Source organism: Paenibacillus sp. Cedars (assembly GCF_003184205.1).
Lineage (GTDB): Bacteria > Bacillota > Bacilli > Paenibacillales > Paenibacillaceae > Paenibacillus_AQ > Paenibacillus_AQ glucanolyticus.
Genome location: NZ_CP020866.1, coordinates 142,501 through 200,171 on the forward strand (window position 1 = coordinate 142,501; position 57,671 = coordinate 200,171).

61 protein-coding genes, 1 tRNA gene, 2 rRNA genes and 1 other annotated feature (2 of these 65 only partly in view) are annotated in these 57,671 nt (G+C 48.5%); of the genes, 61 read left to right on the top strand and 3 right to left on the bottom strand.

Features of this window, described 5'->3' with window-relative positions; genetic code table 11:
* The 3 genes from B9D94_RS02050 to rrf all read left to right on the top strand — a co-directional run.
* Positions 1-44 (top strand) — tRNA-Ala (locus B9D94_RS02050); it begins 32 nt to the left of the window's first position.
* 236 nt (positions 45-280) lie between these two features.
* Positions 281-3,208: ribosomal RNA gene (locus B9D94_RS02055) — 23S ribosomal RNA — on the top strand.
* Positions 3,209-3,274: 66 nt separating this feature from the next.
* Positions 3,275-3,389, top strand: a 5S ribosomal RNA gene (gene rrf / locus B9D94_RS02060).
* A gap of 384 nt (positions 3,390-3,773) precedes the next feature.
* Here rrf and B9D94_RS02065 read toward each other — a convergent pair.
* Both B9D94_RS02065 and B9D94_RS02070 read right to left on the bottom strand, forming a co-directional pair.
* Positions 3,774-4,484 carry an SRPBCC family protein gene (locus tag B9D94_RS02065; protein ID WP_148246391.1) on the bottom strand — a complete coding sequence of 237 codons (711 nt, stop codon included), beginning with the start codon at positions 4,482-4,484 and terminating at the stop codon, positions 3,774-3,776.
* The gene (locus B9D94_RS02070; protein ID WP_148246392.1) at positions 4,485-4,793 is read right to left on the bottom strand and encodes a metalloregulator ArsR/SmtB family transcription factor; all 309 of its coding nucleotides are present in this window, start codon (positions 4,791-4,793) and stop codon (positions 4,485-4,487) included.
* A gap of 183 nt (positions 4,794-4,976) precedes the next feature.
* Between B9D94_RS02070 and B9D94_RS02075 the strand changes: the two genes are divergently transcribed.
* From B9D94_RS02075 to pssA, 18 genes are all read left to right on the top strand, one after another.
* Positions 4,977-6,104, top strand: a complete 1,128-nt coding sequence (locus B9D94_RS02075; protein ID WP_148246393.1) for an ABC transporter ATP-binding protein — start codon at positions 4,977-4,979, stop codon at positions 6,102-6,104.
* The gene (locus B9D94_RS02080; protein WP_148246394.1) at positions 6,097-6,855 is read left to right on the top strand and encodes an ABC transporter permease; all 759 of its coding nucleotides are present in this window, start codon (positions 6,097-6,099) and stop codon (positions 6,853-6,855) included. Before B9D94_RS02075 ends, B9D94_RS02080 begins: the two co-directional genes overlap by 8 nt.
* A gap of 44 nt (positions 6,856-6,899) precedes the next feature.
* Positions 6,900-7,265: a GntR family transcriptional regulator gene (locus B9D94_RS02085; RefSeq protein WP_006212967.1), complete on the top strand. Its 366-nt coding sequence runs from the start codon at positions 6,900-6,902 to the stop codon at positions 7,263-7,265.
* Positions 7,266-7,285: 20 nt separating this feature from the next.
* Positions 7,286-7,990: an ABC transporter ATP-binding protein gene (locus tag B9D94_RS02090; RefSeq protein ID WP_148248713.1), complete on the top strand. Its 705-nt coding sequence runs from the start codon at positions 7,286-7,288 to the stop codon at positions 7,988-7,990.
* Entirely contained in the window at positions 7,987-8,733 is a 747-nt protein-coding gene (locus B9D94_RS02095; protein WP_006212965.1) for a hypothetical protein, read from the top strand. The genes B9D94_RS02090 and B9D94_RS02095 overlap by 4 nt, the downstream gene beginning before the upstream one ends.
* Positions 8,734-9,081: 348 nt before the next feature.
* Positions 9,082-10,185, top strand: a complete 1,104-nt coding sequence (locus B9D94_RS02100; RefSeq protein ID WP_172964026.1) for an amidohydrolase/deacetylase family metallohydrolase — start codon at positions 9,082-9,084, stop codon at positions 10,183-10,185.
* Positions 10,163-11,266 carry a DgaE family pyridoxal phosphate-dependent ammonia lyase gene (locus B9D94_RS02105; RefSeq protein ID WP_148246395.1) on the top strand — a complete coding sequence of 368 codons (1,104 nt, stop codon included), beginning with the start codon at positions 10,163-10,165 and terminating at the stop codon, positions 11,264-11,266. The genes B9D94_RS02100 and B9D94_RS02105 overlap by 23 nt, the downstream gene beginning before the upstream one ends.
* A 1-nt stretch (position 11,267) precedes the next feature.
* Positions 11,268-12,023, top strand: coding sequence for a 2-dehydro-3-deoxy-phosphogluconate aldolase (locus B9D94_RS02110; protein ID WP_148246396.1), 756 nt, complete (start codon positions 11,268-11,270; stop codon positions 12,021-12,023).
* Positions 12,016-13,032, top strand: coding sequence for a sugar kinase (locus tag B9D94_RS02115; RefSeq protein WP_148246397.1), 1,017 nt, complete (start codon positions 12,016-12,018; stop codon positions 13,030-13,032). Before B9D94_RS02110 ends, B9D94_RS02115 begins: the two co-directional genes overlap by 8 nt.
* An 8-nt stretch (positions 13,033-13,040) precedes the next feature.
* Positions 13,041-13,757, top strand: coding sequence for a GntR family transcriptional regulator (locus B9D94_RS02120; protein ID WP_006212960.1), 717 nt, complete (start codon positions 13,041-13,043; stop codon positions 13,755-13,757).
* A gap of 353 nt (positions 13,758-14,110) precedes the next feature.
* The gene (locus B9D94_RS02125; RefSeq protein WP_006212959.1) at positions 14,111-14,572 is read left to right on the top strand and encodes a CtsR family transcriptional regulator; all 462 of its coding nucleotides are present in this window, start codon (positions 14,111-14,113) and stop codon (positions 14,570-14,572) included.
* Between the two features lie 23 nt (positions 14,573-14,595).
* Positions 14,596-15,120, top strand: coding sequence for a protein-arginine kinase activator protein McsA (locus B9D94_RS02130; RefSeq protein ID WP_006212958.1), 525 nt, complete (start codon positions 14,596-14,598; stop codon positions 15,118-15,120).
* A 38-nt stretch (positions 15,121-15,158) separates the two neighbouring features.
* Positions 15,159-16,223, top strand: coding sequence for a protein-arginine kinase McsB (locus tag B9D94_RS02135; RefSeq protein WP_006212957.1), 1,065 nt, complete (start codon positions 15,159-15,161; stop codon positions 16,221-16,223).
* Positions 16,224-16,332: 109 nt separating this feature from the next.
* Complete coding sequence (gene clpC / locus B9D94_RS02140) at positions 16,333-18,789, top strand: ATP-dependent protease ATP-binding subunit ClpC (protein WP_006212956.1); 2,457 nt, start codon at positions 16,333-16,335, stop codon at positions 18,787-18,789.
* Positions 18,790-18,895: 106 nt separating this feature from the next.
* Positions 18,896-19,021, top strand: coding sequence for a hypothetical protein (locus B9D94_RS31725; protein WP_268741817.1), 126 nt, complete (start codon positions 18,896-18,898; stop codon positions 19,019-19,021).
* 265 nt (positions 19,022-19,286) lie between these two features.
* Positions 19,287-20,654: a DNA repair protein RadA gene (gene radA, locus B9D94_RS02145; RefSeq protein ID WP_006212955.1), complete on the top strand. Its 1,368-nt coding sequence runs from the start codon at positions 19,287-19,289 to the stop codon at positions 20,652-20,654.
* Positions 20,655-20,667: 13 nt separating this feature from the next.
* A complete protein-coding gene (disA, locus tag B9D94_RS02150) occupies positions 20,668-21,744 on the top strand; it encodes a DNA integrity scanning diadenylate cyclase DisA (protein WP_006212954.1) in 1,077 nt (358 codons plus the stop codon).
* Between the two features lie 50 nt (positions 21,745-21,794).
* Positions 21,795-22,532 carry a CDP-diacylglycerol--serine O-phosphatidyltransferase gene (gene pssA, locus B9D94_RS02155; protein ID WP_006212953.1) on the top strand — a complete coding sequence of 246 codons (738 nt, stop codon included), beginning with the start codon at positions 21,795-21,797 and terminating at the stop codon, positions 22,530-22,532.
* Positions 22,533-22,664: 132 nt separating this feature from the next.
* Here pssA and B9D94_RS02160 read toward each other — a convergent pair whose 3' ends face one another.
* Positions 22,665-23,060 (bottom strand): nucleoside triphosphate pyrophosphohydrolase family protein, encoded by a 396-nt coding sequence (locus B9D94_RS02160; protein WP_036638413.1) that lies wholly within the window; start codon positions 23,058-23,060, stop codon positions 22,665-22,667.
* Between the two features lie 342 nt (positions 23,061-23,402).
* Here B9D94_RS02160 and B9D94_RS02165 point away from each other — a divergent pair, with 342 nt between their 5' ends.
* The 40 genes from B9D94_RS02165 to rplX all read left to right on the top strand — a co-directional run.
* Positions 23,403-24,491, top strand: coding sequence for a PIN/TRAM domain-containing protein (locus B9D94_RS02165; RefSeq protein WP_006212951.1), 1,089 nt, complete (start codon positions 23,403-23,405; stop codon positions 24,489-24,491).
* Positions 24,492-24,565: 74 nt separating this feature from the next.
* A complete protein-coding gene (gene ispD, locus B9D94_RS02170; RefSeq protein WP_172963895.1) occupies positions 24,566-25,264 on the top strand; it encodes a 2-C-methyl-D-erythritol 4-phosphate cytidylyltransferase in 699 nt (232 codons plus the stop codon).
* Complete coding sequence (gene ispF, locus B9D94_RS02175; protein WP_006212949.1) at positions 25,261-25,749, top strand: 2-C-methyl-D-erythritol 2,4-cyclodiphosphate synthase; 489 nt, start codon at positions 25,261-25,263, stop codon at positions 25,747-25,749. Before ispD ends, ispF begins: the two co-directional genes overlap by 4 nt.
* Positions 25,750-25,830: 81 nt before the next feature.
* Positions 25,831-27,294, top strand: a complete 1,464-nt coding sequence (gene gltX, locus B9D94_RS02180; RefSeq protein ID WP_006212948.1) for a glutamate--tRNA ligase — start codon at positions 25,831-25,833, stop codon at positions 27,292-27,294.
* A 692-nt stretch (positions 27,295-27,986) separates the two neighbouring features.
* On the top strand, positions 27,987-28,676 hold the full coding sequence (cysE, locus tag B9D94_RS02190; protein ID WP_036638418.1) for a serine O-acetyltransferase: 690 nt from the start codon (positions 27,987-27,989) through the stop codon (positions 28,674-28,676).
* Between the two features lie 74 nt (positions 28,677-28,750).
* Positions 28,751-30,157, top strand: coding sequence for a cysteine--tRNA ligase (cysS, locus tag B9D94_RS02195; protein WP_006212946.1), 1,407 nt, complete (start codon positions 28,751-28,753; stop codon positions 30,155-30,157).
* Positions 30,154-30,597, top strand: coding sequence for a Mini-ribonuclease 3 (locus B9D94_RS02200; RefSeq protein WP_006212945.1), 444 nt, complete (start codon positions 30,154-30,156; stop codon positions 30,595-30,597). The genes cysS and B9D94_RS02200 overlap by 4 nt, the downstream gene beginning before the upstream one ends.
* 89 nt (positions 30,598-30,686) lie before the next feature.
* Positions 30,687-31,439, top strand: a complete 753-nt coding sequence (gene rlmB / locus B9D94_RS02205; RefSeq protein WP_006212944.1) for a 23S rRNA (guanosine(2251)-2'-O)-methyltransferase RlmB — start codon at positions 30,687-30,689, stop codon at positions 31,437-31,439.
* Between the two features lie 5 nt (positions 31,440-31,444).
* A complete protein-coding gene (locus B9D94_RS02210; protein ID WP_036638422.1) occupies positions 31,445-31,963 on the top strand; it encodes an NYN domain-containing protein in 519 nt (172 codons plus the stop codon).
* A gap of 205 nt (positions 31,964-32,168) precedes the next feature.
* Entirely contained in the window at positions 32,169-32,813 is a 645-nt protein-coding gene (gene sigH, locus B9D94_RS02215) for an RNA polymerase sporulation sigma factor SigH (protein WP_006212942.1), read from the top strand.
* Positions 32,814-33,373: 560 nt separating this feature from the next.
* Positions 33,374-33,523: a 50S ribosomal protein L33 gene (rpmG, locus tag B9D94_RS02220; RefSeq protein WP_006212941.1), complete on the top strand. Its 150-nt coding sequence runs from the start codon at positions 33,374-33,376 to the stop codon at positions 33,521-33,523.
* A gap of 24 nt (positions 33,524-33,547) precedes the next feature.
* Positions 33,548-33,739 carry a preprotein translocase subunit SecE gene (gene secE / locus B9D94_RS02225; RefSeq protein ID WP_006212940.1) on the top strand — a complete coding sequence of 64 codons (192 nt, stop codon included), beginning with the start codon at positions 33,548-33,550 and terminating at the stop codon, positions 33,737-33,739.
* Positions 33,740-33,760: 21 nt separating this feature from the next.
* A complete protein-coding gene (nusG, locus tag B9D94_RS02230; RefSeq protein ID WP_006212939.1) occupies positions 33,761-34,294 on the top strand; it encodes a transcription termination/antitermination protein NusG in 534 nt (177 codons plus the stop codon).
* Positions 34,295-34,365: 71 nt separating this feature from the next.
* Positions 34,366-34,791 (top strand): 50S ribosomal protein L11, encoded by a 426-nt coding sequence (gene rplK / locus B9D94_RS02235; protein ID WP_006212938.1) that lies wholly within the window; start codon positions 34,366-34,368, stop codon positions 34,789-34,791.
* A gap of 80 nt (positions 34,792-34,871) precedes the next feature.
* Positions 34,872-35,564 carry a 50S ribosomal protein L1 gene (gene rplA, locus B9D94_RS02240; RefSeq protein WP_006212937.1) on the top strand — a complete coding sequence of 231 codons (693 nt, stop codon included), beginning with the start codon at positions 34,872-34,874 and terminating at the stop codon, positions 35,562-35,564.
* 69 nt (positions 35,565-35,633) lie between these two features.
* Positions 35,634-35,791: a sequence feature (ribosomal protein L10 leader region), on the top strand.
* Between the two features lie 58 nt (positions 35,792-35,849).
* Positions 35,850-36,353 (top strand): 50S ribosomal protein L10, encoded by a 504-nt coding sequence (gene rplJ, locus B9D94_RS02245; RefSeq protein WP_006212936.1) that lies wholly within the window; start codon positions 35,850-35,852, stop codon positions 36,351-36,353.
* A gap of 68 nt (positions 36,354-36,421) precedes the next feature.
* Positions 36,422-36,784 carry a 50S ribosomal protein L7/L12 gene (rplL, locus tag B9D94_RS02250; RefSeq protein WP_006212935.1) on the top strand — a complete coding sequence of 121 codons (363 nt, stop codon included), beginning with the start codon at positions 36,422-36,424 and terminating at the stop codon, positions 36,782-36,784.
* A gap of 183 nt (positions 36,785-36,967) precedes the next feature.
* Positions 36,968-37,573 carry a class I SAM-dependent methyltransferase gene (locus B9D94_RS02255; RefSeq protein WP_148248715.1) on the top strand — a complete coding sequence of 202 codons (606 nt, stop codon included), beginning with the start codon at positions 36,968-36,970 and terminating at the stop codon, positions 37,571-37,573.
* Positions 37,574-37,922: 349 nt separating this feature from the next.
* The gene (gene rpoB / locus B9D94_RS02260) at positions 37,923-41,468 is read left to right on the top strand and encodes a DNA-directed RNA polymerase subunit beta (RefSeq protein ID WP_006212933.1); all 3,546 of its coding nucleotides are present in this window, start codon (positions 37,923-37,925) and stop codon (positions 41,466-41,468) included.
* A gap of 94 nt (positions 41,469-41,562) precedes the next feature.
* Positions 41,563-45,177, top strand: a complete 3,615-nt coding sequence (gene rpoC, locus B9D94_RS02265; protein ID WP_006212932.1) for a DNA-directed RNA polymerase subunit beta' — start codon at positions 41,563-41,565, stop codon at positions 45,175-45,177.
* Positions 45,178-45,347: 170 nt separating this feature from the next.
* On the top strand, positions 45,348-45,599 hold the full coding sequence (locus B9D94_RS02270) for a ribosomal L7Ae/L30e/S12e/Gadd45 family protein (protein WP_006212931.1): 252 nt from the start codon (positions 45,348-45,350) through the stop codon (positions 45,597-45,599).
* A gap of 139 nt (positions 45,600-45,738) precedes the next feature.
* Positions 45,739-46,158, top strand: a complete 420-nt coding sequence (gene rpsL, locus B9D94_RS02275) for a 30S ribosomal protein S12 (RefSeq protein ID WP_006212930.1) — start codon at positions 45,739-45,741, stop codon at positions 46,156-46,158.
* Between the two features lie 52 nt (positions 46,159-46,210).
* Positions 46,211-46,681, top strand: a complete 471-nt coding sequence (gene rpsG / locus B9D94_RS02280; RefSeq protein ID WP_006212929.1) for a 30S ribosomal protein S7 — start codon at positions 46,211-46,213, stop codon at positions 46,679-46,681.
* A gap of 48 nt (positions 46,682-46,729) precedes the next feature.
* Positions 46,730-48,811 (top strand): elongation factor G, encoded by a 2,082-nt coding sequence (gene fusA / locus B9D94_RS02285; protein WP_006212928.1) that lies wholly within the window; start codon positions 46,730-46,732, stop codon positions 48,809-48,811.
* Between the two features lie 95 nt (positions 48,812-48,906).
* Complete coding sequence (gene tuf / locus B9D94_RS02290; RefSeq protein ID WP_006212927.1) at positions 48,907-50,097, top strand: elongation factor Tu; 1,191 nt, start codon at positions 48,907-48,909, stop codon at positions 50,095-50,097.
* A gap of 333 nt (positions 50,098-50,430) precedes the next feature.
* Positions 50,431-51,063, top strand: a complete 633-nt coding sequence (locus B9D94_RS02295; RefSeq protein WP_172963897.1) for a protoglobin domain-containing protein — start codon at positions 50,431-50,433, stop codon at positions 51,061-51,063.
* 32 nt (positions 51,064-51,095) lie between these two features.
* On the top strand, positions 51,096-51,602 hold the full coding sequence (locus tag B9D94_RS02300; protein WP_148248716.1) for a methyl-accepting chemotaxis protein: 507 nt from the start codon (positions 51,096-51,098) through the stop codon (positions 51,600-51,602).
* A 309-nt stretch (positions 51,603-51,911) separates the two neighbouring features.
* A complete protein-coding gene (gene rpsJ, locus B9D94_RS02305; protein ID WP_006212922.1) occupies positions 51,912-52,220 on the top strand; it encodes a 30S ribosomal protein S10 in 309 nt (102 codons plus the stop codon).
* Positions 52,221-52,261: 41 nt separating this feature from the next.
* On the top strand, positions 52,262-52,885 hold the full coding sequence (rplC, locus tag B9D94_RS02310; protein ID WP_006212921.1) for a 50S ribosomal protein L3: 624 nt from the start codon (positions 52,262-52,264) through the stop codon (positions 52,883-52,885).
* Positions 52,886-52,911: 26 nt separating this feature from the next.
* A complete protein-coding gene (rplD, locus tag B9D94_RS02315) occupies positions 52,912-53,535 on the top strand; it encodes a 50S ribosomal protein L4 (protein WP_006212920.1) in 624 nt (207 codons plus the stop codon).
* Positions 53,535-53,828, top strand: a complete 294-nt coding sequence (rplW, locus tag B9D94_RS02320; protein ID WP_006212919.1) for a 50S ribosomal protein L23 — start codon at positions 53,535-53,537, stop codon at positions 53,826-53,828. Before rplD ends, rplW begins: the two co-directional genes overlap by 1 nt.
* A gap of 29 nt (positions 53,829-53,857) precedes the next feature.
* On the top strand, positions 53,858-54,688 hold the full coding sequence (rplB, locus tag B9D94_RS02325; protein WP_006212918.1) for a 50S ribosomal protein L2: 831 nt from the start codon (positions 53,858-53,860) through the stop codon (positions 54,686-54,688).
* Between the two features lie 73 nt (positions 54,689-54,761).
* Entirely contained in the window at positions 54,762-55,037 is a 276-nt protein-coding gene (gene rpsS, locus B9D94_RS02330) for a 30S ribosomal protein S19 (RefSeq protein WP_006212917.1), read from the top strand.
* A 37-nt stretch (positions 55,038-55,074) separates the two neighbouring features.
* A complete protein-coding gene (gene rplV / locus B9D94_RS02335; RefSeq protein WP_006212916.1) occupies positions 55,075-55,407 on the top strand; it encodes a 50S ribosomal protein L22 in 333 nt (110 codons plus the stop codon).
* Positions 55,408-55,420: 13 nt separating this feature from the next.
* Entirely contained in the window at positions 55,421-56,086 is a 666-nt protein-coding gene (gene rpsC, locus B9D94_RS02340; RefSeq protein WP_006212915.1) for a 30S ribosomal protein S3, read from the top strand.
* Positions 56,087-56,088: 2 nt separating this feature from the next.
* Positions 56,089-56,523 carry a 50S ribosomal protein L16 gene (gene rplP, locus B9D94_RS02345; protein ID WP_006212914.1) on the top strand — a complete coding sequence of 145 codons (435 nt, stop codon included), beginning with the start codon at positions 56,089-56,091 and terminating at the stop codon, positions 56,521-56,523.
* Positions 56,513-56,710: a 50S ribosomal protein L29 gene (gene rpmC, locus B9D94_RS02350; RefSeq protein WP_006212913.1), complete on the top strand. Its 198-nt coding sequence runs from the start codon at positions 56,513-56,515 to the stop codon at positions 56,708-56,710. The genes rplP and rpmC overlap by 11 nt, the downstream gene beginning before the upstream one ends.
* Positions 56,711-56,754: 44 nt before the next feature.
* The gene (gene rpsQ, locus B9D94_RS02355) at positions 56,755-57,021 is read left to right on the top strand and encodes a 30S ribosomal protein S17 (RefSeq protein ID WP_006212912.1); all 267 of its coding nucleotides are present in this window, start codon (positions 56,755-56,757) and stop codon (positions 57,019-57,021) included.
* A 36-nt stretch (positions 57,022-57,057) separates the two neighbouring features.
* Positions 57,058-57,426 (top strand): 50S ribosomal protein L14, encoded by a 369-nt coding sequence (gene rplN / locus B9D94_RS02360; protein WP_006212911.1) that lies wholly within the window; start codon positions 57,058-57,060, stop codon positions 57,424-57,426.
* Between the two features lie 79 nt (positions 57,427-57,505).
* On the top strand, positions 57,506-57,671 hold the 5' portion of the coding sequence (gene rplX, locus B9D94_RS02365) for a 50S ribosomal protein L24 (protein ID WP_006212910.1). The gene runs 191 nt beyond the window's last position; the window shows 166 of its 357 coding nt (coding positions 1-166); the start codon lies at positions 57,506-57,508; the stop codon falls past the right edge of the window.

Sequence of the window (57,671 nt, forward strand, 5' to 3'; positions counted from 1 at the left end):
TTGCACGCAGGAGGTCAGGGGTTCGATCCCCCTTGGCTCCACCAAATCAATTTCATCTATAGAAATACACTTGATCCTTGAAAACTAGATAACGAAACGAATTTGCGCAATTAGAAATATTCCTTTTAGCTGAACTTGTGTCAAAACAAGTTTTTATAAAAGTAGCAGCGGAAGATTCGTGACAGTCGATCCTTTGGAAGTTTCGTTTCCACCTATTAACTCGTTTAGTAGATCAGGAAACAAACGGACAACAGAGCGAATGGCGCGAAACTGAAGCGTTGGTTAAGCTACTAAGAGCACACGGAGGATGCCTAGGCGCTAGGAGCCGATGAAGGACGTGGCGAACAACGAAACTGCCTCGGGGAGCTGTAAGCAAGCTTTGATCCGGGGGTGTCCGAATGGGGAAACCCGGCTGATGTAATAGTCAGTCACTTCTATCTGAATACATAGGATAGTAAGAGGCATACCAGGGGAACTGAAACATCTAAGTACCCTGAGGAAGAGAAAACAAGAGTGATTCCGTCAGTAGCGGCGAGCGAACGCGGAACAGCCTAAACCAGAGAGCTTGCTCTCTGGGGTTGTGGGACGTCTCACATGGAGTTACAAAGGAACATATTAGACGAAGAGGTCTGGAAAGGCCCGCGATACAAGGTAAAAGCCCTGTAGTCGAAAGTATATTCCCTCCGAGACGGATCCCGAGTAGTGCGGGGCACGTGAAACCCCGTATGAATCCAGCAGGACCATCTGCTAAGGCTAAATACTCCCTAGCGACCGATAGTGAAACAGTACCGTGAGGGAAAGGTGAAAAGCACCCCGGAAGGGGAGTGAAATAGAACCTGAAACCGTGTGCTTACAAGAAGTCAGAGCCCTATTTATGGGTGATGGCGTGCCTTTTGTAGAATGAACCGGCGAGTTACGTTCCCATGCAAGGTTAAGGCGAGAAGCCGTAGCCGCAGCGAAAGCGAGTCTGAATAGGGCGATATAGTATGTGGTCGTAGACCCGAAACCGTGTGATCTACCCCTGTCCAGGGTGAAGGTGCGGTAACACGCACTGGAGGCCCGAACCCACGTATGTTGAAAAATGCGGGGATGAGGTGGGGGTAGCGGAGAAATTCCAATCGAACTCGGAGATAGCTGGTTCTCCCCGAAATAGCTTTAGGGCTAGCCTCGGAATTAAGAGTCGTGGAGGTAGAGCACTGATTGGGTGCGGGGCCCGCAAGGGTTACCAAGCTCAGTCAAACTCCGAATGCCATAGACTTATATCCGGGAGTCAGACAGTGAGTGCTAAGATCCATTGTCAAAAGGGAAACAGCCCAGACCATCAGCTAAGGTCCCCAAGTGTGTGTTAAGTGGGAAAGGATGTGGAGTTGCACAGACAACCAGGATGTTGGCTTAGAAGCAGCCACCATTTAAAGAGTGCGTAATAGCTCACTGGTCGAGTGACTCTGCGCCGAAAATGTAACGGGGCTAAACACACCACCGAAGCTATGGCTTGATACATTTGTATCAGGGGTAGGGGAGCGTTGTATGTAGGTTGAAGGTGTACCGTAAGGAGCGCTGGACAGCATACAAGTGAGAATGCCGGTATGAGTAACGAAAAGATCAGTGAGAATCTGATCCGCCGAAAGCCCAAGGTTTCCTGAGGAAGGCTCGTCCGCTCAGGGTAAGTCGGGACCTAAGGTGAGGCCGAAAGGCGTAATCGAAGGACAACAGGTTGAAATTCCTGTACCACCGTAAACCGTTATGAACGATGGGGTGACGCAGGAGGGTAGTGACGCGGACTGATGGATGTCCGTCCAAGCAGTGAGGCTGATGTGTAGGCAAATCCGCACATCGATAAGGCTGGGCTGTGATGGGGAGTGAAAATTATAGTAGCGAAGGTCATGATCTCACACTGCCAAGAAAAGCCTCTAGTCAGGTGAAGGTGCCCGTACCGCAAACCGACACAGGTAGGCGAGAAGAGAATTCTAAGGCGCGCGGAAGAACTCTCGTTAAGGAACTCGGCAAAATGACCCCGTAACTTCGGGAGAAGGGGTGCCTCGGTAGGGTGAATAGCCCGAGGGGGCCGCAGTGAAAAGGCCCAAGCGACTGTTTAGCAAAAACACAGGTCTGTGCGAAGCCGTAAGGCGAAGTATACGGGCTGACGCCTGCCCGGTGCTGGAAGGTTAAGGGGAGCGGTTAGGAGCAATCCGAAGCTGTGAACCGAAGCCCCAGTAAACGGCGGCCGTAACTATAACGGTCCTAAGGTAGCGAAATTCCTTGTCAGGTAAATTCTGACCCGCACGAATGGCGTAACGACTTGGGCGCTGTCTCAACGAGAGATCCGGTGAAATTTTAATACCTGTGAAGATGCAGGTTACCCGCGACAAGACGGAAAGACCCCATGGAGCTTTACTGCAGCTTGATATTGGATTTGGGTACGATCTGTACAGGATAGGTGGGAGCCTTCGAAGCATGAGCGCCAGCTTGTGTGGAGGCGACGTTGGGATACCACCCTGATCGTATCTAGGTTCTAACTTGGTACCGTGATCCGGTGCGAGGACAGTGTCAGGCGGGCAGTTTGACTGGGGCGGTCGCCTCCTAAAGAGTAACGGAGGCGCCCCAAGGTTCCCTCAGAATGGTTGGAAATCATTCGAAGAGTGCAAAGGCATAAGGGAGCTTGACTGCGAGACCTACAAGTCGAGCAGGGACGAAAGTCGGGCTTAGTGATCCGGTGGTACCGCATGGAAGGGCCATCGCTCAACGGATAAAAGCTACCCTGGGGATAACAGGCTTATCTCCCCCAAGAGTCCACATCGACGGGGAGGTTTGGCACCTCGATGTCGGCTCATCGCATCCTGGGGCTGAAGTAGGTCCCAAGGGTTGGGCTGTTCGCCCATTAAAGCGGTACGCGAGCTGGGTTCAGAACGTCGTGAGACAGTTCGGTCCCTATCTGTCGTGGGCGTAGGAAATTTGAGAGGAGCTGTCCTTAGTACGAGAGGACCGGGATGGACGTACCGCTGGTGCACCAGTTGTTCCGCCAGGAGCATGGCTGGGTAGCTACGTACGGAAGGGATAAGCGCTGAAAGCATCTAAGCGTGAAGCCCCCCTCAAGATGAGATTTCCCAACTAGTAAGACCCCTTGAAGACGACGAGGTAGATAGGTTGGAGGTGGAAGTGCAGCAATGCATGGAGCTGACCAATACTAATCGGTCGAGGGCTTATCCAAACATATTTCAATGTGCTGCATATTCGTTTCGTATCTAGTTTTCAGGTGATTAAGCATCTGAAGCGGTTTGGTGGCGATGGCGGAAGGGTTCCACGCGTACCCATACCGAACACGACCGTTAAGCCTTCCAGCGCCGATGGTACTTGGACCAGGGTCCCGGGAGAGTAGGACGTCGCCAAGCGAACAACCATAAAGACCGTTATCGATAACTCGATAACGGTCTTTTCCTGTTTGTAGATATTCTTTAAAGCTAACCTGTATGCAGTCAAATTGGTAGACATCAGGATCCTTAACTACATGTAGAGTATCCTTAAGCTTCTTTACAAGTAGTCAGAATAATTTTCGTATGTCGTCATTAGGGTTCTATATGTCTAGTCATAAGGTAGGGTAGTCGGAAGCACTGAAACAGCACCAGCACAGGGAACTAATCCGCTCATCCACCAAAGACGCTCCTTCATAATTGAAGACGTCCTAGAAAAGACGCCTTCATTATCACCATTATATCTACGTAATGTCCCATCTCTGATCGTTCCCATCGGGGATCGTGTCTGAGGGATGACTACGTTTATGCTTGGGTAACATTCCTCTGCCCATATGGCAGAACCGTAAGAGTAACACTTAAGGGTTCACCACCTCTAACGAATCCGATCTCAAACTTCTCACCAGGCTCCATGGATGTGACTTTATCCTCCAGCTCATCATAGCTGCGGATGACCTGCCCGTCCGCGCCTGTGATGATATCGCCTGCCTCTAAGCTCCCGTCCGCAGACGTACCGGGTAACACCTCAACGACCTTGACGCCCTCTAAGCTGTCACCGCGGTAAGTATAATGATTCATGCCTATCCAGCTTGACCAGAAGGTGGATCGCATGTCCGCCTCATCTTCCAGGACACTCTTCATATTACGCATAAAACGATATGTACCAAATGCCATGTTATCCATCATCATATACTCTTGCTCATTAGACCATAGCCCAGTGTACTCAATGCCAACCAGTGTCCCATCGAGATGAGGTTCCATTGTCCAAATGGTAAGCTCGTTGTCTTCACCTCTGAGCGTAAGTCTACGGTTAGGGATAAGCTCTTCAATCGTGCCGATATAGGATACGCCCCAGCCGTAATCAAGAGCGACTTGACCGCCGACCTTCAGGTCGATCTCACAATGACGGGTTTCCCAGCGGTTTCGTTCCTGCGGTTCGGTCAATGCCTTCCATGCCCGTTCCAGTGTTGTGCGGATTACAATTTCTCTCTTCACGTTCTTAAAAATAGCTGTCATTCATAAGTCCTCCTCTAGGTATTGTTTGAGCTTAGTCAGTTTGTTCTCCAGAATATGGCCAAGCTCATGCTGAAGCTGCTCATACCCGTTCTGAAAGATTGGGACGTTCAGTAGGTAGAAGCAGTACTTGCCTTCTCTGCGCTCAAGCAGCAGTTCTTCTTCGAGCAAAATCGCCAGATGTTTTTTAATGGCCGGCTGCGAAATATGAAATGCTCTCACGATCTCTAGCTGAGGGAGCTCTTGATGGGCTACCATGTTTAATATTTTCCTTCGGATGGGATCTGAAATCGCACGGTACATATCGCTCATGATTGAAATCCCTCCACACCTCATTCAGATAACCTTTTGGTTATATGTATGCATTCAGTATAGGTTCCCATCAATTGGATGTCAATATAAATGGTTAAATTGAAAATCAGGCTTTACAGAACCAAAACACTAGTGTACTATTTAACTATAACACCAGTACAAAAAAAGGAGTGGAACACATACATGAACGGAAACGGTTCAAAAGAACTCACAGCAGACAACACAGCCATGGGGAGCAGTGCTTCCCAAGCTGTTAACGCTATAAGCAAATCCGGCACAACGAATGCACATACCCATCTCCATTCATCCAATAAATCGAACGCATCAGATGATCTAGGGGATGGAATGCATTCATCAGTGATACCCTCGACAAATGCTCAGAATAGTCCAGTCGTTCTTACAGTCCAGCAGGTCACCAAAACCATTGGAAAGAAGAACATCGTGGACGGACTTTCTTTTGACATTTATCGTGGTGAAATTGTGGGATTGCTTGGACCGAACGGTGCAGGCAAAACGACAACCATCCGCATGATAGTCGGACTGATCGAGATGACTCAAGGGGATGTGCATGTTAAGGGGCACAGCATCAAGAGAGATTTCGTTCAAGCCATCCGCCATATCGGGGGCATTATTGAAAATCCTGAGTTCTACCCTTACATGAGCGGCTATGACAACTTGAGACAATACCAGCGGATGTCCGAGGGCGTGACCATCACCAGAATTATGGAGGTTGTGAAGCTTGTTGGGCTGCAGGATGCCATACACAAGAAGGTTCGTGCTTATTCACTGGGTATGCGCCAACGGTTAGGGATTGCCCAGGCTTTGCTGCATAATCCATCCATCCTCATCCTTGATGAGCCGACGAATGGACTCGATCCAGCCGGTATCCGAGAGATGCGGGACTACTTGAAACAAATCGCCAAGGATGAGGGGATTGCCATACTCGTATCCAGCCACCTGCTGTCGGAGATGGAATTGATGTGCAGCCGTGTGGTTGTTATCCAGGAAGGTAAACTCGTAACCGAGCGTTCTATCGGAGGCCCAGTCGTTGATGAAGAGTTGACCACGGTAACCTTCCGCGTAAACGATGCGGCCATGGCGGAACAGACCATTAGGCATATGAAAGACATCACGCTTCTTGCCACCCAGATCGAGGAGGGCATCGTTACGGTTCAACTGACGGAAGAAGACATACCTGCATTGATCCAGTCGCTGTGCGATGCGCGGGTACGAATCTATCGGGTGGAAGAGATTAAATCTTCACTGGAAGAAGAATTTTTGAAATGGACAGGAGGCAATCGCATTGCATAGCTTTGGAAATCTCGTCTGGAACGAGTGGCTCAAAATGTTTAAAAAACGGAGTTTTTTCCTGCCGTACGTGCTGTTGGCTGGAATGGTGCTATTCATGGCGTTTATGCTCTATAAATTCAGCGGTGGCAGCAGCACTGGTTATGAGTTCGCTCAATTGGCTGTAACCACCAAGGGGATGGGACAAATGCTGACCCTGCTTGCGATCGTAGTTACGGCGGGAGCGGTAGCAAAGGAACACAGTATGGGCACCGTCAAACTGCTGCTTATACGAGCGCAGAGCCGTACCAAGATTTTGGCTTCGAAATATGTTGCCATTCTGATTTACATCCTGACCCTTGTAGCTTTCATGTTTGTTGTCTCCGTGCTGACGGGTCAGATCACGTTCGGCATGGAATCCGGCACGGTTGCAATCGGTGATGTGTTGAGGGAAGCAATCAATAATCTGGTGTATACAATCGTCTATGTAACGTTAACCTTTATGGTAGGCATATTGACGAAATCCACCGGTCCTGCCATCGGCATCGGGATGTTCATGGTTATTATGGAAAGCATGGCTGTACAGCTGCTTGCACGTTATTCCTGGTCCAAATACCTGCTGTTCACGAACGTGGATCTTTCCATGTACAGCGGGGGAGGCAGTTCCCCGATACCGGGAATGAGCCTGACATTTTCAATTATTGTGCTCGCTGTATATCTTCTCTTGTTTCTTACGGCAGGCTTTGTTACGTTTAAAAAACGGGATGTCGCATAAGGAACCTCGAGAGAGGTAGAGCGGCGGAAAGGAGCAACCCGACAGTGAGTATAGAATTCGACAATAATCTGCCGATCTATTTACAGATCATGACGTATTTAAAGAAAGAAATTATAATCGGTAAACTTCAGCCCGGTGATAAAATCCCATCGGTCCGAGAATTAGCAAGTGAGCTTCAAATAAATCCAAACACGGTGCAGCGAACATTTCAAGAATTGGAGCGTGAGGGTATTGTGGAGACACGGCGGGGATTGGGCCGATATGTGACAAGCGAGGAATCGAAGATTATGGCGATAAAAAAAGAAATGGCCGGCGATCTGCTGGAGCGGTTTATTCGCGGAATGCAGGAGCTGGGCTTTAAAGATCAGGATATCATATCGATCGTGGAAGATGCAGTGAAGCAGTCATGATCAATAGCGGAGGTGAAACCATGGTGGAGAACTTGTTGCAGGTCCGCAGCGTAAACAAGACCTACGCCGGCGGCCGGAGAGCATTACATGACATAAACCTGAATATTCATGGTGGAAAAATCATTGGTTTGCTGGGTACCAACGGAAGCGGAAAGAGTACGCTTATGAAGATTGCGGCAGGCTTGATCCAGCCTTCGACCGGCGGTGTTGAAGTGAACGGCAAGCCGGTCGGACTGGAGACCAAAGCTATCGTATCCTTCATGCCCGACCGTCCTGTGACGGAGCCCTGGATGAAGGTATCGGATGCGGTGGCATACTTCAAGGATTTTTATGAGGACTTTAATGTTGAGAAAGCCCACAATATGCTGGAATTCATGAATTTGAAGGCGAATGATCGCATCAGTTCCTTGTCCAAAGGAATGAACGAGCGCCTGCAGTTAACACTGGCTTTGTCCCGTGAAGCCCAGCTGTATATGCTGGATGAACCCATTGGTGGAGTGGATCCGGTAGCAAGGGGCAAGATTTTGGATGCGATTGTTGAATTCTACAACGAGGACAGCAGCATTATCATTTCGACCCATCTGGTCCGGGATATTGAGCGGATATTTGATGAAGTGATTTTTATTCGCAACGGCGAAGTTGTCACGCATGACGAAGTAGAGAACATCCGCCTTAAGCACGGAAAAAGCGTGGATGAGATGTTTAAAGAGGTGTATGCGGAATGATGAAACTGTTGAAATACGACTGGAAGAGAAACTCGACAACGCTGCTTGGCGCATTCGCGATACTTCTGATCGTACAGATTGCGATCACGGTGGCGGGCTCCATCAGAGACTGGGAGCTTGGAATCATGCTTGGGTTAAGCATGCTGGCCTACGGCTCTGTAAGTGTCCTACTGGTGGTTGTCGCTAGCAAGACATTCGACTTTAATATCAAGGCGTACCACCGTCGCCTGCTTCCTGTTCGTTCGGTTTGGAGCGTAGCTTCCTCGCTTATAATGGCATGTGTGAGTCTGCTTGTGCTTGGCATACTGGCGGCTTTGCATATGTGGTATTATTGGAACTCGGCCGGCATACCGCTGCAAGACATCCATTTATCTGAATTTCCCATTACGTATGCAATTGGGCTGGCGCTGATGATGGCTTGGAAGTTGATCTACTTGATGATCACAATATTTTTCTCCATTACGGTTGCCAGAAGCATTACGAAAAAGGGGAGCGTTTGGATCGGCATTCTGGTATTCTTCGCACTGCAAAATATTCTTGGCTGGCTCAGCCATGTAATCTTTGGTGAAAAGGTGGCGTGGGTCGGGCCGATGGCTACCATCTCTTTTGGGAATGAGACAGACTTTGCCGTATCTGCCGGAGAGTATACGCTGGCATGGGGAGCCCTTGCGTTTGAAGTCGTGCTTGCAGCCTTGATCCTATACGCAACGGTCTATCTGATTGATCGGAAAGTGGAAGTTTAGTTTAACCATAGAGATAACACTGTCATGGAGATGAAGAAGGCAAGAATATATAGTAAGAGACGAAGAAGCTGCCCGGAACAGGGCAGTTTCTTTTTGGTATGGAAGGAGATTACCCTTGCCAAGCCGAACCTATCAGTATACTTCATGATCGAAATAACTCATCATATGAAGTTATAGCAAGGAGATAATATGTAGGAATATGCTAAACATTATAACGTTATATTCACGTATCGATTGTTCTATGCTATGCTATAAGCACGATACACAGATTACACACCATATAAATCGGCGAAATAACGAGGATAACGGCTGGATCGGCAAGGCTAAAGGGGTGGGATTATGAAGATTTTGGAACAGCGCTTTGTGTTGCGCAATGTACAGACGGTGTTTGATGATCAACCTTTTGACATGGTTATGGAGAACGGATTTATTACCGAAATAACGGCTGCGAATACGGCCACCGGTGCTGATCAGTTTGATTGCACGGGCCTCTATGTCTCCAGCGGCTGGATTGATATGCATGTCCATGCGGTTGCCAAGCTTGAGCCCTACGGGGATGTCATTGATGAGATTGGCGTTAAGCAAGGGGTTGCCACTATTATCGACGCAGGCAGCTGCGGTGCGGACGGGATTGGGGAGCTGGCAGACGAGGTAGCCCGGTCCAAGACCAATGTGTTTGCTTTTTTGAATATATCCCATATTGGTCTGCAACGAATCGATGAGCTTTCCAGTCTGGATTGGGTTGACGCCGACAAGGCAATAAAAGCGATACGCACCTATCCGGATCTGATCATTGGACTTAAGGCAAGAATCAGCAAAAGCGTCGTGAAGGATAATGGGGTAGAGCCGCTTCGTCTCGCAAGGAAACTGTCCGAGAAAACATCGCTTCCGCTGATGGTACATATCGGATCGGGACCCCCGCCTATTGAAGAGGTATTGGAGCTGCTTTCGAAGGACGACATTATTACCCATTATTTAAACGGAAAAGCCAACAATTTATTTGATTCGGACGGTAAGCCGATCCCGGCACTGGTAGAGGCGATAGCCCGCGGCGTCCATCTGGATGTGGGTCATGGAACAGCAAGCTTTTCGTTCCTGGTAGCGGAATATGCAAAGAACCAGGGGATTAAGCCCAATACAATCAGCACGGATATTTATCGCGGTAATCGTATGAACGGTCCGGTGTACAGTCTGGCCAGCGTGATGACCAAGTTCCTTTATTTGGGCTACAGCTTGCAGGAGGTGGTCTCAGCCGTAACGGACCATGCTGCTGCTTGGCTGCGACGGCCGGAGCTGGGGAGAATCCAAGTGGGTGATGCAGCACACCTGACGCTGTTTACGGTGCAGCAGGGGCCGCTGAGTTTAACGGATTCCGAAGGGGAGACAAGAATCGCCGACCGATATATCGAAGCCAAGGGAGTGGTAGTCAATGGATCATTCATTACATGCTAAGTATGGATTGAAACGAGTGGTTAATGCCAGTGGCCGCATGAGCATTCTCGGAGTATCTGCACCAACGGATACCGTGATGGAAGCGATGCGGATCGGTGGTCAGAGTTACGTGGAGATCGCAGATCTGGTAGACAAAGCCGGCGATTACATGGCGCGCATACTCGGTTCGGAGGCAGCGGTTGTTGTCAATTCCGCTTCCAGCGGTATCGCATTATCCGTAGCAGCCATTGTAACCGAGGGCAATCGCAGACGAAGTGATCGGCTGCATCAGGAGCCGATTGCCAAGAACGAAATCATCATGTTCAAGGGACACAATGTGCAGTATGGAGCTCCCGTTGAAACGATGGTTTACCTCGGAGGAGGTAAGGTTGTTGAGGTGGGCTATGCCAACGAAGGGCGCAAGGAACATATCGCCGAAGCGATTCATGAGCGCACCGCTGCTATTTTGTATGTGAAATCACATCACTGCGTGCAGAAAAATATGATCTCGGTGGAAGAGGCAGCTGAAGTGGCCAAGGCACACGGCCTTCCGCTGATCGTGGATGCGGCGGCTGAAGAGGATATCCAGAAGTATGTGAAATACGGTGATCTGGCTATATACAGCGGCTCCAAAGCCATTGAGGGTCCAACCTCCGGCATCGTAGGCGGCAAGCGGCAATACGTGGAGTGGGTGAAGGCGCAGCTGCACGGCATTGGGCGAAGCATGAAGGTAGGCAAGGAAACCACGTTTGGATTGCTCCAGGCGCTGGATGAGTACATGGTGAAGGAAGACAAGAGTGAACAGGAGAAGGCTGCACTCGAGGAAATGAAGTCCTTATCGGATTTGCCGGGCATTGAGGTTACCATCGTGCAGGATGAGGCAGGCCGCTCCATCTTCCGGGGACGTGTGAAAGTAGGCGAAGAAGCTGCGGGAGTCAGCGCCAAATCGATGAACGATCAGCTTCGCGAGGGCGATATCGCCATATACACAAGGGATTACGGTGTGCGGCAGGGGTATTTTGACATCGATCCACGCTCGCTTTCCGGCGATGATTTGCAAGTCATTATAACAAGAATACAGCAGATTGCAGGGGGAAACTAAAATGGCCAATATGGAGAAACGTCTTTACAGAAACCGCGCAGCACTGAATGTGCTTGCAGGCAGCATCCAGAATGCAAAGGAAATATTCGAAGCAGCGGAAGGACATGTGGTGGTCGGTGTGTTGTCGAAGAACTATCCGAACGTGCAAGAAGCCATTATCGCGATGAAGGAGTACGGTGCTGTTATTGAAGATGCCGTGTCCATCGGACTTGGAGCAGGGGATAACCGGCAAGCGGCAGTCGTAGCAGAGATCGTGAAGGGCTATCCAGGCACGCATATCAATCAGGTATTCCCTGCCGTTGGCGCTACCCGTGCTAACTTGGGGGGAGAGGAAAGCTGGATAAACAGCCTTGTGTCCCCTTCGGGTCAGGTGGGCTACGTGAACATATCTACCGGCCCGGTGAGCGCTGCCGGAACGGATGCGGCCATCATTCCTATTAAAGCCGCTATTGCGCTTGTGCGCGATATGGGAGGCAATGCACTGAAATATTTCCCGATGCAGGGGCTGAAGCTAGAGGATGAATACCGCGCGGTAGCGAAGGCATGTGCAGAGGAAGGTTTTGCGCTCGAGCCGACTGGCGGCATCGATAAAGAGAATTTTGAAGCGATTGTACGTATTGCTTTGGAAGCGGGAGTACAGCAGGTTATTCCTCACGTATATTCCTCCATCATCGATTCAACCAGCGGCGATACCATCATCAGTGATGTTCGGGAACTGCATCAAAAGTTAATAGCGCTGGTTGACCAATATGCCTAAGAGAATCGCTGCCTATGGCGAAGTGATGATGCGGCTGCAAGTACCAGGGTATGCATCTTTGGCTCAGGAGAGCCATTTGAATTACTCCTTCTCGGGCACCGGTGTCAATATCGCATCGGCCATCGCCAGATTCGGTCATACCGGATATCTGGTCAGCACGCTGCCGGATAACCCGCTTGGTGAAGCGGCGATCTCATACCTACGCAAGCTTGGTATTGGCACATCGCTGATTAGCCGGGGAGGCAAATACGTGGGCATGTATTTCCTGGAGAACGGCTTCGGTGTGCGGCCCGGACGTGTCACGTACACGGATCGGCTGGGCAGCAGTTTTAATACGGCAGCGGATGAGATGTACGATTTCGGGGCGATTGCCGAAAGCGTGGATATGATACACTTTTGCGGCATTACCCTCTCGATGAACGACACGGTGCGGGGGCAGATGAAGACGTTGGCCAAGGAAGTTAAGGCAAGAGGCGGTACGGTTGTGTTCGATTGCAACTATCGTCCCTCTTTATGGGGTGCGGACCGCTACGACTTTGCCAAGCCGCATTATGAGGAAATGCTGTCATTGGCGGACATTGTTTTTATGAACGAGAAAGACGCTCTCTATATTCTCGGCATGGAGACGACGCGTGAAGACCGGAACGAGCAGCTGCAGGAGTTGATTCCGCAGGTAGCCGCGAAGTATAATATTACGGTTGCGTCGGGGACCCACCGCAAGATCAACGGGGATAATACCCATTCCCTGCAAGGATATCTATACACGGACGGAGTCTTTAATTTTTCCCAAACATTGACGTTCTCCGTTCATGACCGTATCGGAGCAGGCGACGCCTATGCCAGTGGTGTGCTTCACGGAATTTCAGAGGGATATGAACCGGGACGGACGGTTGATTTTGCCGCCGCTGCCGCGATGCTTGCCCATACCGTAACGGGAGATACGCCGACGGCGAATGAACGCGAAGTCCTTCAGGCGATGAGTCAGCATATGTCTGATGTGGAAAGGTAGGAGGAAGTATGTCGATCACGCGGAAGAACGGTCCATTATATCTGCAAATCAAGAAGATCATTAAAGATCGGATTCTGCATGGGGTTTACCCACTTGGTGCCCATATTCCTTCCGAGCCGCAGCTGGAGCAGGAATTCAATGTCAGCAAAATGACAGTTCGTAATGCCATCCAGGAGCTGTATCAGGAGGGATATGTAGAGAAACGGAGCGGAGTGGGAACGATTGTGACCCGGAACACCTCCTTTTCCAAACTTTCCAAGGGCAAGCTGTTTACGGAGATTTTGGTTGAAGAAGGACACCAGATTCGGAAGCGCCACCTGAAGACGGAATGGGTGCATAACGAGCCGGATAGTGAATTATACTTGAAATTCGGCGAACGGTGCCTGCTTATTGAACGGTTGTATTTGCTCGACGGGAACCCTTATATTTACTATACACATTATGTGTCAGCTCAAGTGGATATGGGGGAGGAGTTCGATTCCAACGAACTGCTATCCCTGTATGACCGTATCGAGGAGAGTCAAATTACGTTGGAGAATTTCCGGGATCGCTTTCTGGCGACCGTAGCCGATGATGAGATTGCACCACTGCTTGAAGTAAGTGCAGGCGCACCGCTGCTCAAGCGGTTGAGATCCTCGTACGACGGAGCGGGCAGCATGATTGAATACAGTATCGGTTATTATAATACGGAATTACAGCATTATTTGATTAGTTATGATGTTTGATGGCGTGAATTTATAGATGGTGATGAAGAAGTGGCCCTTAAACCGGTGTTTATCGGAAATGGAGGCTGCTTCTTTTTTTTGCCGCCATATTGAATGGATCTTCAGAAAAAGGCTATAAGGGTTCGAATTAGTGGGTACAATAAGAATAAATGGACTGCAGGATGAATTCGCTAAGACCCTCTTGGCAAAATGAAAAAATGTGCTATAATGAGATTAAAGTCAAAGAAAGTCAAAGTCAACGAGAGGGTTCGCTGATTTTGATTATGGTTAAACCAAGTATAAGCAAGGCTCTGTGCGGACGTGTAAGATCACTATCCGTCTTAACGTTTCAAACAGTGGAGGGTGAACAGACCATGCGTAATATCTCTGATATTATCGAACAATACCTGAAGAGCATACTGCAGGAAAGTCCGGAAGGCACCGTTGAAATTCAGCGTAACGATCTGGCAGAGCAATTTTCTTGCGTTCCTTCCCAGATTAATTACGTCATCAGTACACGGTTTACCTTGGAGAAGGGCTTTCTCGTGGAAAGCAAGCGCGGCGGAGGCGGTTACATACGCATCCAGCGTATTGAGCTTCCTCAGCATACTGCACTCCAGCAGCATCTTCATCATACAATCGGCAGCATGATTGATCAGACGGTAGCGGAAGGGCTGATCTATCAGCTGGAGGAATCCCGGTTTTTGACGAGGCGGGAGGCCAGTCTGATGCGGGCCGCCATTTCAAGGGAATGCCTGAATGTGAAGCTTCCTTATCGGGATGAGCTGCGTGCAAGGATTATGAAGGCGATGCTTATTTCTTTATTAGGTAAGTGAGTCTGTGTAAGGAGGCATTGGATATGGTATGCCAAGAATGCGGTAAACGGCCAGCGACACTTCATTTCACCAAAATTGTGAACGGGGAAAAAACAGAGTTTCATTTTTGCGAAACTTGTGCCCGCGAAAAAGGGGAATTGATCCCCGGTACGTCGAATGGTTTTTCTATACACAGTTTGCTGTCGGGTCTCCTGGATCTGGATCCTTCAGGCAAGGGCCAGACTCCCGGTGCCAAAATGGCTCAGACGCTGCAATGTGAAGAATGCGGTATGACGTATTCGCAGTTCAGCAAGCTTGGCCGATTCGGCTGCAGCTCGTGTTATAAATATTTCTCGGATCGATTGGATCCGTTGTTCAAGCGAGTCCATGGCGGTACATCCCATGTTGGCAAGGTGCCGAAGCGCACAGGGGGGCGTATTCAGATCAAACGCCAAATCGACGAGCTTAAGAAAGAGCTTCAATTCCGGATTGTGCAGGAGGAGTTCGAAACCGCCGCCGAGATCCGGGACCAGATCCGTGAGCTGGAGAAGAATATCGCTCAGGGATAAGATCTAATGAGTATGCACTTTAGTAGGAGGAATGCGTGATGTCTAATCTCCGGTTTACCGATACGGCGCTCAGCGAGTGGATGCGCGGAACCGGTCAGGATTCCGACATTGTCATCAGCACCCGTGTCAGGGTGGCGCGCAATCTGCAGCATCTTCCTTTCCCGCTGCTGGCAACGGATCAGCAGTCAGGAGAAGTGCTAGAGCGCCTGACCCGTGTGTTAAATGATAAGGAAGATTTGCAGGATTTTGGGGATTTGCATGTAATTAAATTAAGTGAGATTGATGAGCTGGATAAGAAGGTTCTCGTTGAGAAGCATCTGATCAGTCCCAATCTGGCGAACGAATCCCGGAATGGTGCAGTCATCCTTACCGAAGATGAGTCCGTCAGCATTATGATCAATGAAGAGGATCATCTACGCATACAGTGCTTATATCCCGGATTTCAGGTTCGGGAGGCATGGGAACGTGCCACTGCGCTGGATGATGTTTTTGAATCCGAAATCGATTATGCGTTTGATGACAAACGGGGGTATCTCACAAGCTGTCCGACGAATGTCGGTACCGGTCTCCGGGCCTCTGTCATGATGCATCTGCCGGCTCTCGTTATGACGCAGCAGATCAATCGAATTCTTTCGGCTGTATCGCAGGTGGGTCTGACCGTAAGAGGAATTTATGGTGAAGGCAGCGAAGCATTAGGCAACCTGTTTCAAATCTCGAATCAGATAACGCTCGGTCAAACCGAGGCGGAGATCATCGAGAATCTTCACAGCGTCGCCTTGCAGATCATCGAGCATGAGAAGAATGCCAGAGCACGGCTCTTGGGTGACTCCAAGCTCCGTATTACGGACCGGGTGATGCGTTCTTACGGCATACTGTCCTACGCGGCAGTAATGGATTCCAAGGAAGCAGCCCAACGCTTGTCCGACGTTCGACTTGGGGTGGATCTCGGCCTCCTGGAAGGTCCGGAAATTCCGGTAATGAATGAGCTGAATGTGAAGACACAGCCGGGTTTTCTGCAAAAAACCTTTGGAGAGGGCATGCATCCTTCCGAACGAGATATGTACAGGGCTAAACTCATCAGAGAAACATTAGGTAACCATTAAGGATTGATTCTCGTTTTACTAATGGATGAACGGAAACGTCACAATAACTGGCGATACACCGAAATCCGCGAGGTTAAATATATTAATTGAAACGTGGAGGTGCAATACTATGATGTTTGGCAGATTTACGGAACGTGCACAAAAGGTGCTTGCATTGGCTCAGGAAGAAGCGGTACGTTTGGGTCACAACAATATCGGCACAGAACATATCCTGCTTGGACTTATTCGTGAAGGAGACGGCATTGCAGCCAAAGCGCTGATCGGACTTGGACTGGGTCTGGAGAAAATCCAGGACGAAGTGGAGACTTTAATCGGACGCGGACAGGAGCAGCCAACTAACATTGCTTATACGCCTAGAGCGAAAAAAGTAATTGAGCTCTCCATGGACGAAGCCCGAAAGCTGGGTCACACGTATGTGGGTACGGAGCACATTTTACTGGGACTGATTCGTGAGGGTGAAGGGGTTGCAGCACGCGTGCTGAACAACCTGGGCATCAGCCTGAACAAAGCCCGTCAGCAGGTTCTGCAGCTTCTTGGCAGCAGCGAGGCGGTATCCAGCCATCACGGTACGCCGCAGAACGTGAGCACACCTACGCTGGACAGTCTTGCTCGTGACCTGACCGCCATTGCCAAAGAAGGCAACCTCGATCCGGTCATTGGCCGCAGCAAGGAAATTGAGCGCGTCATCCAGGTGCTGAGCCGTCGTACGAAGAACAACCCCGTATTGATTGGTGAGCCTGGAGTAGGTAAAACCGCCATTGCCGAAGGTTTAGCACAGCGCATCATTAACAATGAGATTCCGGAGACGCTGCGCGATAAGCGCGTTATGACGCTCGATATGGGTTCTGTTGTAGCGGGTACGAAATACCGCGGCGAGTTTGAGGATCGTCTGAAGAAAATCATGGATGAGATTCGCCAAGCCGGCAACATCGTTCTGTTCATTGATGAGCTGCATACCCTGATTGGTGCGGGCGGAGCAGAAGGAGCGATTGACGCTTCCAACATCCTTAAGCCTTCATTGGCACGCGGTGAGCTTCAGTGCATCGGGGCAACCACGCTGGACGAATACCGTAAATACATTGAAAAAGATGCTGCCCTTGAGCGCCGGTTCCAGCCGATTACGGTTGATCAACCATCGCCTGAGGAAGCCATTCAGATTCTGTATGGACTGCGTGACCGTTACGAAGCGCATCACCGTGTGAAGATTACGGATGAAGCGATAGAGCAGGCAGTGAAATTGTCCGACCGCTATATCACCGACCGTTTCCTGCCGGATAAAGCAATTGATCTGATCGATGAGGCCGGTTCGAAAGTTCGCCTTCATACGTATACTATACCGCCAAATCTGAAGGATCAGGAAGCACATCTGGAGGATATCCGCAAAGAGAAGGACGCAGCGGTCCAAAGCCAGGAATTCGAGAAAGCAGCCGCGCTGCGCGATACGGAGCAAAAGCTGCGTGAAGAACTCGAAATCACGAAGAACCAATGGAAAGAGAAGCAAGGCCGTACCGATTCCGAAGTGACTCCAGAGGATATCGCCGATGTGGTGGCCAACTGGACCGGTATTCCTGTGAATAAACTGAAGGAAGAAGAGACCGAGCGTCTTCTGAATCTGGAAGAAATCCTGCACAGCCGTGTCATCGGCCAAGAGGAAGCTGTAAAAGCAGTCAGCCGTGCGGTTCGCCGGGCACGTGCAGGACTGAAAGATCCGAAGCGCCCAATGGGCTCCTTCATCTTCCTCGGTCCTACCGGGGTAGGTAAAACCGAGCTGGCACGCGCGCTTGCAGAAGCGATGTTCGGTGATGAGAATGCGGTCGTGCGGATCGATATGTCCGAGTATATGGAGAAACACTCCACGTCACGTCTCGTCGGGGCGCCTCCGGGATATGTCGGATATGAAGAGGGCGGCCAGTTGACCGAGAAGGTTCGCCGCAAGCCGTATTCCGTTGTTCTTCTCGACGAAATTGAGAAGGCGCATCCTGAGGTATTTAACATTCTGCTTCAGGTACTGGAAGATGGTCGTCTGACTGATTCGAAAGGCCGTGTGGTGGACTTCCGGAACACGCTGATCATCCTGACGTCCAACGTGGGTGCAGAAGCGATTAAGAAGAACTCGACGCTGGGCTTTACCGCTGTGAGTGATTCAGGCCGCGATTATAACAACATGAAGGGCAAAGTGATGGATGAGCTCAAGAAGAGCTTCCGTCCAGAATTCCTGAACCGGATCGATGAGATCATTGTGTTCCACTCTCTGGAAGAGAAACACATTGCCGAAATCGTGACACTGATGTCCGATGAGCTGCGCAAGCGTCTGCTTGAGTTCGAGGTTCAATTCGAGCTTACAGACAAAGCGAAGACCTTCATTGCGAAGGAAGGCTACGATCCTGCCTTCGGTGCCCGTCCATTACGCCGGGCTATCCAGAAGCACATCGAGGATCGTCTCTCCGAAGAGCTGCTGAGAGGCAACATTACCAAAGGTGATTCGCTCATCATTGATGAGGCGAACGGCGAACTGGTTGTGAACAAGAACGAGAGCGTTACGGCCGCATCAGCCGAAACCGAATAAGTGTTAACTTCAACCCCCGTTGGATTAAATCCAGCGGGGATTTTGTTTTTAATGTTAATGGAAGATGAGAGAATTATAAGCGAGAGGTTTATACAGGGGAAGATACATGAATGCCTGGAAGTCATCGAATGCAATGGACTGGGGTTGTTTTATATCGGCGGCAATAAGACATATCGCGAAGGAAGCTGGCCTCGTGTATCAACCCAGCGTAGAGAACGGAATCGTTCTGTAGAAGCGACAGCGATCGTAAGAACGATCCGGCAGCGAAGAGGACATGTATGGTTTACATGTACTTATGTTTGTTATTAAATTGCAGCAAAAAATAACGCTGATTTTCCTTCAACCCTTCAAATTTGAAACAAATCCATCTCAAGCCGCGTAAAGTTTCTGATTAGCCTTTACGTTGAATTATAAGAAATGGTAAACTTTGAGTAATGCCTGATTTTGCAGGGTTTTACGGAATCCGACAAAAGATGTGCGACATAAAGGAGACTCACATGGCAAAAACTAAGACGAAATTTTTCTGTACCGAATGCGGCTATGAAGCGCCCAAATGGTTCGGAAAATGTCCGGGCTGCCAATCATGGAATTCCATGGTAGAAGAGACCGAGACGGTAATCAAGACGCAGGGGATGAATTCCCCTCTTTTTCATAGTAAAGAAAAACCCCTTTCGATCATAAATATAGAAAGCGGCAAAGAACCCAGAATCCAGACGGGCATTGCGGAATTGAACCGTGTGCTGGGCGGCGGGCTTGTCCCGGGCTCGCTCGTGTTGGTTGGCGGCGATCCCGGCATCGGCAAATCCACGCTGCTTCTGCAAGCCTCCAACCGATTGGCTCAGAACGGCGTCCGCGTTCTGTATATTTCCGGTGAAGAATCGGTACGTCAGACGAAGCTTCGCGCTGACCGGCTCGGCGCATTGTCTCCAGAGCTGTTTGTCCTCTGCGAAACCAATCTGGAATCGATTGAGGAGGCCATTGAGAGCGTACAGCCCGGTTTTGTTGTCATCGATTCCATTCAAACCGTGTATTTGCCGGAGGTAACAAGCGCGCCGGGCAGCGTCTCCCAAGTTCGGGAGTGCACCGCCCGCTTTATGCGGCTGGCTAAGGTGAAGGGCATCGCTACGGTTCTTGTTGGTCATGTGACCAAGGAAGGCGCCATTGCAGGTCCTAGGATGCTGGAGCACATGGTGGACTGTGTGCTTTATTTTGAAGGAGAGCGTCACCATACTTACCGTTTGCTTCGTGCGGTGAAGAATCGTTTCGGTTCGACGAATGAAATTGGCATATTTGAGATGGGTGAGGATGGGCTGCGCGAAGTCGGCAATCCATCGGAACTATTTTTATCTGAACGACCATTAGGCGTAGCCGGTTCGACAGTTGTTGCAAGCATGGAGGGAACCCGGCCGGTTCTTGTCGAACTGCAGGCACTCATTTCTACGACCCATTTTCCATCACCACGTCGAATGGGCACCGGTGTGGATCATCACCGAATGAATTTAATCATTGCTGTGCTTGAAAAAAGGATGGGCATGTTCCTGCAAACACAGGATGCCTACCTGAATGTCGCCGGTGGCGTTAAGCTCGATGAACCTGCGGTGGACTTGGCAATAGCGGTCAGCATTGCATCCAGCTTCCGTGATATTCCGACCAAGCCGTATGATGTCATTTTTGGCGAGGTTGGCCTGACCGGCGAAGTTCGTGCCGTTTCAAGAGCAGAACAAAGGGTAAGAGAAGCGGAGAAGCTGGGTTTCAAGCGCGTACTCATGCCTGAGAAAAGTTTGAAGGGATGGAAGCATCCCAAAGGAATACAAATCATAGGAGTAAACACTGTTGCAGATGCATTAGCGGTTGCGTTAGATTAGGGGGCATACGAAGGTGAAAGAAACGAGCCAACTGGACAAAATGAATGATTTGCTGAAGCTGGTAGCACCGGGAACGCCGTTTCGCGACGGGCTGGAGAACGTGCTTCGGGCAAAGACGGGCGCCCTGATCGTTGTGGGTTACAGCCCGGAAGTAATGGAAGTTGTCGACGGCGGCTTCTCCATAAACTGCGATTTTTCGCCAAACTATTTATACGAGCTGGCCAAGATGGATGGCGCCATCATCTTAAGCGAAGACCTGAAACGGATTTTGTATGCCAATACCCAGCTGATCCCTGATTCCTCGATCTCTTCCATCGAGACAGGGATACGGCACAGAACGGCAGAGCGGGTAGCGAAACAGACGGGTAAGCTGGTGGTGTCCATTTCCCAGCGCCGTAACATTATTACGCTGTACCAAGGATCTTTGAGGTATGCGCTGAAGGAAATCGGCGTAATATTAACCAAAGCCAATCAAGCGATACAGACATTGGAGCGATACAGAGTGGTGCTTAATCAATCGCTCACGAACCTCTCTGCCTCCGAATTTGAAGAGCTGGTGACCATTCCGGAAGTTGTTAATGTCATCCAGCGCGTGGAGATGGTGCTTCGCATCAAGAAGGAAATCAAGCGTTATATTAACGAGCTCGGCAACGAAGGGCGTTTGATTAGCATGCAGATGGATGAGCTTGTGAGCAATATGGAGGAAGAGGCTTGGCTGCTATATGCAGACTACGCCCGGGAGTACAGCGAGGAGAAAATCCGCGAGATCATACTGGCGCTCAAGCGTTCGACGGATGAGGAGCTGCTGGACATTCACCATATTGTGAGGCTTCTGGGATACCCGGCTTCTGCCGCTGCTTCCGAAGAAGAGATCCTGCCGCGCGGTTACCGCATTCTGAACAAAATCCCACGCCTTCCGAACGTGATCATTCGCAATTTGGTGGATCAGTTCCATGACTTATCCAGCATTATGTCGGCATCGATTCACGAGCTTGATGAAGTGGACGGGATTGGTGAAGTACGTGCACGCACCATAAAAGAGGGCTTGAAAAGATTGCAGGAACAAGTATTCATTGACAGACAAATCTAAAAGCCCTACAATCGATGTTCGAACGTACAATTAACGAGGTGAATATAAAAATGACGAAATCAATTCCGAACATGTTTACTTTAGGTAATCTGTTTCTCGGAATGATTGGTATCATCTTGGCGACAGAAGGTCGAACGAGTATGGCCGCCATTATGATTATCATTGCCATGCTCCTTGACGGACTGGACGGTCGGGTAGCTCGAGCATTGAATGCCCAGAGTGAATTCGGTAAAGAACTTGACTCATTATCAGATGTAATTTCCTTTGGCGTAGCTCCAGCACTTATCATGTATACCGTAGCGTTTACGGATATCAATACAGCTCTGGCTTGGACAGTAACCGCGATATTTCCGATGTGCGGCGCATTACGGCTTGCACGGTTCAACGTTCGTCCAGGAATACCGGGATATTTTATCGGCCTGCCAATCCCCGCAGCGGGAGGCGTGCTTGCAACACTGGCTTTATTCCATGAAGAGATTACAGCTCCTTATATGATATTTGCCATTTTACTTCTTTCCTATCTCATGGTTAGCGCAGTCAAGTACCCGAACTTCAAGAAGATTGGCATTCCGAAAACAGCAATTAAATTTACACCCTTTGTTATCGTAGGTGCAGTCATGGTTGCCGTGTTCTTTCCGGAACAAACCTCCATGCTCATATTCGTACCCTTGGTACTATATGCAGGGTATGGTTTGCAGCAGAATTTCCGCAGATTGACTCGCAAAAACCGACGACGCAAGAAGGATGACCACAAATCGGATGAGGCTTATCAGTCCTCTGACCGATAAGCAGCATAACTCACGGGCTGACATAAACCCAAAATAAAAAGCATTTATTTCCCTGCTTAGGCAGCGAGATAAATGCTTTTTTTGTATCCATGTATGACCTTGCCGCCATAACCGTTTGGAATGCCAACGGCTTTACGACAGGTTAAACAGACCCAATGTGGAACATTTCTGAGACTCCTTAACAACAACCTCATCCAGCTGGATGTCCAGAAGATTCGCAAGGGCAGACATATAAAATATGTTGCGGCCAAGCTCGGAGCTCACCGCTTCACGGCAGTTCTCGCACAGATGACCTTCGACGTGGGTGCCTGCCAATTCCCGGGCCGATTCGAGATCAGAGCCGATATCGAAGCTTTGCTTCGTGGCATGAAGCTCGATGCATCCGCACTCTGTGATGGCTTTGGTGACGGCACGGTTGACAGAAGCATTGCTTTGACCATTTTTAGACAGAACATCCAAGAGACTGCGGTGACGGAGCAACAATTCGGAAACTTGATCCTGAAAAGCCTGTAGACTGGGAGCACTCATTTATACATCCACCTCGATATTATGAATTGAGTTCATTATATTCCACTACTTCAGCCGATTTCAACCAATTTCAGGTGCCCGAAGGCAGTCAATTCCAATTGTGAGGTTGGTGTTAGCATACATCAAAGCCTGACGGGGGTAGGCTGGACCGTACAACAGGTGAGGTGAAAACTCCATCAATAAAAATATTAAACGAGGCACTTTCAGGGAAGTTAGATCGCATACAGCGGAAGTTTTTCTTAAAAAAAGATGACCTGGCACGATTACGACTTTATAAATTGGACCATACTGGAAAATAGAAGCAACGATATTCAGGTATAAAAAGGAGGTGTGCGGAAGCTCATGTTAAAAAAAGCTATTTTAGCATTTACGGTATTATGCGGTGCGTGGGGCGGGTATACGTTATATCATACAATGGAACGGTCTTTTCCAGGGCTCTCGCCTATTTTTGGACAAGGAATACTGGCAGCGGGAAGCGGAGCCTTCGCGGTGCTTGGTGGATTATTGTTTGGCATGATCGGTGTTCTTTCGGCTGATCGGGTATCGAGATGGCTGCACAGCTTGATCTCCTCGTTCTCCCGGATTCCGATGAATGAACTGGCCGCTGGAACGGCTGGATTGCTGGGCGGCTTACTGTTGTCCCTATTGCTCTCACCCGGGTTGTCCCTGCTAGGAGAAGCTGGGCAGCTGCTGCAGGTCGGGATTACACTGCTCGGCGGGTACATCGGACTGCGGATTGGACTGGAGAAGAAGGATGAACTGGCTTCCTTATGGATGTCGGGCAAGTGGAGCCAAGCCCCTGAGCCGGAAGGAAGACGCGTTGAGGAGCACAAGATATTGGATACAAGTGTCATCATCGACGGGAGAATCGCAGATATATGCAAAACCGGATTTATCGAAGGGACCATTGTGATTCCTGAGTTTGTTCTGGAGGAGCTTCAGCATATTGCGGATTCCTCGGACCTTCTTAAACGCAACCGCGGCCGGCGTGGACTTGATATTTTGAACAAAATCCAGAAAGAGCTGGATGTAAAGGTGCTCATTTATGAAGGCGACTTTGAGGAGATATCCGAAGTCGACAGCAAGCTGGTTAAGCTCGCCAAGGTGCTTCAGGGCAAAGTAGTCACGAATGATTTCAACTTGAATAAGGTTTGTGAGCTGCAGGGCGTGTCGGTGCTGAACATAAATGATTTGGCCAATGCAGTCAAGCCGGTGGTTCTGCCCGGGGAGGAAATTCTGGTCCAGATTATCAAGGACGGCAAGGAGCATGGTCAAGGCGTTGCTTATTTGGATGATGGCACGATGATCGTTGTGGAAGGCGGACGTGAGTATATCGGCACAATGATGGAAGTGCTTGTCACCAGTGTACTGCAAACCTCAGCGGGCCGGATGATCTTCGCTAAACCGAAACTGTTGGAAAAAGCCCAGTAAACGGGGTATGATGGGGATATACATATCCGTTCTCCGTCAGTCTGACGTGAAGGGTGAAGACAGGAGTTTTGTGCATGTTGAACGACTTCGGCGCCGTTATTGTGGCGGCGGGTAAGGGAACGAGAATGGGAACCCGGGAGAGCAAGCAATACCTGGCACTGGGTGGAAAGCCCATCATCGTTCATACACTGGAAGTATTCAGCCGGATACCCTGGCTGCAGGAGATCGTGCTTGTTACGGGACCGGAGGATGTTTCGCGCTGCCAATCCTGGGTTCATGAGTACGGACTGGACAAGGTGTCCGCTGTAATTCCTGGCGGTAGCGAGAGGCAGCAATCGGTATACCAAGGTATCAAGCAAATCTCGTCAGAGTGGGTAATGATACATGACGGCGTCAGGCCGTTTGTAACACTAGAGGAAATTGAATCCTGCCGCGATGCGGCAATCCGTGAAGGCGCCTCGGTACTTGGGGTGCCTGTGAAGGATACGATTAAGCAGGTGAACGGTCAGGGGCTGATAACAGGTACCCCGGACCGTCAAAGTCTGTGGGCCGTCCAGACCCCACAGGCTTTTCGTCTTTCCGACCTGCTGTCAGCCCATGAGGCTGCAGCCAAGGAAGGGTTTACAGGGACCGACGACGCCATGCTGATGGAGCGTGCAGGACATTCGGTCATCGTGGTAGAGGGGAAATACAGCAATATCAAGATCACCACACCGGAGGATCTGGAGTATGCGGCTTTTTTACAGAAACGCAAGGGAGAGGACAAGGAATGATTCGAGTAGGACAGGGGTTTGACGTGCATCAACTGGTGGAAGGAAGACCGTGTATTATCGGGGGGGTCACCATTCCTTATGAGAAAGGGCTGCTGGGACACTCCGACGCAGACGTACTGCTGCATGCGGTGACGGACGCGATTTTGGGAGCGCTTGGGCTTGGCGACATTGGGCGCCATTTTCCCGATAATGATCCGGCTTTTAAAGACGCGGACAGCCTGAAGCTTTTGGAGCAGGTATGGGCCATGGCCAAAGAGCGCGGTTATACGCTGGGAAATATCGATTCCACGATTATTGCCCAGAAGCCGAAGATGGCACCTTACATCCCACAAATGGCGGAAGTGATCGCCAAAGCGCTGGATGCTGAGGTGGATCAGGTAAATGTGAAGGCCACCACAACCGAGCAGCTCGGGTTTACCGGCAGGGGTGAGGGAATCGCGGCACAATCGGTTGTCTGCCTTGTGAAAGGTATGCTATCCTCTTAAAGGACGCGTTCAAATCAGAGCAGATATGGAACGAATGCCTGAAGGAAATCTTTGAAGAAATAGGGAAGCGGAGGGGTTACAATGACCGGAGAAGTCCGCGTGCGTTATGCACCGAGTCCAACGGGACATTTACATATCGGCAATGCCAGAACGGCATTATTCAATTATTTATTCGCCCGCAAGAATAATGGGAAATTTATTATTCGCATCGAGGATACAGACGTAAAGCGCAACGTAGAAGGCGGAGAGCAAAGTCAGTTGAAATATTTGAAGTGGCTGGGCATGGATTGGGATGAAAGCGTGGATGTCGGAGGCGAGTACGGACCGTATCGCCAAACCGAACGTCTTGATATTTATAAGGAATATTGGCAGGACCTTTTGGATCGTGGGCTAGCTTACCGCTGCTACTGCACAGAGGAAGAACTTGAGCAGGAGCGGGAAGAGCAGATGGCTCGTGGGGAGACGCCTCGTTACTCTGGGAAACACCGGGATTTGACGGAAGAGCAGCGTCAGGCGCTTGAGGCTGAAGGGCGTGTAGCAAGCATTCGTTTTCGCGTTCCAGAGGAACGTATCTACACCTTCGATGATATGGTGAAGGGTACGATTTCTTTTAACAGCAAAGAGACGGGCGACTTCGTCATTGTCAAAAAGGATGGTATTCCTACCTACAATTTCGCGGTAGCACTCGACGATCACCTGATGAAGATCAGTCACGTGCTTCGCGGAGAGGATCATATCTCCAACACGCCGCGTCAGTTGATGATCTATGAAGCCTTCGGCTGGGAGCCGCCGCAATTCGGGCATATGACCCTGATTGTGGGCGACGATCACAAGAAGCTGAGCAAGCGTAACGAATCGATCATTCAATTCATTGAGCAGTATGATCAGCTCGGTTATTTACCTGAAGCACTGTTTAATTTCATCTCGCTGCTCGGCTGGTCTCCAGAAGGGGAAGAGGAAGTATACTCGCAAGAGCAGTTGATCTCGATCTTTGATGAGCATCGGTTGTCCAAGAGCCCTGCGGTATTCGACACCAACAAGCTGGCTCATATGAACAACACCTACATCAAGAATGCGGATCCTGATCGGATTGCTGATTTGGCCATTCCGCATCTGCAGAAAGCGAGCCGCTTGCCGTTCGAGCTTAACTCCGAGCAGGAGGAATGGGCACGCGCGCTCGTGGCGCTGTATCAGGAGCAGATGAACGCGGCCTCAGACATCGTGGATCTGTCGGAAGTGTTCTTCCGGACGCATCTGGAGCTCGATGCAGAGGGCATCGAAGTGATGGGCGGCGAGCAGGTGCCTGCCGTATTGTCCGCATTCCTTGCGAAGATCGAGCAATCCGATGAGTTTAACGCTGCGAAGATTGCTGCTCTGATTAAGGAAGTACAGAAGGAGACGGGATTTAAGGGCAAGCAGCTCTTCATGCCGATCCGCGTTGCTCTGACTGGACAAACCCATGGCCGCGATCTGAACCAGACGATCTGGCTTCTTGGCAAGGATCGTGTGCTTGACCGGCTGCGCTCCCAAATCAAGGGCGCATAACCCAGGGTACGGCATTCTTGATAAACGTTCCTTGTCAGCCTGTATCTCATCAGTTATAATTACACCAAACTATAAGTGAAATATTCTTTGATCTAGGGTTTTATTAAATGGGGCATTTACTCATACAGGGAAGTAGCGGAGAGGACGGAATCGTGTTGTAGAAGCGAAGCGTTCGCCTTTGTTTTCGGATTTCAACTATGTAGATTTACGTTCAGGAAATCTGAAAACAGCAGCGATCGGAAGCACGATCCGTCAGCGCAGCGTCACTAGTGAGCAGCGCGGTCATTTATGAAGCATTGATCAACAAAGATAAACGTATAAAAGCTACGATCAGGAGAAGTACGCGTAAAACAGGCACGTTCCAGAGAGGACAATCGGCAGAAGACAAGGACCACTTGAATCTGCCGGCTGAGAGTTGTCCCGTTGCCTGAAGCGGAAATGCACCTGTGAGCTGCATGGTTGAAGCGAACACAATCGTTAGATCATGCCGGTCGTCTGCCGTTAATGACATGAAGTGAATCGGTAGAATCCGTCCCGGACCAAGGGAGGATGCTTGTGCCGGTTCTAAGCAGAGTGGAACCGCGGTCTAGCGCCTCTGCAGCGATAAGCTGCAGGGGTGTTTTTTATTTTCAGGAATAACGATGGAGAGCAAGTTGCATGCGCGATTGGAAGAGGGGAAAGAGGGAGCGTTCATGTTTAAACAGATGAAATCGGATATTCGGACAGTGTTCGAGAATGACCCGGCTGCCCGGGGACTTTTTGAAGTGGTATTCACCTACTCGGGACTTCACGCCTTGTGGTCTCATCGGGTAGCTCATGCATTATTCAAGCGGCGATGGTATACGCTGGCCCGGATCATATCTCAGATCAGCCGGTTCATGACAGGGATCGAGATTCACCCGGGAGCCCGCATCGGGAATAGACTGTTTATAGACCATGGCATGGGGGTTGTCATTGGAGAGACCTGCGAGATCGGGGATGACGTGGTGATCTATCAAGGGGTTACCCTTGGCGGCACCGGGAAGGAAAAGGGCAAGCGTCATCCGACCATCGGCAACAATGTGGTCATCGGATCAGGAGCGAAAGTGCTAGGTTCCTTTACGATTGGAGATAACTGTAATATTGGTTCCAATGCAGTCGTATTACGACCGGTTCCGCCGAACAGCACCGTTGTGGGCAATCCGGGTAAAGTCGTGAAGCAGAATGGTGAGCGTGTGCGTGACCGGCTCGATCACACCAATCTTCCGGATCCGATTGTGGATACACTGCGTTCGATGCAGATGGAGATCGATCAGCTTCGGGCGGAATTGAATGAGGGCAAACAGAATAACAACAAAACCAGGGTCTCCGAGGCCGTAATCTCGTCGGTCAAAGAGGAATGAGTTTTTTTGGAATAAGCAGCAATGTACGTGAAGGAACAATAAGTGATGGAATGAAAGGACTGGGATGATACAATATGGCACTGCAAATCTATAACACGCTAACCCGTATGAAAGAAACGTTTGTCGCTCAGGAATCTGGGAAGGTCAAGATCTATGTGTGTGGTCCTACCGTGTACGATTATATCCATATTGGGAATGCGCGCCCGATGATTTTTTTCGACGTGGTTCGCGCTTACTTCGAGAATCAGGGCAATGACGTGAGTTATGTGGTGAACTTTACGGACGTAGATGACAAAATGATCCGCAAAGCCGAACAGACCGGCACCACCGTTCCGGAGGTAGCGGATAAGTTTATCCAGGCGTATTACGAGGATTTGGACGGTCTTGGCATACCGAGAGCCACGTTAAATCCGCGGGTAACGGACAATATGGAGAATATAATCGAATTTATCCAGGAGCTTGTGGATCGCGATTTTGCGTATGAGAACGGGGGAGACGTATTCTATCGCACTCGCAAGTTTGATGATTACGGCAAGTTGTCCCAGCAAAATCTGGATGAGCTGCAGTTCGGTATTCGGATTGAGGTCGATAAGCGGAAAGAAAACCCCGAGGATTTTGTTCTATGGAAAGCAGCCAAGCCGGGAGAAATCTACTGGAGCAGCCCATGGGGAGACGGTCGTCCAGGCTGGCATATTGAGTGCTCGGCGATGGCACGCCGTTATCTTGGGGATACGCTGGATATTCATGGCGGTGGGCAGGATTTGCAGTTCCCGCATCATGAATGCGAAGTTGCGCAGTCCGAGGCATTGACGGGTAAACCGCTCGCGAACTATTGGATGCATAATGGATATATCCGTATCAATAACGAAAAAATGTCGAAGTCGCTGGGTAATGGCGTATTGGTTAAGGAGCTTCGCGAACAATATACGAAGGAAGCTGTGCGTTATTTCATGCTGTCTACCCATTACCGAAACCCGCTGAATTATAGCGATGAAGTGATGGACCAGGCACAGAACAGCGTAGAGCGTCTGGCTAATGCGGCAGCTAATATTGAACATCGCTTGAGCACGGCCATCGGTTCCAAAGACGACGAAGTGAGCCAGGAGGTTGCGGGTAAAATATCTGCGGTTCTTGGCGAATTTCATCAAAAAATGCAAGATGATTTCAATACGCCGGATGCAATCACAGCGATGTTCCAGTGGGCTAGCGAGGCGAATCAGCTGCTGAAGGAAGCTTCGATTCCTGCAGCCGACCTACATGAAGTGCTGCGTGCTTTCAACGAAATGAACGGCGTTCTTCGCATTGTCAATACCGGTACGGGCGATTTGCTGGACGAGGAGATTGAAGCCTTGATTGCTGAACGTATTGAAGCCCGGAAGAATAAAAACTGGGCGAGAGCCGATGAAATTCGCGACAAGCTGGCGGACGAAGGCATCGTGCTAGAAGATACGGCGCAAGGCATGCGCTGGCGGCGTAAATGAGCGGGGCCGAGTTTCATGACCCCGCAGCCGGTTGGTTTGACTTTCCGCCGTCGAAGCCGGCACGTCTGATTCCGCCGATCGTGCTTGCCTACATCGGAGATGCCATTTACGAGGTGGCTGTCCGGCAGTTCTTGATATCGAAGGCGAATCTTCGGCCTCATCACCTGCACCGCACAGCGACAGGATTCGTGTCGGCGAAAGCTCAGAGCCGGATATTGGCATTTCTTGATCCGGAGCTGACGGAGGAGGAGCGCGATGTGGTCCGGCAGGGACGCAATGCCAAATCAGGCAGCATACCGAAAAATGCCGATGTGCTGGAATATCGGCATGCAACGGCATTTGAGACGCTTGTTGGGTATTTATATTATACGGGAGAGCAAGACCGTCTGCGTGAGCTCATTGGAAAGAGCATAGAGTTTATCGAGGGGTCTGCTAAATAGATCGAAAGACATCAAATACCAGCAATGAAACGATACAGCCGGTATTTCCCGAAATTGGGCAGCTGGCTGATATGCAGGAGGAGACATATATGTTGCAAGAAGAGGAAGTAGTGGCTGGTAAGCATTCCGTAACGGAAGCGCTCAAATCAGGACGTACGATCAATAAAATATGGATTGCCGAGAATGCGCAGAAGCATTTGACGCTGCCCATTATTGCGGAAGCCAAAAAACTGGGCATTGTCATTCAGCACGTAGACAAGCGCAAGCTGGATCAGATGGTTCCGGGGGTTCAGCATCAGGGCGTGGTTGCCCAAGCGGCCCCTTATGCTTATGTGGAAGTGGAGGATCTGCTCAAGGTTGCGGAGGAAAAAGGGGAACCGCCTTTCCTGCTGCTTCTCGATGAAATCGAGGATCCTCATAACCTGGGCTCGATTTTGAGAACGGCCGACTGCACGGGGGCTCACGGTGTTGTACTGCCTAAGCGCCGATCCGCTCAGGTGACGGCCACCGTATCCAAAACATCGGCTGGTGCGGTAGAATACGTACCTGTAGCCAGGGTGACCAATCTGGGTCAGACGATTGACCAGCTGAAAGAAATGGGTGTCTGGGTGGTTGGCACCGTGGTTGATGCTGTTCAGGAATTGTACGATACTGAAGTATTTGACGGACCGGTCGCAATCGTAATCGGGAATGAAAGTAAAGGAATGGGGCGTCTGATCCGCGAAAAATGCGATGTGCTTGTGAAGCTGCCGATGGCTGGAAAGATCAATTCGCTTAACGCTTCGGTTGCCGCAGGTGTCGTTATGTACGAAGTTCTTCGCCGTCGCCGCCTTCAGGGTTAGCAATGATGGCCGATTGGCGGGATGTGCTGCTGGTCGATGGCTACAACATGATCGGCGGCTGGCCTTTTCTTGCGAAACTCGCCAATAGCAGCATGCAGGAAGCCCGGGATGTGCTGCTTGAGAAATTAGCGGAATATCAAGCGTATTCAGGCCTCAGAATCGTGGCGATTTTTGATGCTTACCGGGTTCCGGGCCTTGGGAAATCATACATCCAGGGTAAGGTACAGGTGTTTTTTACGAAAGAGAAGGAAACGGCCGATGAGTGCATTGAACGGCTTGTTGGAGAGTTTAGCCACCGTCGGCGTAAAATTTATGTGGCGACCAGTGATCTGATTGAACAGCATGTCATTTTTGCCCGGGGAGCGCTTCGGTTATCTGCCCGTGAGCTGCTGAATGAAGTGGAGCAGAGTGAGCGCGAAGTGAAGCAGAAAATTACGAAGGAGCAGACCAAGAGCAGGAATACACTTGACGGGAAGCTGCCGCCGGATGTGAGACAGATGTTTGAGCGCTGGCGAAGGGAATAGGACTGTTTTACACAATGGGGACGAAAATGCAGGCTCGTCTGAAGAATGGAAGAGTATATGAATCTACGAAATAGTTTACATTAAATGTTATTATCGGCCTATATTGGCTAGAACGTGGTTGACGGTCTAGTAGACATCATATATACTTGTCATATATTTCAAGCGAGTGACGGGCTACCGTGCGTTCCGGGCCGGAGGGATTCTATTGAGTGTGGACCTCAAGGAAGTCATGTTGTCAGGGTATGATGTGATAAGCGATGAAGACATTGTCGAGGCGGTCCGTGAGGGTGACAGCGGGGCGCTGGAGTATTTGATCAATAAATACCGGAATTTTGTACGTGCTAAAGCCCGTTCTTATTTTCTGATTGGTGCTGACCGGGAAGATATTGTCCAGGAAGGCATGATCGGGCTGTACAAGGCAATTCGTGATTTTAAAGGGGATAAGCTGTCCTCGTTCAAGGCCTTTGCCGAGCTCTGCATTACCAGACAGATTATTACGGCTATTAAGACCGCTACGAGACAGAAGCATATTCCGCTCAATTCGTATGTCTCATTGGACAAGCCTATTTACGATGAGGACTCCGACCGTACGCTGCTGGATGTCATTTGCGGCACAGCGGTAAGCGATCCGGAGGAACTAATCATCAATCAAGAGGAGTTTGTCGGCCTGGAAGACAAGATGTCAGAGATCTTAAGCGATCTGGAACGGAAAGTCCTGATGCTTTATCTGGACGGTCGATCCTATCAAGAGATTGCGGTGGATTTAAGGCGTCATGTGAAATCGATTGACAATGCCCTCCAGCGGGTAAAGCGAAAGCTTGAACGCTATTTGGAGGTCAGGGATAACTGAAACAACGTCGGATAAGAAGCAGAAGGCTCAAGTAGAGCCTTTTTTTAATTGTATTACAGTATTCATGATGGCCAGCTGGGAATCTCCGTATACTCTGCAGCCATTAGTCTTTTGACGGGTGATATCATGTTATGATAATGTCAAAGATCTTCATTCTGCAAAATGTGTAATATTTGGTGTTTCATCTGTTAGAAGATTGAACATACTGGATATAGAATAAATGCTGTGCAGAATGGACAAAGACTGTGAAACGCCACAGTTTTTTACAGTGAGATGTTTACAATAAACCGGGGACCTATTCCCTGGCTTAGCTGGCAATGGCATTAATTGCAGCCCGCAATCAGAGAGAAAAAGGCTTGAAATGGCGCTACCCTTGTGATAAAGTGTTTTAGGTAGGCCTAAATTCGCGTGTTTTATGAATGGATCGTTGTTACAGTTTTTGGAACAACGGTTTTATTCATCTCGCAGAAATAACCGAGTTTCGATGAGAACAAGGTTGTTTCTACTAGGATCAATATCGATTCTTCTGAAAAGAAGGACGTCTTCGGGAGGTGCACATCATGCGGGTAATTATCACTTTGGCTTGTACAAGCTGCAAACAAAGAAACTACACAACCACCAAAAACAAGCGAAATCACCCCGACCGCATGGAGATGAAGAAATTTTGCAAGTTCTGTAACGAGCAAACTCCTCATCGCGAAACCAGATAGTTTTCTTTTGGAGGTGTAGTCGGCGTGAAACGTGGTTTCAAGTCTCTGTTTTCCTTTTTCTCTGAAAGCTGGGCGGAACTTAAAAAAGTTCGCTGGCCCAATCGTAAAGAACTGACGAACTATACTTTAATTGTTCTCGGCACCATTGTGTTTGTCACGATTTATTTTTGGGTTGTAGACATCGGTATTTCCGCTGTGATCGAAGCGATAATTTAGAAGGGTCCCAGGTGGCTTGATATGGAAAAAAGATGGTACGTAGTTCATACCTATTCTGGGTATGAGAATAAAGTCAAAGCCAATTTGGAAAAACGTGTCGAGTCTATGGGCATGGAGGACAAAATATTCCGCGTTCTTGTTCCGATGGAAGAAGAAATTGTAAACAAAGACGGCAAGAAAAAAACCGTCATGCGTAAAGTTTACCCGGGATATGTCTTGGTCGAAATGATTCAGACCGATGATTCTTGGTATGTTGTCCGCAATACACCAGGAGTGACCGGTTTTGTTGGTTCGACAGGGTCCGGTTCTAAACCGACGCCTTTGCTTCCAGAAGAAGTTGAACAGATTCTGAAGCATATGGGCATGGAAGAGCCGAAACCGAAGATCGAATTCGACATCAAGGAATCCGTTCGTATCAAGGTTGGTCCTTTTGCGAATTTCGTGGGCTCCGTGGAAGAGATTTTGGCTGAAAAGAGCAAGTTGAAAGTTCACGTCAACATGTTTGGACGGGAAACCCCGCTGGAGTTGGATTATACTCAAGTGGAGAAGATTTAATTCTTCAGGTTTCTTGTGGGAGGGCGTATTATGGCGTCCGCTACCACTATTGATGCAAGGAGGTGTCAACCATGGCTAAGAAAGTTATCAAGATTGTGAAACTGCAAATTCCTGCAGGTAAAGCGAATCCGGCTCCTCCAGTAGGTCCAGCATTGGGTCAAGCGGGTGTCAACATCATGGCATTCTGTAAAGAATTCAACGCTCGTACTGCTGATCAAGCTGGTCTGATCATTCCGGTTGAAATTTCGGTGTTTGAGGATCGTTCCTTTACGTTCATCACGAAAACTCCACCGGCTGCTGTACTGCTTCGCGTAGCTGCTAAGATCGAAAAAGGATCTGGCGAGCCTAACAAGAAGAAAGTTGCAACGGTTAAGCGTGACGCTGTGCGTCAAATCGCTGAGCAAAAAATGCCTGACCTGAACGCTGCATCTGTTGAAGCTGCAATGAAGATGGTGGAAGGTACTGCCCGTAGTATGGGTATCACAATCGAAGACTAATGGTCTCTCGATTGAAACCGGACTAGGTTCGGATTATGTGGGAGGAATTTCCGCTAACACCACAAAGGAGGAAAACAAACATGGCTAAACACGGTAAGAAATACGTTGAAGCTGCGAAGCTGATTGACAGCGAAGCAACTTACGAGCCTTTGGAAGCTGTAGAGCTTGTGAAGAAGGCTGCAACTGCCAAATTCGACGAAACTGTTGAAGCGGCTGTACGTTTGGGTGTAGACCCACGTAAACAAGACCAGGCTGTTCGTGGTGTTGTTGTCTTGCCTCACGGCACAGGTAAAACACAACGCGTTCTGGTATTTGCGAAAGGTGACAAAGCGAAAGAAGCGGAAGCGGCTGGCGCTGATTTTGTTGGCGATCAAGACATGATCAACAAAATTCAACAAGGCTGGTTCGAGTTCGATGTCTGCGTAGCGACACCTGATATGATGAGTGAAGTCGGTAAACTTGGCCGTCTGCTCGGTGGTAAAGGCCTGATGCCTAACCCTAAAGCTGGTACGGTTACGTTCGATGTTGCTAAGGCTGTTCAAGAAATCAAAGCCGGTAAAATCGAGTACCGTCTGGACAAAGCAGGTCAAATCCACGCTCCAATTGGCAAAGTGTCTTTCGATGCAGCTCAATTGAATGAGAACCTCAAAGCTCTCATCGATGCATTGAATCGTGCGAAACCAGCTGCTGCTAAAGGTGTATACCTGAAAGGTATTGCTGTTTCCTCGACTATGGGACCTAGCGCTCGCGTGAACACAACGACTTACAAATAATATTACCATTGACTTCGGTTAGTGATATTTGATATTATGTAACAGTTGTGAGTCTTCGAGACTGACCTTTAAAGTTGAATATGCTTACCGTAGACAGTAGGTGCCCTAAGCAGGCTTAATTTCCTACCGAGGTGTTATGATAGAACGTCAACAATTTGTCCGGTTATCCGGCCAAATGATGATTCATCAGGCCTTCGTAATTCTACGGAGGCTTTTTTAGTGCCCGTAGGAAGAGCGGAGAGCCTGGTGCTCTTACGCTACTAATACAACCAGGAGGTGTAATCATTGGCAAACGCAAAAGTGATTCAAGCGAAACAAGAAGCGGTTGATGTAGTTGCTGCTAAGCTGCGCGAAAGCGTATCGACAGTAGTTGCTGACTATCGTGGATTGAACGTTGCACAAGTAACTGAACTTCGTAAACAGCTTCGTGAAGCTGGCGTCGAGTTCCAAGTACTGAAAAACACGCTGCTTCGCCGTGCGACTGCAGCTGCAGATTTGACTGAGCTGGACGAAGTCCTGACTGGTCCTACAGCTGTTGCATTTGGCACCAATGACGCTGTCGCTCCAGCAAAAGTTCTTAACGATTTTGCTAAGAAAAACGACGCGTTGAAATTGAAAGGCGCAGTAGTAGAAGGTCGTGTAATCGGAGAAAGCGAAATCAAAGCTCTGGCAGAACTTCCGTCCCGCGAAGGTCTCCTCTCCATGCTCCTCAGCGTGCTTCAAGCTCCAGTGCGCAACTTCGCGCTTGCAGTTAAAGCAGTTGCAGAGAAGGAAGAACAAGGCGCATAAGTTTTGTTTTTTCCGAGCTGTGTAACAACAACTATAAAATCTTAATAATAAATGGAGGTTCAACTTAAATGAGCAAAGAGCAAATCTTGGAAGCAATCAAAGGCATGTCCGTTCTGGAACTGAACGATCTTGTAAAAGCAATCGAAGAAGAATTTGGTGTAACTGCTGCAGCTCCAGTAGCTGTTGTTGGTGGCGCTGGTGCAGCTGAAGCTGCTGAGCAATCCGAATTTGACGTAATCCTGACTAGCGCAGGCGCGTCCAAAATCAACGTAATCAAAGTGGTTCGTGAAATCACAGGTCTTGGCTTGAAAGAAGCAAAAGAACTGGTTGACAACGCACCAAAAGCTTTGAAAGAAAAAGTAGCTAAAGAAGAAGCTGAAGCTGTTAAAGCTAAATTGGAAGAAGCAGGCGCATCCGTAGAAGTTAAGTAATAACTTCTCCAGATTATCGTCAGCAAGAAACAAACCCCTTGAATATTTGTTCAAGGGGTTTGTTATTGTGGCGGAGAATTCTTGCGCGTACTGATTTCAGTGAGAACGGTTATACTGGGATAATGGAGCCCCTATGGACCATAAGTCCAGGCGGGTAAACTTTGGTTCAATACGGAGGAAATGATGCCGAATCAACATTATTACTCGAATCAGCCAGACATTGCTCATGACCGCAAAGAGTTAAAGACAGAGCTGAGAGGACAGACGTTCAATTTCATTAGTGATGCGGGTGTATTCTCAAAGAGCGGCGTGGATTTTGGCAGCAAAGTTTTGATAGATGCAATGGAATTTCAACAGAATGCCTCCGTTCTGGATGTGGGTTGCGGTTATGGTCCGATCGGTCTAACGGCGGCAAAGATGGTCGTGGATGGTCATGTGACAATGATTGACATTAATAGCCGAGCTGTCGAATTGGCTAAAGAGAACGCGAAGCGTAACGGAATCTCGAATGTAACGATCCTGGAGAGCGACTTATTTGCCGTGGTTAAGGATCAGCAGTTCGATGTGATTCTGACCAATCCGCCTATACGTGCCGGGAAAGAAACAGTGCATGCTATATTTGAAGAGTCGTTGAGTCATTTGCGTGAGGGTGGGCAGCTGTGGGTTGTAATTCAGAAGAAGCAAGGTGCACCTTCGGCAAAAGCTAAACTGGAGAGTTTGTTTCACCAGGTAGAAGAAGTAACGAAGGATAAAGGGTACCGGATATTTAAAGCGACCAAATCTTCTTGAAATAGTTTAACTAGGCTGTTGACTTGGGTATGCTGGTATGGTATTATTATAAAATGTCAGTATTAGGATGGTCTCTTTGTCTTTAGTTTGCTGAAATGTCAAGACTTAATGTGTGGAAAGATGCATAAAGTCCGTCATATTGACGTATAATATGTACGTTTTGGGCAAATCTACAGGATATGAGATGATTATCATAACCATGGATAAGCTGCTCTTTTTTCGAAAAGGTATTCGATAAGGGCTTTTCTCTATTTATGGAGTGTCCTCTGTATGTACCATTATAGTGTTACAAACAGAGGTTCGCAATGAAATATTTTTAAAGTGAGTAGACATGAGGGGTGAGTTTAAGTTGGCAGGACATCTTGTTCAATATGGTCGACGCACTCGGCGAAGTTATGCTCGTATTAACGAGGTACTCGAAGTTCCGAACCTGATTGAAATCCAACAAAAATCTTATGAATGGTTTTTGGAGGAAGGACTCCGCGAAATGTTCCAGGACATCTCGCCGATTCAGGATTTCACAGGTAATTTGGTACTAGAGTTCATTGACTACAGCCTTGGAGAACCGAAATACACCGTCGATGACGCGAAAGAACGCGACGTTACTTATGCGGCGCCGCTCCGCGTGAAAGTCCGGCTCATTAACAAGGAGACCGGAGAGGTCAAGGAGCAGGAAGTGTTCATGGGAGACTTCCCGTTAATGACGGAAACCGGAACATTCATTATCAATGGTGCCGAACGGGTTATTGTCAGCCAGTTGGTTCGCTCTCCCAGCGTCTATTTCAGCACAAAAGTGGATAAAAACGGTAAGACGACGTACACTGCAACAGTTATCCCTAACCGCGGCGCTTGGCTGGAACTGGAGATGGACGCGAAGGACATTATTTATGTCCGGATCGACCGCACCCGTAAAATCCCTGTAACGGTGCTTTTACGTGCACTTGGTTTTGGTACAGATGCCGAGATTCTGGATCTTCTGGGCAATGATGAATATATTCAAAACACGCTGGATAAAGACAACACGGACTCTACGGAAAAAGCGCTCATCGAAATTTATGAACGCCTTCGTCCGGGCGAGCCGCCAACACTGGAGAACGCGAAGAGCCTTCTCGTTGCTCGTTTCTTTGATCCAAAGCGTTATGATCTGGCTAACGTTGGCCGCTACAAGATCAACAAGAAACTTCATATTAAGAACCGTCTCTTTAATCAACGTTTGGCAGAGAGTTTGATAGACACGGATACAGGTGAGATCGTTGCTGAAGCTGGTCAAACCGTAGACCGTCGTCTTTTGGACGAGATTATGCCTTACTTGGAGAAGAGTGTTGGCTTTAAGAATTATCATGTTGCTGGCGGTGTGATGGACAGCGAGGATATCCCGCTGCAAACAATTGATGTGTTCTCTCCTACTGAGGATGCAAAAGTTGTGAAAGTCATTGCGAACGCAAACATTGATAAATCCGTGAAGCATATTACTCAGGCTGATATCATTTCTTCCATCAGTTATTTCATCAACTTGCTGCATGGAATCGGTAATACAGATGATATTGACCACCTGGGTAACCGTCGTCTGCGTTCCGTAGGCGAATTGCTTCAGAACCAGTTCCGTATCGGTTTGTCCCGGATGGAACGTGTTGTTCGTGAGAGAATGTCGATTCAGGACGCAAATGTCATTACGCCACAAGCGTTAATCAACATTCGTCCAGTTATCGCATCAATTAAAGAGTTCTTTGGTAGCTCCCAGCTGTCCCAGTTCATGGATCAGACAAACCCGCTTGCGGAATTGACGCATAAACGTCGTTTGTCTGCACTCGGACCAGGCGGTCTGACGCGTGAGCGCGCAGGCTTTGAAGTACGGGACGTTCACCACAGTCACTATGGCCGTATGTGTCCGATTGAGACACCGGAGGGACCAAACATCGGTTTGATCAACTCCTTGTCCACATTCGCACGCATCAACGAATATGGCTTCATTGAAGCCCCGTATCGTTGGGTTGATCCGAAGACCGGCAAAGTAACGGAACAAATCGATTATCTGACTGCAGACGAAGAGGATAACTACATCGTTGCCCAGGCGAATGCCGAGCTTAACGAAGATGGTACCTTTACTGATGAAATGGTAATCGTTCGTTATAACAAGCAATCCGATAATATCCTTCCTATGCCAAGCGATCGTGTAGACTACATGGACGTTTCGCCTAAGCAGGTTGTATCGGTAGCAACGGCGCTCATTCCGTTCCTTGAGAACGATGACTCCAACCGCGCGCTGATGGGATCCAACATGCAGCGGCAGGCTGTACCACTCCTTATTCCGAAGGCGCCGCTTGTCGGAACTGGAATGGAGCACAAGTCTGCTAAAGACTCCGGTGTATGTATTGTATCCAAATATGACGGGATTATTGAACGTTCATCTGCTAATGAGATCTGGCTCCGCCGCGTAGAGAATGTGGACGGACAAGAAGTCAAAGGCGATATCGTTAAACATAAATTACACAAATTTATGCGTTCGAACCAAGGAACATGCATCAACCAGCGTCCAATCGTGAAACGTGGGGAAGTTATCAAAAAAGGTGACATCCTCGCAGACGGTCCATCCACGGAGATGGGTGAATTGGCACTGGGCCGCAACGTGGTCGTTGCGTTCATGACTTGGGAAGGTTACAACTACGAGGATGCGATTCTTCTCTCCGAGAAGCTTGTCAAAGAGGACGTGTACACTTCGATCCATATCGAGGAGTATGAATCCGAAGCTCGTGATACGAAGCTTGGACCAGAGGAAATTACACGTGATATTCCGAACGTTGGGGAAGAAGCACTGAAGAACCTCGATGAGCGCGGTATCATCCGCATCGGTGCCGAAATCAGCGCCGGAGACATTCTCGTTGGTAAAGTAACGCCTAAGGGCGTAACTGAACTGACGGCAGAAGAGCGTCTCCTGCATGCGATCTTCGGCGAGAAGGCTCGCGAAGTGCGTGATACCTCGCTGCGTGTTCCTCACGGTAGTGACGGTATCATCGTAGATGTGAAGGTATTTACACGTGAGAACGGCGACGAATTGCCGCCGGGCGTGAACCAATTGGTTCGTGTCTACATCGCGCAGAAGCGTAAAATCTCGGAAGGTGACAAAATGGCCGGACGTCACGGTAACAAAGGTGTCGTTGCCCGTATTTTGCCTGAGGAAGATATGCCGTTCCTGCCGGATGGCACGCCGGTTCAAGTCGTACTGAACCCACTGGGGGTACCATCACGGATGAATATCGGTCAGGTGCTCGAGGTTCACTTGGGTATGGCTGCACTCCAGCTCGGCATTCACGTGGCTTCACCGGTATTTGACGGTGCAAGCGAGTACGACGTGTTTGATACGATGGAAGAAGCAGGCATGCAGCGTAACGGTAAGACCGTATTGTACGATGGACGGACGGGTGAGCGTTTTGAACGTGAAGTTACCGTCGGCGTCATGCATATGATCAAACTTGCGCACATGGTTGACGATAAAATTCACGCCCGTTCTACGGGACCATACTCACTCGTTACGCAGCAGCCGCTGGGTGGTAAAGCTCAGTTTGGTGGACAGCGCTTTGGTGAGATGGAAGTGTGGGCACTTGAAGCTTACGGTGCCGCTTATACACTGCAAGAAATTCTTACCGTTAAGTCCGATGACGTGGTTGGCCGGGTGAAAACCTACGAATCCATCGTCAAGGGCGAGAACGTTCCGGAGCCGGGTGTTCCTGAGTCGTTCAAGGTATTAATAAAAGAGCTTCAGTCTCTCGGTATGGATGTCAAAATCCTGAGCGAGAATGAAGAGGAAATCGAGATGAAAGAACTCGATGACGAAGACGATGCTCAAGGTGATAAACTGAGCCTTAACTTGGAAGGCACTGAAGTCGGAGTGGAATAACGGTCAATCATTCACCCCCGTCGGCTTTATAAGTCGGCGGTGGTGTTATGGTCGTATAGCACATAAATAGGACTAGGTTGAGGAGGGTTGCTCCTTGTTGGACGTTAACAATTTTGAGTACATGAAAATCGGTCTTGCTTCACCGGAAAAAATTCGCTCTTGGTCTCGCGGAGAGGTGAAGAAGCCGGAAACGATTAACTACCGTACATTGAAGCCGGAGAAAGAAGGCCTGTTCTGTGAGCGGATTTTCGGCCCGCAGAAGGACTGGGAATGTCATTGCGGTAAGTATAAGCGTGTCCGTTATAAAGGAGTAGTCTGCGATCGCTGTGGCGTTGAAGTTACGCGCGCCAAAGTCCGTCGTGAACGGATGGGCCATATCGAGCTTGCGGCTCCTGTATCGCACATTTGGTATTTCAAAGGGATTCCTAGCCGCATGGGTCTGGCTTTGGATATGTCCCCAAGATCTCTTGAGGAGATCATTTATTTCGCATCTTATGTTGTAACAGATCCAGGAGATACGCCTCTGGAGAAGAAACAACTGCTGTCCGAGAAGGAATATCGCAGCTATCGTGAGAAGTATGGCTACGGGTTCCAGGCAGGCATGGGTGCGGAAGCTGTCAAGAAGCTTCTTCAAGACATCGACGTTGATAAAGAGTTGGAGTTCCTGAAGGAAGAATTGCGTACAGCACAAGGTCAGCGCCGCAACCGGGCGATCAAACGCCTGGAAGTTATTGAGGCGTTCCGTAACTCCGGCAACAATCCGGAGTGGATGATCATGGATGTGCTGCCGGTCATTCCACCGGAGCTTCGTCCGATGGTTCAACTGGATGGTGGACGCTTTGCGACCTCCGACTTGAACGATCTGTACCGTCGCGTTATTAACCGGAACAACCGTCTGAAAAGACTGCTGGATCTCGGTGCGCCGGATATTATCGTACAGAACGAGAAACGCATGCTGCAGGAAGCTGTCGATGCACTGATCGATAACGGCCGTCGCGGTCGTCCAGTAACAGGTCCTGGTAACCGTCCGCTTAAATCTCTCAGCCACATGCTGAAAGGTAAGCAAGGACGTTTCCGTCAGAACTTGCTCGGTAAACGGGTTGACTACTCTGGTCGTTCTGTTATCGTTGTAGGTCCTTACCTGAAAATGTACCAGTGCGGTCTGCCTAAGAAAATGGCACTTGAGCTCTTCAAGCCGTTCGTTATGAAGGAATTGGTCAACAAAGGCCTTGCACATAATATCAAGAGCGCTAAACGCAAAGTAGAACGCGTAAGTCCAGAAGTATGGGATGTGCTCGAAGAAGTCATTAAAGAGCATCCGGTTCTTCTGAACCGTGCACCGACGCTTCACAGACTCGGTATTCAAGCATTTGAACCGATCCTCGTTGAAGGTCATGCCATCCGTCTTCACCCACTCGTATGTACAGCTTATAACGCTGACTTTGACGGTGACCAAATGGCGGTTCACGTTCCTTTGTCTGCTGAAGCTCAAGCTGAAGCACGTCTCTTGATGCTGGCATCGGGTAACATTCTGAACCCGAAAGACGGCAAACCGGTTGTTACGCCATCTCAGGATATGGTACTCGGTTCCTTCTATCTCACGATGGATAACAAGGAAGAGAAAGGTACCGGTATGATTCTGGGCAGCGTGAACGAAGCGGTATCCGCATATCAGCGTGAAGCAGCAGGACTGCATGCACGCGTAGCGATTCCGGTTAAAGCGCTTGGCAAAACCAACTTTACCGAAGAACAGCAGAATGCTATTTTGGTTACGACGATTGGCCGGATTATCTTTAACGAGATTTTCCCTGCCAGCTTCCCATACATTAATGAAGCGACTCGTACGAACCTGCTGCATGGTACGCCTGAGAAGTATTTCGTATACGAGAAGGGTGCAGATATTCAAAAAGTAATTCAGGAATTGCCGATCAGCGGAGCTGTAGGCAAGGAATATCTGGGTTCCATCATTGCACGCTGTTTCGAAACGTACCATACAACCGAAACCTCTGTGATTTTGGATAAAATCAAGCAGATCGGTTTCACCTACTCTACTCGTGCAGGCGTTACCGTTGCGGTTTCTGACGTTATTGTACCTGACGAGAAGAATGAAATTCTGAAAGAGTCCGATGAGAAGGTTAAAGTAGTAACAAACCAATATCGTCGCGGCTTGATTACGAATGAAGAACGTTATGACCGTGTTATCGACATCTGGTCCAAGACCAAGGATGACATTACGGAAGTACTCATGAAATCAATGGATCGCTTTAACTCCATTATGCTCATGGTGGACTCCAAGGCACGGGGTAACAAATCGCAGATCACCCAGCTTGGTGGTATGCGGGGTCTGATGGCGAACCCGTCCGGTCGTATCATCGAACTCCCGATCAAATCGAACTTCCGTGAAGGTCTGACGGTACTCGAGTACTTCCTGTCCACTCACGGTGCACGTAAAGGTCTTGCCGATACAGCGCTCCGTACCGCTGACTCCGGTTACTTGACTCGTCGACTTGTTGACGTGGCCCAGGATGTTATCGTTCGCGAAGATGAGTGCAGCACGGACAAAGGTTTCACCGTTAGCCGTATCCAGGACGGCAAGGAAGTTATTGAGGATCTCTATGACCGTATTGAAGGACGTTACGCATTTGAAACCGTTCGTCATCCGGAAACCAAAGAGATTATCGTAAATCGCAACGAATTGATTGATTCCGACAAAGCTGAAGAGATCGTGGCAGCTGGTGTTGAAAAACTTCAAATTCGTTCCATCTTGAGCTGCCGTGCACGTTATGGCGTCTGCAAAAAATGTTATGGTCGTAACCTTGCTACTGGTAAACATGTTGAGATTGGTGAAGCGGTTGGTATCATCGCAGCTCAATCCATCGGTGAGCCGGGAACACAGCTTACGATGCGTACATTCCACACAGGCGGTGTTGCCGGAGACGATATCACGCAAGGTCTTCCGCGTATCCAAGAGCTCTTTGAAGCCCGTAATCCTAAAGGTCAAGCGACCATTAGTGAGATCGACGGTGTGGTTAAAGAGATCCGCGAAACGAAAGACCGTCGTGAAATTGAAATTCAAGGTGAAGCCGAAACGAAAGTTTACGCGGTTACCTATGGCTCCCGTCTGCGCGTAAGCGAAGGCAAGCACATCGAAGCCGGGGATGAACTGACGGATGGTTCCATTGATCCGAAGGAAATGCTTCGCATCAAAGGTATCCGTGGTGTGCAGAACTACATCCTTCAGGAAGTACAACGCGTATACCGTAACCAAGGTGTAGAAATTAACGATAAACACGTTGAAGTAATGATCAGACAGATGCTGCGTAAATTCCGTATCGTTGATGCGGGCGATACCAATCTGCTGCCAGGCTCCTTCGTGGATATGCATGAATACGAGACAGCCAATAAAGACGCTATTCTGTCTGGAAAAGAACCAGCAGTTGCTAAACCGGTTCTTCTCGGGATTACGAAAGCTTCCCTTGAAACAGATTCGTTCTTGTCAGCGGCCTCCTTCCAGGAGACGACTCGCGTGTTGACTGATGCTGCCATTAAAGGTAAAGTCGATCAACTTCTTGGCCTGAAAGAGAATGTTATCATTGGTAAGCTGATCCCTGCGGGAACGGGCATGAACCGTTATCGCAGTGTGAAATTTGCGGGACAGAACGACGTGAATGACGAAAGTCAGGAGCTCGAAACGGCTTCTATAGATTAAGAAGAAAGTCGGGTGACGGGAGGAAACGGCATGTTGAATGCTGAACTCTCTCCCGTCCCTAAGTTTCTTTTTTTTCTGATTTAATAGCTTGACATCGCTTAGGGCAGATGCTAATATAGCAAAGGTGCGTGAATAGTTTCTTTGTTCCCTGTTCTTTTGGAGGAATGACTGTGTCTAATGATAAAGGATTACAGGATGCACACATCAAGATTGGCACCAAACAAACGATGAAGGCCGTTGAATCCGGTCTGGCTGCAGAGGTTTATGTAGCTGAAGATTGCGACCAGCGTTTGATTTCAAAAGTCGTATCCGAGTGTGATAAGAATGGAGTACATATAAATTATGTGCCCACGATGATAGAGCTTGGAGAAGCATGCGGTATTGAAGTCGGTGCAGCTATGGTAGCTGTCTTGAAATCATGATTTGAGAAATCGTTTTTGTTGGAGAAGGCGTTACTTCTCTCGGCAAAAACTTTTCATTTGTTCTTTTATGAACCGCCTGGGTCTGTGGACTTAAACGGGTTTGTAATAGGATGATAAATACGGGAAGGGGGTGGCTAGCATGCCAACAATTAACCAACTGGTTCGCAAGGGCCGTCAAGCCAAAGTTTACAAATCGAAATCTCCAGCTCTTCAAAAAGGTTTTAACGCTTTGAAACGTGAGGAGACCGACTTGAGCGCTCCGCAAAAACGCGGTGTATGCACTCGTGTAGGCACAATGACGCCGAAAAAACCGAACTCCGCACTTCGTAAATATGCTCGTGTTCGCTTGACGAACCGCATTGAGGTGACAGCTTACATTCCGGGTATCGGACACAACTTGCAAGAGCACAGTGTTGTATTGGTTCGCGGTGGACGGGTAAAAGACCTTCCGGGTGTACGTTACCATATCGTTCGCGGCGCACTTGATACCGCTGGTGTAAACAACCGGATGCAAGCTCGTTCCAAATACGGCACGAAGCGTCCTAAAGCAAAAAGCTAATTGATGTTCATGTTTTCTAACATGACTCACGACTGAAGAAAGGGGGATATCCATGCCACGCAAAGGTCCAGTAACCAAAAGAGACGTGCTTCCAGATCCAGTGTACAACAGCAAGCTGGTAACTCGTCTGATCAACCGCATCATGTTGGATGGTAAAAGAGGTGTTGCTCAAAGCATCCTTTACAATTCATTCAACATCATCAAGGAACGTACTGGTAATGATCCGATGGAAGTGTTTGAAGCAGCTATCAAAAATATCATGCCAGTATTGGAAGTTAAAGCTCGTCGTGTCGGCGGTGCTAACTACCAGGTTCCTATCGAAGTTAAACCAGAGAGACGTACATCCCTTGGATTACGTTGGCTCGTAAACTACTCCCGCAACCGCGGTGAGAAAACAATGGAAGAGCGTTTGGCGGCAGAGATCATCGATGCTTCCAACAACACAGGTGCTTCTGTTAAGAAACGCGAAGATACACACAAAATGGCTGAAGCGAACAAAGCGTTTGCTCACTACCGCTGGTAGGATTCGGCAACTATTTTATACTTCAAATTTTGAAGGGAGACTATTCGCATGGCGACAAGAGAGTTCTCCTTGAAAAATACACGTAATATCGGGATCATGGCGCATATTGACGCTGGTAAAACGACCACTACAGAGCGGATTTTGTTCTATACAGGCCGTACGCACAAAATCGGGGAAGTTCACGAAGGTGCTGCTACAATGGACTGGATGGAGCAGGAACAGGAGCGCGGGATCACGATTACATCCGCTGCGACTACCGCTTCTTGGAAGGGTCATCGCGTTAATATTATCGACACCCCGGGGCACGTTGACTTCACAGTAGAAGTTGAACGTTCCCTTCGTGTATTGGATGGGGCAGTAGGTGTATTCAGTGCGAAAGAGGGCGTTGAACCTCAGTCGGAGACTGTTTGGAGACAAGCAGACCGTTACGGAGTTCCGCGGATCGCATACGTAAACAAAATGGATATTATCGGTGCCGACTACTTGAACGTAGTTAAAGACATGAGAGAGCGTCTGCAAGCGAACGCGGTAGCGATTCAGCTTCCGATCGGTGCAGAGAACGATTTCATTGGCATCATCGATATTGTCGAGGAAAAAGCTTTCATGTATAAAGATGACCTTGGTCAAAATATCGAAGAAACCGAAATTCCAGCAGAGTTCAAGGATCAAGTGGAAGAGCTTCGCAACGAGTTAGTTGAGAAGGTAGCAGAACTTGACGAAGACTTGACAATGAAATACCTTGAAGGTGAAGAAATCACCATTGCTGAGTTGAAAGCCGCTCTGCGTAAAGGTGTTGTCGAAGTTAAGATCTTCCCTGTTATCTGTGGATCTTCTTACCGTAACAAAGGCGTTCAGTTGATGCTTGATGCCGTAATCGATTATTTGCCGGCTCCAACTGACGTTCCAGATATCAAGGGTTCCCTTGAAGACGGAACTGAAGCAATTCGGCATTCTTCTGATGAAGAGCCGTTCTCGGCTTTGGCATTCAAAATCGCTACGGACCCTTATGTTGGTAAGCTGACATTCTTCCGCGTATATTCCGGTGTTCTGCAATCCGGCTCTTACGTACTGAATGCAACTAAAGGCAAGCGTGAGCGCATTGGTCGTATCCTTCAAATGCATGCGAACAGCCGCCAAGAAATTTCCGAAGTATTTGCCGGAGATATCGCAGCTGCTGTAGGTTTGAAAGATACGGGCACAGGTGATACACTATGTGATGAGAAAAACCCGGTTATCCTGGAGTCCATGAACTTCCCTGATCCGGTTATCGAAATCGCAGTTGAGCCTAAAACAAAAGCTGACCAAGATAAAATGGGTGTTGCTCTCGGTAAGTTGACTGAAGAGGATCCAACTCTTCGTGCGCATACTGATGAAGAAACAGGCCAAACGATCTTGGCTGGTATGGGTGAGCTTCATTTGGACATCATCATCGACCGTATGCGTCGTGAGTTCAAAGTAGAAACCAATGTGGGTAAACCACAGGTAGCTTACCGTGAAACCTTCCGTGCACCTGCACGTGTTGAAGGTAAATTCGTTCGTCAGTCCGGTGGTCGTGGTCAATACGGTCACGTTTGGGTTGAGTTCGAACCATTGGAAGCAGGTAGCGGTAACCAGTTCGAGAGCAAGGTTGTCGGTGGTTCCGTACCAAGAGAATATATTGGTCCTGCACAACAAGGTATTGAAGAGCAAATGAAGAACGGTGTACTTGCCGGCTTCCCGCTTGTTGACGTTAAAGCAACCATCGTTGACGGTTCATACCATGATGTTGACTCCAATGAAATGGCGTTTAAAATCGCCGGCTCCATGGCTCTGAAAGCAGCAAAAGAAAAGTGTAAGCCTGTCCTGCTTGAGCCAATCATGAAAGTAGAAGTTACCGTGCCTGAGGAATACATGGGCGACGTAATGGGTATGCTGAACTCCCGCCGTGGACGTATCGAAGGTATGGACTCCCGTGGTGGTACTCAAATTATCCGTGCGAAAGTACCTCTTTCCGAAATGTTCGGTTACTCCACTACCCTTCGCTCCGGTACACAAGGACGCGGTGTGTTCTCCATGGAACTCTCCCATTATGAAGAAGTTCCTAAGAGTATCTCCGATGAAATTGTGTCCAAGATCAAAGGCGGAGAGTAATAACGTTTTACCTGCTGGATAGGAGGCGGGACGTATATCCCGTTAACTCCGCTTCCGGCCCAACATATATATCCCCTTAAGGAGGAATTGTTCAAATGGCAAAGGCTAAATACGAACGTACGAAACCCCATGTTAACATCGGTACTATCGGTCACGTTGACCATGGTAAAACTACTCTGACTGCTGCAATCACAAGTGTATTGTCCAAAACTTATGGTGGCGCAGCAATGTCTTTCGATCAAATCGACAAAGCTCCAGAAGAGCGCGAACGCGGTATCACAATCTCTACTTCCCACGTAGAGTACGAAACTGACGCTCGTCACTATGCACACGTTGACTGCCCAGGTCACGCTGACTATGTTAAAAACATGATCACTGGCGCAGCTCAAATGGACGGAGCGATCCTGGTTGTATCCGCAGCTGACGGCCCAATGCCGCAAACTCGCGAGCACATCCTGTTGTCCCGCCAAGTAGGCGTACCTTACATCGTTGTATTCTTGAACAAATGCGACATGGTTGATGACGAAGAGCTCTTGGAATTGGTTGAAATGGAAGTTCGCGACCTTCTGAGCGAGTATGACTTCCCAGGCGACGACACTCCGATTACTCGTGGTTCCGCTCGTGAAGCTCTGCAAAACCCAGATGGCGAATGGGCACAAAAAATCGTTGAAATGTTCAAAACAATCGACGAGTACATCCCATTGCCAGAGCGCGACACTGACAAGCCTTTCTTGATGCCTGTCGAGGACGTATTCTCCATCACTGGTCGTGGTACCGTTGCTACAGGTCGTGTAGAGCGTGGTACGATCAAAGTTGGTGAAGAAATCGAAATCGTTGGTATCGCTGAAGAAACTAAGAAATCCGTTGTTACGGGCGTTGAAATGTTCCGTAAATTGCTGGATTCCGCTCAAGCTGGTGACAACATCGGCGCATTGCTTCGTGGTGTAGACCGTACTCAAATCGAGCGTGGTCAAGTACTTGCTAAGCCTGCTTCCGTTAAACCACACACAGAGTTCACTGCTCAAGTATACGTACTGAGCAAAGAAGAAGGCGGACGTCATAAGCCTTTCTTCACTGGCTACCGTCCACAGTTCTACTTCCGTACTACGGATGTAACTGGTGTGATCAACCTGCCAGAAGGTTCTGAAATGGTTATGCCTGGTGATAACATCACCGTTACGGTAAACCTGATCAACCCAATCGCGATTGAAGAAGGAACTAAGTTCTCCATTCGTGAAGGCGGCCGTACCGTAGGTGCTGGTTCCGTTGCTACCATCATTAAATAATTAAGGCCTACTAACAGCCTTGCATATAGCAACAGTGTATTGTAACAAGCAACAATGTGATGTCCTTATAAAAGAGTCCGATCCCTTGGGATTGGGCTCTTTTTCTGTTGTACAAAAGCTTGAGCAGCGTAAAACAAGGGAACTGCATTATTTCGAATATTTGTAGAAAAAAAGTCAAGCTCACTACACAGAATATGCCATATATTAAAGGATTCATTCTAAATTTGCGCCTAACATGATTACAATCTCTGTTTGAAGTCTGCTTCACAGATAAGAAACTACCTAATATATAGAATGGAGAGCACAGCTCATTATGAAATGCCCTTTGCTTTTATGAAGAAGAATATGGCCCATGTCGTTTCGTCTGCAGAAGTACAGCGTGATCCCCTCGAAGAGAGTTACATATACCAGGAGAAGTTGGGTGAACTGAATGAACAGATGAGAATGATCGGTCTGACAGTGGGAGATTTGCAACTGCTAAAGCAGTTACGCCCGCAGATGGAGCAGAAGTTGGAAGCGATCACCGATGCTTTTTACCAATCCGTTGTGGATGTGGATAAGTTGAGGGATATCATTGTGCAGCATAGTACAATTGAAAGGTTGAAACAGACCTTAAGGGATCATCTTCTTGAAATATTAAACGACGAGATCAATGAAGCCTACGTGGGGAAAAGATTCCGTATTGCCGAAGTCCACAAACGGGTAGGACTGGAGCCTAAATGGTACTTATCGGCTTTTCATAATCTGCAGAATGAATTCTTCAAGATTATATATAAAGAAGTGAAAGAAGAGGAACAGCATATTCGGATCGTGTCGACGATCACCAAGCTGCTCAGCTTGGAGCAACTGCTTGTACTGGAAGCTTGCGAGAAGGAGAACATGAATGAGAAGCAGCAGCAATATGAATGGGTACGCAAAGAACTAAAGCAGAGCATTGCTGCTTTTGTCGGTGAATTACCGATCTGACACTGGACATTAATGAAGCTGTAGAACGCTTGATGTCAAGCAGCGGCGAGGTGACTACTGCGTTTCAGACGACTTCGGCCACTACCCAAGGATCTATTTCTTATGCTCTGGCTGGAGAGGCTAGGATAGCGGATTTGGCAGTACAGATGAATGCAATAGATGAGAGCACCTCGGATATGCAGAATGCTGTACAAGAACTTCATGATTCCTCCAGACAGATTGCCCTGATAGCGGTAAGCGTTCATGAAATAGCGGCACAGATCAAACTGCTCTTTACTATAGAAGCGGCGCGTGCTGGGGAACACGGAAAAGGTTTTGCAGTTGTGGCTCAGGAGGTCAGTCGTCTCTCCGAGGATACACGAACGACAGTGAGCCGTATAACTGATATCGTAACGAAATCCAGATCCATCACATCCGAAGTGGTAGAATCTATTAACCATGTACAGCTGCTTGCGGGGAAAGGGAAGAACCAATCAGAGGAGACAAGCCAATTGTTCACCGATATTCTTACATCTGTACAATCCAGTGTGATCAGATGATCACAGCAGAAAAGCAAATGAAATTGCTGTCCATGACAATTGGCAGCATACGGGGAAGCTACATCAGAAGCAGCGATTTTAGCTGAAAATTTCAAGAAAAGCACGGTGCAAATATAAACTGACATGAATTATGAATTAGTGCTTGCAATGCGCCTATCTTTTATATATAATAGTGAATGTTGTTCTGCGACGTTGCGATGATGTGAGAGGTTACCGACACACCCGGCCCCTTTGCCATGAGGCAGGTGGTTGGAAAATTTTCACGGAGTATGTCCGATACCAAATTGGGCGATAGAAGGAGGGAATAAAATGGCAAAGCAAAAAATTCGTATTCGCTTGAAAGCATACGACCACAGAGTTCTTGATCAATCCGCTGAGAAAATTGTTGAGACAGCAAAACGTTCGGGTGCTGGTGTATCCGGTCCGATTCCGCTTCCAACTGAGAAACAAATAATTACCATTCTCCGTGCGGTGCACAAGTATAAGGATTCTCGGGAACAGTTCGAAATGCGTACTCATAAACGCTTGATCGACATCGTGAACCCGACTCCACAAACTGTGGATGCCTTGATGCGCTTGGACCTGCCGTCCGGTGTAGATATCGAAATCAAACTGTAAGACCAGCATAACGAATTAGAGAAGAGAAAAGAGGTGTCAACATGAAAGGTATCTTAGGTAGAAAGCTCGGAATGACTCAAGTATTTACCCCTGAAGGTATTGTAATTCCTGTAACGGTTATCGAAGCAGGTCCTTGTGTTGTTCTTCAAAAGAAAGATCTGGAAAACGACGGATACGAAGCGATTCAAGTCGGTTTCTCTGACAAGAAAGAGAACAGATCTAACAAACCAGAAGCAGGCCATGCGAAAAAAGCAAACACTGCGCCTAAGCGCTACGTTCGCGAAATTCGCGGTGTTGACCTCGCGAGTGTCGAGGTTGGACAAGAGCTGAAGGCTGATGTCTTCGCAGAAGGCGAATTTGTTGACGTAACGGGTATTTCCAAGGGTAAAGGTTTCCAAGGTGTAATCAAGCGTTGGGGACAAAGCCGCGGACCAATGTCTCACGGTTCCCGTTATCACCGTAGACCAGGTTCCATGGGTTCGATCCAGGCAAACCGTGTTCCTAAAGGAAAACGTCTGCCAGGTCACATGGGCAATGAAACAGTTACGATCCAAAAACTCGAAGTTGTTAGAGTCGATGCAGAGCGTAACGTAATCCTTGTTAAAGGATCCATTCCAGGACCTAAAAAAGGTTTCGTTCAAATTAAAGAAACGGTGAAGAAATAATCGCCTAAAGAAAGGAGGAACAAACAATGCCTAAAGTAGCACTTTATAATGTCAGCGGTAGCCAAGTTGGCGAAGTAGAATTGAATGAAGCTGTGTTCGGCATCGAGCCGAATACGCACGTACTGCACAGCGCAGTATTGTTGCAGCGCGCTTCCCTTCGTCGTGGTACCCACAAAGTAAAAGGACGTTCTGAAGTACGCGGCGGCGGACGTAAGCCTTGGAAACAAAAAGGTACTGGCCGCGCTCGTCAAGGATCGATCCGTTCACCACAATGGAAAGGCGGCGGTGTGGTATTTGGACCAACTCCGCGCAGCTACACATTTAAACTTCCTAAGAAAGTCCGTCGTTTGGCTATTAAATCTGCATTGTCTTCCAAAGTGATTGACAACGCAATTATCGTATTGGATCAACTGACGCTGAATACGCCGAAAACAAAAGAGTTTGCTAACATTCTTAGCAACCTGAAAGTAGGCCGTAAAGCTCTCATCGTTGCTCCAAGCTATGATGATAATGTAGCCCTTTCCGCACGTAATATTCCTGGTGTGAAATTCGTAGCGGCTGACGGCATTAATGTTCTTGACGTACTGTCGTACGATCAACTGATCATTACGAAGGAAGCAGTTCAGAAGGTAGAGGAGGTGCTCGCGTAATGAAAGACCCACGCGATATAATCAAGCGCCCGGTGATCACGGAACGTACGGCTGACTACATGGCAGAGCTGAAATACGCTTTTGAAGTGGATATCCGTGCTAACAAGACCGAGATCAAGCAAGCTGTCGAATCTATTTTTAAAGTTAAAGTATCGAACGTGAATACGATGCGTGTTCCTGCGAAACCAAAGCGTTACGGCCGTTATTCCGGTTACACAACCGAGTGGAAAAAGGCAATCGTAACTTTGGCTCCAGACAGCAAACCGCTCGAGTTCTTTGAATCGGTTGAATAAGAATTTCTTAAGTAAGGAGGGAAAACTCAGTGCCTATTAAAAAGTATAAACCGACATCCCCGGCTCGACGCAACATGTCCGTGTCGACTTTTGAAGAAATCACCACGAATCAGCCGGAAAAATCGTTGCTGGCTCCACTGAGCAAAACAGCTGGCCGCAACAACCAAGGTAAAATTACGGTTCGTCACCATGGCGGCGGACACAAGCGTAAATACCGTATTATCGACTTCAAACGGAACAAAGACGGCATTCCAGGTCGCGTTGCTACAATCGAATACGACCCGAACCGTACTTCCAACATCGCTCTGATTCACTACGTAGATGGTGAGAAGCGTTATATCATCGCTCCTAAAGGTCTGAAAGTTGGAGACCAAGTAGTATCTGGAGTAGGTGCTGACATCAAGATCGGTAACGCACTTCCACTGGAAAACATTCCAGTAGGTACAGTTATCCACAACATCGAATTGAAACCAGGCAAAGGCGGACAATTGGTTCGTGCTGCTGGTACAGAAGCTCAACTTCTCGGTAAAGAAGATAAGTACGTAACTGTTCGTCTTTCTTCCGGTGAAGTTCGCCGCATCCTGAAAGTTTGCCGTGCAACCATCGGTTCTGTGGGTAACCAAGACCATGAGTTGATCAAAATCGGTAAAGCTGGTCGTAGCCGTTGGCTTGGACAACGTCCTGAAGTACGTGGTGTGGTAATGAACCCTAACGATCACCCTCACGGTGGTGGTGAAGGCCGCGCTCCAATCGGACGTAAATCGCCGATGTCTCCATGGGGCAAACCAACCCTTGGTTACAAAACACGTAAAAAAGGAAAAGCTTCTGACAAATATATCGTTCGCCGCCGCACGAAGTAATGCGCGTTTAAGTGCATAACTTCGTGACAGGCTCGAAGGTAACGAGACAATTTGGTGAAGGGAGGATTTCAATATGAGCCGTAGTTTGAAAAAAGGACCTTTTATTGACGGATATCTGCTCAAAAAAGTGGAGGACATGAACGCAGCAAGCAAAAAAGCTGTAATCAAAACGTGGTCCCGCCGTTCCACTATTTTCCCGCAATTTATCGGTCACACGTTCGGTGTATATGATGGCCGTAAACATGTACCTGTATATGTAACAGAAGATATGGTAGGACATAAGTTGGGTGAGTTTGCTCCAACTCGTACTTACAAAGGTCATGAAGACGATAAGAAAACGAGAAGATAATTTAATGAAGCTCTTTGTTTGAGAGGAGGTTAAACATATGGAAGCAAAAGCACATGCAAGATCGATTCGTATTGCTCCTCGTAAAGCTCAACTCGTTGTTGACTTGATTCGCGGTAAGCAAGTCGGCGAAGCGATCGCAATTCTTCGTCACACTCCTAAGGCTGCATCTCCAGTTCTTGAGAAGCTTTTGAACTCGGCTATCGCAAACGCTGAGCATAACTACTCACTGGATGTAACTAAATTGGTTGTGACGCAAGCTTATGTCAACCAGGGACCGACTATGAAACGTTTCCGCCCGCGTGCAATGGGACGTGCAAGCCGGATCAATAAACGCACCAGCCACATTACTTTGGTGGTAGCTGAAAAATAAGGAGGGAAAACGTGTGGGCCAAAAGGTAAATCCAGTAGGACTCCGTATCGGTATTATCCGTGATTGGGAATCCAAATGGTATGCAGGCAAAGACTTCGGTGATCTTTTGCTGGAAGACGTGAAAATCCGTGAATACCTGAAAAATAAATTGAAAGACTCCGCTGTATCCCGTATTGAAATCGAGAGAGCGGCAAATCGTGTGAACGTGACGATCCACACTGCGAAACCAGGTATGGTTATCGGTAAAGGTGGTTCCGAAGTAGAAGTACTGCGCGGACAAGTGACTAAAATTGCCGGCGGTAAAAAAGTTCACATTAACATTTCTGAAATCAAAAACCCTGAACTGGACGCAATTCTTGTTGCTGAAAGCATTGCTCAACAGCTGGAACGTCGTGTATCTTTCCGTCGTGCGCTGAAGCAAGCAATCCAAAGAACGATGCGCTCTGGAGCAAAAGGGATTAAAACATCAGTCAGCGGACGTCTTGGCGGAGCCGAGATTGCTCGTACGGAAGGCTACAGTGAAGGAACTGTTCCACTTCATACGCTTCGTGCAGACATCGACTACGGTACAGCAGAAGCGCATACGACTTACGGCCGTATCGGCGTGAAAGTATGGATCTATCGTGGAGAGGTTCTTCCTACGGCTAAGAAACAAGCTGCTCAGGAAGGAGGCAACTAATCATGTTGGTACCAAAACGTGTAAAACACCGCAAACAACAGCGCGGCCATATGAGAGGCCAAGCTAAAGGCGGTACGGAAGTAAGCTTCGGCGAATTTGGCTTGCAAGCTACTGAACCAGGTTGGATTACTAACCGTCAGATCGAAGCTGCGCGTATCGCGATGACTCGTTATATTCGCCGTGGCGGTAAAGTATGGATTAAGATTTTCCCAGATAAGCCGATTACTCAAAAGCCTCTCGAGGTGCGGATGGGTAGCGGTAAAGGTAACGTTGAGAAATGGGTTGCCGTTGTAAAACCAGGCAAAATCATGTTTGAACTTGGAGGCGTGTCTGAGGAGATCGCCCGCGAAGCGATGCGTCTCGCCGCTCACAAGCTGCCTGTTAAAACGAAGTTTGTGAAACGTGAAGAAGTGGGTGGTGAAGCAAATGAAAGCTAATGAACTGCGCAACTTAACCACTGCAGAAATCGAGCAAAAAATCTCCGGATTTAAAGAGGAACTCTTTAACCTCCGTTTTCAGTTGGCTACTGGCCAACTTGATAACCCAACTCGGATTCGTGATGTTCGCAAAGAAATAGCTCGTGCTAAAACCGTTATCCATGAAAGAGAACTTGGGATTAGTTAATGAAACAGAAACGATTGTTCTGTATTCAGGAAGGAGGCTAACAAATGAGCGAAGAACGTAATGCTCGTAAAGTGCAAATCGGTAAGGTTGTCAGCGATAAAATGGATAAAACCGTTGTTGTAGCTGTTGAAACTTATAAGAAGCATGACTTGTATCACAAGCGCATTAAATACACGAAGAAATTTAAAGCGCATGATGAAAACAATGAAGCTCAAATCGGAGATACCGTTAAAATCATGGAAACTCGCCCTCTATCCAAAGACAAACGTTGGAGACTGGTAGAAGTGGTTGAAAAAGCGGTTATCATCTAAGATATGATCAGTTTTCGATGGAAGGAGGAAATTTAAATGATTCAACCATTTACACGTTTAGCTGTTGCTGACAACTCCGGTGCGAAGGAACTGATGTGTATCCGCGTATTGGGTGGTACTGGTCGTCGTACAGCTCAAATCGGTGATTTGATCGTATGTTCCGTCAAACAAGCAACACCAGGCGGCGTTGTCAAAAAGGGTGATGTAGTAAGAGCGGTAGTCGTTCGTACGAAACGTTCTGTTCGTCGTAAAGACGGATCTTACATCTCATTTGACGAGAATGCAGCTGTTGTTGTTAAAGACGACAGAAGCCCACGCGGAACTCGTATTTTCGGACCAGTTGCTCGCGAACTTCGCGAAAGAGACTACATGAAAATCGTTTCCTTGGCTCCGGAAGTAATCTAATATAACACCCCAAAAAGTGACGTAACTTTTCGGGAACCCGATAAATAGTTGAACTGGCTAGTCATAGGAGGTGTAACGAATGCCTAAAGTGAAAAAAGTTCTGGAATCCCATAGCAACAAACTGCACGTGAAAAAAGATGATACAGTTATCGTCATCAGCGGTAAAGACAAAGGCAAAAAAGGCCGTGTCATCGCAGCGTACCCTCGTGAAAATCGCGTTTTGGTTGAAGGTGTGAACATGATCA

Bases quoted from the DNA above. Each gene is read 5' to 3' on its own strand.
- B9D94_RS02065 (WP_148246391.1), bottom strand. From the start codon at position 4,484: ATGACAGCTATTTTTAAGAACGTGAAGAGAGAAATTGTAATCCGCACA.
- B9D94_RS02070 (WP_148246392.1), bottom strand. From the start codon at position 4,793: ATGAGCGATATGTACCGTGCGATTTCAGATCCCATCCGAAGGAAAATA.
- B9D94_RS02075 (WP_148246393.1), top strand. From the start codon at position 4,977: ATGAACGGAAACGGTTCAAAAGAACTCACAGCAGACAACACAGCCATG.
- B9D94_RS02090 (WP_148248713.1), top strand. From the start codon at position 7,286: ATGGTGGAGAACTTGTTGCAGGTCCGCAGCGTAAACAAGACCTACGCC.
- B9D94_RS02095 (WP_006212965.1), top strand. From the start codon at position 7,987: ATGATGAAACTGTTGAAATACGACTGGAAGAGAAACTCGACAACGCTG.
- B9D94_RS02105 (WP_148246395.1), top strand. From the start codon at position 10,163: ATGGATCATTCATTACATGCTAAGTATGGATTGAAACGAGTGGTTAAT.
- B9D94_RS02110 (WP_148246396.1), top strand. From the start codon at position 11,268: ATGGCCAATATGGAGAAACGTCTTTACAGAAACCGCGCAGCACTGAAT.
- B9D94_RS02115 (WP_148246397.1), top strand. From the start codon at position 12,016: ATGCCTAAGAGAATCGCTGCCTATGGCGAAGTGATGATGCGGCTGCAA.
- B9D94_RS02120 (WP_006212960.1), top strand. From the start codon at position 13,041: ATGTCGATCACGCGGAAGAACGGTCCATTATATCTGCAAATCAAGAAG.
- B9D94_RS02125 (WP_006212959.1), top strand. From the start codon at position 14,111: ATGCGTAATATCTCTGATATTATCGAACAATACCTGAAGAGCATACTG.
- B9D94_RS02130 (WP_006212958.1), top strand. From the start codon at position 14,596: ATGGTATGCCAAGAATGCGGTAAACGGCCAGCGACACTTCATTTCACC.
- B9D94_RS02135 (WP_006212957.1), top strand. From the start codon at position 15,159: ATGTCTAATCTCCGGTTTACCGATACGGCGCTCAGCGAGTGGATGCGC.
- clpC (WP_006212956.1), top strand. From the start codon at position 16,333: ATGATGTTTGGCAGATTTACGGAACGTGCACAAAAGGTGCTTGCATTG.
- B9D94_RS31725 (WP_268741817.1), top strand. From the start codon at position 18,896: ATGAATGCCTGGAAGTCATCGAATGCAATGGACTGGGGTTGTTTTATA.
- radA (WP_006212955.1), top strand. From the start codon at position 19,287: ATGGCAAAAACTAAGACGAAATTTTTCTGTACCGAATGCGGCTATGAA.
- pssA (WP_006212953.1), top strand. From the start codon at position 21,795: ATGACGAAATCAATTCCGAACATGTTTACTTTAGGTAATCTGTTTCTC.
- B9D94_RS02160 (WP_036638413.1), bottom strand. From the start codon at position 23,060: ATGAGTGCTCCCAGTCTACAGGCTTTTCAGGATCAAGTTTCCGAATTG.
- B9D94_RS02165 (WP_006212951.1), top strand. From the start codon at position 23,403: ATGTTAAAAAAAGCTATTTTAGCATTTACGGTATTATGCGGTGCGTGG.
- ispD (WP_172963895.1), top strand. From the start codon at position 24,566: ATGTTGAACGACTTCGGCGCCGTTATTGTGGCGGCGGGTAAGGGAACG.
- ispF (WP_006212949.1), top strand. From the start codon at position 25,261: ATGATTCGAGTAGGACAGGGGTTTGACGTGCATCAACTGGTGGAAGGA.
- gltX (WP_006212948.1), top strand. From the start codon at position 25,831: ATGACCGGAGAAGTCCGCGTGCGTTATGCACCGAGTCCAACGGGACAT.
- cysE (WP_036638418.1), top strand. From the start codon at position 27,987: ATGTTTAAACAGATGAAATCGGATATTCGGACAGTGTTCGAGAATGAC.
- cysS (WP_006212946.1), top strand. From the start codon at position 28,751: ATGGCACTGCAAATCTATAACACGCTAACCCGTATGAAAGAAACGTTT.
- B9D94_RS02200 (WP_006212945.1), top strand. From the start codon at position 30,154: ATGAGCGGGGCCGAGTTTCATGACCCCGCAGCCGGTTGGTTTGACTTT.
- rlmB (WP_006212944.1), top strand. From the start codon at position 30,687: ATGTTGCAAGAAGAGGAAGTAGTGGCTGGTAAGCATTCCGTAACGGAA.
- B9D94_RS02210 (WP_036638422.1), top strand. From the start codon at position 31,445: ATGGCCGATTGGCGGGATGTGCTGCTGGTCGATGGCTACAACATGATC.
- rpmG (WP_006212941.1), top strand. From the start codon at position 33,374: ATGCGGGTAATTATCACTTTGGCTTGTACAAGCTGCAAACAAAGAAAC.
- nusG (WP_006212939.1), top strand. From the start codon at position 33,761: ATGGAAAAAAGATGGTACGTAGTTCATACCTATTCTGGGTATGAGAAT.
- rplK (WP_006212938.1), top strand. From the start codon at position 34,366: ATGGCTAAGAAAGTTATCAAGATTGTGAAACTGCAAATTCCTGCAGGT.
- rplA (WP_006212937.1), top strand. From the start codon at position 34,872: ATGGCTAAACACGGTAAGAAATACGTTGAAGCTGCGAAGCTGATTGAC.
- rplL (WP_006212935.1), top strand. From the start codon at position 36,422: ATGAGCAAAGAGCAAATCTTGGAAGCAATCAAAGGCATGTCCGTTCTG.
- B9D94_RS02255 (WP_148248715.1), top strand. From the start codon at position 36,968: ATGCCGAATCAACATTATTACTCGAATCAGCCAGACATTGCTCATGAC.
- rpsL (WP_006212930.1), top strand. From the start codon at position 45,739: ATGCCAACAATTAACCAACTGGTTCGCAAGGGCCGTCAAGCCAAAGTT.
- rpsG (WP_006212929.1), top strand. From the start codon at position 46,211: ATGCCACGCAAAGGTCCAGTAACCAAAAGAGACGTGCTTCCAGATCCA.
- fusA (WP_006212928.1), top strand. From the start codon at position 46,730: ATGGCGACAAGAGAGTTCTCCTTGAAAAATACACGTAATATCGGGATC.
- tuf (WP_006212927.1), top strand. From the start codon at position 48,907: ATGGCAAAGGCTAAATACGAACGTACGAAACCCCATGTTAACATCGGT.
- B9D94_RS02295 (WP_172963897.1), top strand. From the start codon at position 50,431: ATGAAGAAGAATATGGCCCATGTCGTTTCGTCTGCAGAAGTACAGCGT.
- B9D94_RS02300 (WP_148248716.1), top strand. From the start codon at position 51,096: ATGTCAAGCAGCGGCGAGGTGACTACTGCGTTTCAGACGACTTCGGCC.
- rpsJ (WP_006212922.1), top strand. From the start codon at position 51,912: ATGGCAAAGCAAAAAATTCGTATTCGCTTGAAAGCATACGACCACAGA.
- rplC (WP_006212921.1), top strand. From the start codon at position 52,262: ATGAAAGGTATCTTAGGTAGAAAGCTCGGAATGACTCAAGTATTTACC.
- rplD (WP_006212920.1), top strand. From the start codon at position 52,912: ATGCCTAAAGTAGCACTTTATAATGTCAGCGGTAGCCAAGTTGGCGAA.
- rplW (WP_006212919.1), top strand. From the start codon at position 53,535: ATGAAAGACCCACGCGATATAATCAAGCGCCCGGTGATCACGGAACGT.
- rpsS (WP_006212917.1), top strand. From the start codon at position 54,762: ATGAGCCGTAGTTTGAAAAAAGGACCTTTTATTGACGGATATCTGCTC.
- rplV (WP_006212916.1), top strand. From the start codon at position 55,075: ATGGAAGCAAAAGCACATGCAAGATCGATTCGTATTGCTCCTCGTAAA.
- rplP (WP_006212914.1), top strand. From the start codon at position 56,089: ATGTTGGTACCAAAACGTGTAAAACACCGCAAACAACAGCGCGGCCAT.
- rpmC (WP_006212913.1), top strand. From the start codon at position 56,513: ATGAAAGCTAATGAACTGCGCAACTTAACCACTGCAGAAATCGAGCAA.
- rpsQ (WP_006212912.1), top strand. From the start codon at position 56,755: ATGAGCGAAGAACGTAATGCTCGTAAAGTGCAAATCGGTAAGGTTGTC.
- rplN (WP_006212911.1), top strand. From the start codon at position 57,058: ATGATTCAACCATTTACACGTTTAGCTGTTGCTGACAACTCCGGTGCG.